The sequence below is a fragment of the Aeromonas sp. ZOR0001 genome, from assembly GCF_000801015.1.
Classification (GTDB): Bacteria; Pseudomonadota; Gammaproteobacteria; order Enterobacterales; family Aeromonadaceae; genus Aeromonas; species Aeromonas veronii.
Window position 1 is genome coordinate 1 of sequence record NZ_JRJY01000120.1, and the last position, 44,608, is coordinate 44,608.

34 protein-coding genes are annotated in these 44,608 nt (G+C 57.5%); 13 read left to right on the forward strand and 21 right to left on the reverse strand.

The genetic code is table 11. From position 1 onward, the window contains the following. Positions 1-380: 380 nt before the first annotated feature. The 3 genes from L972_RS15595 to L972_RS15605 are packed head-to-tail and all read right to left on the reverse strand — an operon-like array spanning position 381 to position 3,352. The gene (locus L972_RS15595) at positions 381-1,913 is read right to left on the reverse strand and encodes a tripartite tricarboxylate transporter permease (RefSeq protein WP_019445074.1); all 1,533 of its coding nucleotides are present in this window, start codon (positions 1,911-1,913) and stop codon (positions 381-383) included. 9 nt (positions 1,914-1,922) lie between these two features. After that, the gene (locus L972_RS15600; RefSeq protein ID WP_005350923.1) at positions 1,923-2,354 is read right to left on the reverse strand and encodes a tripartite tricarboxylate transporter TctB family protein; all 432 of its coding nucleotides are present in this window, start codon (positions 2,352-2,354) and stop codon (positions 1,923-1,925) included. Positions 2,355-2,365: 11 nt separating this feature from the next. Then, complete coding sequence (locus tag L972_RS15605; RefSeq protein WP_047439376.1) at positions 2,366-3,352, reverse strand: Bug family tripartite tricarboxylate transporter substrate binding protein; 987 nt, start codon at positions 3,350-3,352, stop codon at positions 2,366-2,368. A 222-nt stretch (positions 3,353-3,574) separates the two neighbouring features. Here L972_RS15605 and tctD point away from each other — a divergent pair, with 222 nt between their 5' ends. Both tctD and L972_RS15615 read left to right on the forward strand, forming a co-directional pair. Beyond that, positions 3,575-4,249 (forward strand): transcriptional regulator TctD, encoded by a 675-nt coding sequence (gene tctD / locus L972_RS15610; RefSeq protein WP_047439378.1) that lies wholly within the window; start codon positions 3,575-3,577, stop codon positions 4,247-4,249. Continuing rightward, a complete protein-coding gene (locus L972_RS15615; RefSeq protein WP_047439380.1) occupies positions 4,236-5,648 on the forward strand; it encodes a sensor histidine kinase in 1,413 nt (470 codons plus the stop codon). The genes tctD and L972_RS15615 overlap by 14 nt, the downstream gene beginning before the upstream one ends. A gap of 66 nt (positions 5,649-5,714) precedes the next feature. On the opposite strand, the gene L972_RS15620 is transcribed toward L972_RS15615, so the two are convergent. The 5 genes from L972_RS15620 to L972_RS15635 all read right to left on the reverse strand — a co-directional run bounded on the left by L972_RS15620 (position 5,715) and on the right by L972_RS15635 (position 8,652). Continuing rightward, on the reverse strand, positions 5,715-5,963 hold the full coding sequence (locus L972_RS15620; RefSeq protein ID WP_047439382.1) for a GlsB/YeaQ/YmgE family stress response membrane protein: 249 nt from the start codon (positions 5,961-5,963) through the stop codon (positions 5,715-5,717). A 247-nt stretch (positions 5,964-6,210) separates the two neighbouring features. Further along, a complete protein-coding gene (locus L972_RS21030; protein WP_019445078.1) occupies positions 6,211-6,387 on the reverse strand; it encodes a DUF3606 domain-containing protein in 177 nt (58 codons plus the stop codon). 253 nt (positions 6,388-6,640) lie between these two features. After that, positions 6,641-7,372, reverse strand: a complete 732-nt coding sequence (lpxH, locus tag L972_RS15625) for a UDP-2,3-diacylglucosamine diphosphatase (RefSeq protein WP_047439383.1) — start codon at positions 7,370-7,372, stop codon at positions 6,641-6,643. Beyond that, positions 7,350-8,165, reverse strand: coding sequence for a DUF4269 domain-containing protein (locus L972_RS15630; protein WP_047439385.1), 816 nt, complete (start codon positions 8,163-8,165; stop codon positions 7,350-7,352). Before L972_RS15630 ends, lpxH begins: the two co-directional genes overlap by 23 nt. Beyond that, on the reverse strand, positions 8,155-8,652 hold the full coding sequence (locus L972_RS15635) for a peptidylprolyl isomerase (protein WP_005337417.1): 498 nt from the start codon (positions 8,650-8,652) through the stop codon (positions 8,155-8,157). Before L972_RS15635 ends, L972_RS15630 begins: the two co-directional genes overlap by 11 nt. Before the next feature lie 212 nt (positions 8,653-8,864). On the opposite strand from L972_RS15635, the gene cysS reads away from it, so the two are divergent. Then, entirely contained in the window at positions 8,865-10,241 is a 1,377-nt protein-coding gene (cysS, locus tag L972_RS15640) for a cysteine--tRNA ligase (RefSeq protein WP_019445081.1), read from the forward strand. A 608-nt stretch (positions 10,242-10,849) separates the two neighbouring features. Here cysS and L972_RS15645 read toward each other — a convergent pair. The 9 genes from L972_RS15645 to L972_RS15685 all read right to left on the reverse strand — a co-directional run bounded on the left by L972_RS15645 (position 10,850) and on the right by L972_RS15685 (position 21,509). Continuing rightward, positions 10,850-13,831: a DEAD/DEAH box helicase gene (locus L972_RS15645; RefSeq protein WP_047439388.1), complete on the reverse strand. Its 2,982-nt coding sequence runs from the start codon at positions 13,829-13,831 to the stop codon at positions 10,850-10,852. A gap of 1,327 nt (positions 13,832-15,158) precedes the next feature. Then, entirely contained in the window at positions 15,159-15,914 is a 756-nt protein-coding gene (locus tag L972_RS15650; RefSeq protein ID WP_047439390.1) for a substrate-binding periplasmic protein, read from the reverse strand. Between the two features lie 139 nt (positions 15,915-16,053). After that, positions 16,054-16,800 carry a substrate-binding periplasmic protein gene (locus L972_RS15655; protein WP_047439391.1) on the reverse strand — a complete coding sequence of 249 codons (747 nt, stop codon included), beginning with the start codon at positions 16,798-16,800 and terminating at the stop codon, positions 16,054-16,056. A 130-nt stretch (positions 16,801-16,930) separates the two neighbouring features. Further along, positions 16,931-17,677 (reverse strand): substrate-binding periplasmic protein, encoded by a 747-nt coding sequence (locus tag L972_RS15660; protein ID WP_047439393.1) that lies wholly within the window; start codon positions 17,675-17,677, stop codon positions 16,931-16,933. A gap of 71 nt (positions 17,678-17,748) precedes the next feature. Then, on the reverse strand, positions 17,749-18,267 hold the full coding sequence (locus tag L972_RS15665; RefSeq protein WP_047439395.1) for a GDYXXLXY domain-containing protein: 519 nt from the start codon (positions 18,265-18,267) through the stop codon (positions 17,749-17,751). Then, complete coding sequence (locus L972_RS15670; RefSeq protein WP_047439397.1) at positions 18,264-19,268, reverse strand: DUF4401 domain-containing protein; 1,005 nt, start codon at positions 19,266-19,268, stop codon at positions 18,264-18,266. The genes L972_RS15665 and L972_RS15670 overlap by 4 nt, the downstream gene beginning before the upstream one ends. Beyond that, positions 19,261-20,199 carry a DUF2157 domain-containing protein gene (locus L972_RS15675; protein WP_047439398.1) on the reverse strand — a complete coding sequence of 313 codons (939 nt, stop codon included), beginning with the start codon at positions 20,197-20,199 and terminating at the stop codon, positions 19,261-19,263. The genes L972_RS15670 and L972_RS15675 overlap by 8 nt, the downstream gene beginning before the upstream one ends. Before the next feature lie 163 nt (positions 20,200-20,362). Continuing rightward, entirely contained in the window at positions 20,363-20,920 is a 558-nt protein-coding gene (locus L972_RS15680; RefSeq protein ID WP_005337386.1) for a TMEM165/GDT1 family protein, read from the reverse strand. A 259-nt stretch (positions 20,921-21,179) separates the two neighbouring features. After that, the gene (locus L972_RS15685; RefSeq protein ID WP_047439400.1) at positions 21,180-21,509 is read right to left on the reverse strand and encodes a translation initiation factor; all 330 of its coding nucleotides are present in this window, start codon (positions 21,507-21,509) and stop codon (positions 21,180-21,182) included. Positions 21,510-21,628: 119 nt separating this feature from the next. Here L972_RS15685 and L972_RS15690 point away from each other — a divergent pair, with 119 nt between their 5' ends. The 3 genes from L972_RS15690 (at position 21,629) to L972_RS15700 (ending at position 24,489) form a co-directional block, all read left to right on the forward strand. Further along, positions 21,629-21,856 (forward strand): FeoA family protein, encoded by a 228-nt coding sequence (locus L972_RS15690; RefSeq protein WP_005337384.1) that lies wholly within the window; start codon positions 21,629-21,631, stop codon positions 21,854-21,856. A 126-nt stretch (positions 21,857-21,982) separates the two neighbouring features. Beyond that, complete coding sequence (gene feoB, locus L972_RS15695) at positions 21,983-24,253, forward strand: Fe(2+) transporter permease subunit FeoB (protein WP_047439401.1); 2,271 nt, start codon at positions 21,983-21,985, stop codon at positions 24,251-24,253. Next, complete coding sequence (locus tag L972_RS15700) at positions 24,250-24,489, forward strand: FeoC-like transcriptional regulator (RefSeq protein ID WP_047439403.1); 240 nt, start codon at positions 24,250-24,252, stop codon at positions 24,487-24,489. The genes feoB and L972_RS15700 overlap by 4 nt, the downstream gene beginning before the upstream one ends. Positions 24,490-24,583: 94 nt before the next feature. On the opposite strand, the gene L972_RS15705 is transcribed toward L972_RS15700, so the two are convergent. From L972_RS15705 to gltB, 4 genes are all read right to left on the reverse strand, one after another. Then, a complete protein-coding gene (locus tag L972_RS15705) occupies positions 24,584-25,234 on the reverse strand; it encodes a DUF2913 family protein (protein WP_047439406.1) in 651 nt (216 codons plus the stop codon). 98 nt (positions 25,235-25,332) lie between these two features. Further along, positions 25,333-26,628, reverse strand: coding sequence for a DEAD/DEAH box helicase (locus L972_RS15710; protein ID WP_047439408.1), 1,296 nt, complete (start codon positions 26,626-26,628; stop codon positions 25,333-25,335). A gap of 341 nt (positions 26,629-26,969) precedes the next feature. After that, positions 26,970-28,385, reverse strand: a complete 1,416-nt coding sequence (locus tag L972_RS15715) for an FAD-dependent oxidoreductase (protein ID WP_047439410.1) — start codon at positions 28,383-28,385, stop codon at positions 26,970-26,972. A 12-nt stretch (positions 28,386-28,397) separates the two neighbouring features. Next, the gene (gene gltB / locus L972_RS15720; RefSeq protein ID WP_047439412.1) at positions 28,398-32,855 is read right to left on the reverse strand and encodes a glutamate synthase large subunit; all 4,458 of its coding nucleotides are present in this window, start codon (positions 32,853-32,855) and stop codon (positions 28,398-28,400) included. A gap of 611 nt (positions 32,856-33,466) precedes the next feature. Here gltB and L972_RS15725 point away from each other — a divergent pair. From L972_RS15725 to L972_RS21665, 7 genes are all read left to right on the forward strand, one after another. Beyond that, positions 33,467-34,396, forward strand: a complete 930-nt coding sequence (locus tag L972_RS15725) for a TIGR01212 family radical SAM protein (RefSeq protein WP_047439413.1) — start codon at positions 33,467-33,469, stop codon at positions 34,394-34,396. A gap of 373 nt (positions 34,397-34,769) precedes the next feature. Beyond that, positions 34,770-36,914: a type I secretion system permease/ATPase gene (locus L972_RS15730; RefSeq protein WP_047439415.1), complete on the forward strand. Its 2,145-nt coding sequence runs from the start codon at positions 34,770-34,772 to the stop codon at positions 36,912-36,914. Continuing rightward, a complete protein-coding gene (locus L972_RS15735) occupies positions 36,907-38,340 on the forward strand; it encodes an HlyD family type I secretion periplasmic adaptor subunit (RefSeq protein WP_162504345.1) in 1,434 nt (477 codons plus the stop codon). The genes L972_RS15730 and L972_RS15735 overlap by 8 nt, the downstream gene beginning before the upstream one ends. Before the next feature lie 38 nt (positions 38,341-38,378). Next, positions 38,379-39,698 (forward strand): TolC family outer membrane protein, encoded by a 1,320-nt coding sequence (locus tag L972_RS15740; protein WP_047439417.1) that lies wholly within the window; start codon positions 38,379-38,381, stop codon positions 39,696-39,698. Between the two features lie 134 nt (positions 39,699-39,832). Further along, entirely contained in the window at positions 39,833-40,585 is a 753-nt protein-coding gene (locus tag L972_RS15745; RefSeq protein ID WP_231560935.1) for a transglutaminase-like cysteine peptidase, read from the forward strand. A 3-nt stretch (positions 40,586-40,588) separates the two neighbouring features. Beyond that, positions 40,589-42,514 carry an EAL domain-containing protein gene (locus tag L972_RS15750; RefSeq protein ID WP_047439418.1) on the forward strand — a complete coding sequence of 642 codons (1,926 nt, stop codon included), beginning with the start codon at positions 40,589-40,591 and terminating at the stop codon, positions 42,512-42,514. Between the two features lie 254 nt (positions 42,515-42,768). Then, positions 42,769-44,608, forward strand: a 1,840-nt coding sequence (locus L972_RS21665; protein WP_231560934.1) for a retention module-containing protein, incomplete at its 3' end; no start/stop codon positions are given.

Sequence of the window (44,608 nt, forward strand, 5' to 3'; positions counted from 1 at the left end):
CTACTTATGAGCACCTCAGTTTTTCGGGGGGATTACCATCCAAACAGGTGCTGTCCGGTAGAGCCTCCGGCGTTTAATTGCCAGTTCAAGCTCACTATCAGGCTTGCCACCCCCTGACTCGGTGGGGAATACAGATCGAGAACAAGGGATACAGCGGCCAGTCTGAATATTTCCTTGTCACGTAGCGGCTTGCTCATAAGACCTGCTGAATGACGTCAGTTTGAGGCTCTTGAAGTGTCAGAGAACGCGGGGCGATTAGCGTTGATATATTGGGTGTTTTTATAACGTTAGTGACAGATGGATGCGGTCTGTTAAAAAGGGCGAGATCGTTCAGGTCTCGCCCTTTTATATCAATATGTCACGTCATCTTTCTTATCGGATCAGGCTCCCTGCTCCGGGCGGGCGTCCGGGATCAGCGGATCGGCTTTGCGGCGGCGCAGCAGGCGTACCAGCGGGGGTAGGGTGATCACTGCAATGGCCAGTACCAGCAGGGTCTGGCTGATGCCGCTGCTCCACAGGATGGCGGTGTCGCCATTGCTGATGGAGAGGGCGCGGCGCAGGTTCTGCTCCAGCATTTCACCCAGCACGAAGCCCAGGATGAGCGGTGACATGGGGAAGTGCATCTTGCGCAGCAGGTAGCCAAAGACCCCGAGGGCCACCATCAGCAACAGGTCGAAGGTGGTGCTGTGCACCGCATAGACTCCCACCGCCGAGACGCTGGCGATGGCGGGCACCAAAAACCAGAGCGGGATGGAGAGCATGCGGGTAAAGAGCCCCACCATGGGGATGTTCATCACCAGCAGCATGACGTTGGCCAGCAAGAGGGCGGCGATCAGTCCCCACACCACATCGGGCTGTTCGGTGAACATGGTGGGGCCGGGGGTGATGTTATAGAGGGTCAGCGCCCCCATCATCACTGCTGTGGTACCCGACCCCGGCACTCCCAGTGTCAGCATGGGGATAAAGGAGCCGCAGGCTGAGGCGTTGTTGGCCGCCTCCGGTGCGGCAACGCCGCGAATGTCCCCTTCGCCGAATTTGGCATTCGGCCCCGCCAGGCGCTTCTCGGTCATGTAGGTGATGGCACTGGCGATGGTGGCACCGGCGCCGGGCAGAATGCCGACGAAGAAGCCGATGGTGGATGAGCGCAACATGGTGCCGGTGCAATGGACCAGCTCCTTGAAGTTGAACAGCATCCGCCCGGTGGTGCGCACCAGCTTGCCGCCGCCACTGGTGTGCTCCAGCATCAGCAGGATCTCGCTCACCGAGAAGAGGCCGATCACCACCACGATAAACTGCACCCCGTCCGAGAGGTGAACGCTGTCGAAGGTAAAGCGATAGACGCCAGTGTTGGCATCCACCCCGACGGTGGCGAGCCCCAGCCCAATCAGCGCCGCCATAAAGGATTTGAGCGGGTTTTGGCTCATCATGCTGCCAAGGCAGGCGATGGCGAACACCATCAGGGCGAAATACTCCGCCGGGCCGAAGGCGAGGGACCAGCGCGCCAGCGCCGGGGCGAACAGTATGATGCCGCCGATGGCGAGCATGGAGCCGACAAAGGAGCTGACCGCCGAGATGGAGAGGGCCACGCCCGCCTTGCCCTGCTGGGCCATGGGGTAGCCATCCAGCGCGGTCATGATGGCGGCGGCATCCCCCGGCACGTTGAGCAGGATCGAGGAGATCCGCCCGCCATACTCGCAACCTATGTAGACGGTGGCGAGCAGAATGAGCGCCGATTCGGGGGGCAGTTTCAGGGCAAAAGCCAGCGGCAACAGGATGGCGACCCCGTTGATGGGACCAAGGCCCGGCAGCAGACCGACTACGGTGCCGACAAAGCAGCCGATCAGGGCAATCACCAGATTCTCCGGGGTGAGTGCCACCGCAAAGCCCTGGGATAGGTACATCCAGGTATCCATATTGACTCCTTAAGAGAACCAGACGCCGAGGGGCAGGGTGACATCCAGCAGCCGGTCGAAGGCGAGATAGAGCACCAGACCGCCGACAACGCCGGAGAGCAGGGCGGCTTTGGCAGAGGCGCCAAACAGGCGCCCCAGAACAAAGGTGAGCAGGGTGGTGGCCAGCGGAAAGCCCAGCCACTCGAAGCTGGCACCGTACCCGGCCAGCGCCACCACCATGATGGCGAGGTGGCGCAGGGTACGCAGCGGCGGCCAGCTGACGGTGTCCGGCTGGCGGCGCAGCAGCAACAGGGCGCAAAGCGCCATCAGGCCGATGATGCCGAGCGGGAAGGGGCGCGGCCCCAGCGGCTCATAGCTGTATTCGCTCTGGATCTGCCAGGCGATGGCGGCGCCAGCCAGACAGAGCAGCAGCCAGATGGCGGCGAAGATGCGATCGCTCATGGCTGCTGCTCCTATTTGGCCAGACCGAAGGCTTTGGCCTGCTCGCGATATTGCGCTACCTGCTCCTTGACGTAGCTGTCGAGGGCCTCGCCGGTGAGGTCAAACTCGAACAGGCCGCGCAGATCCCGCTGCGCCTTGAAGGTGTCGGTCTTCACCAACTGATCGAAGGTCTGCTTCCACCACTGGTATTCGCTGTCGCTCACCTTGGGGCCGACATAGAAGCCGCGGATCACCGGCCACACAAGGTCATAACCCTGCTCCTTGGCGGTGGGGATGGTGGCCAGCTTGCCGGGCAGCCGCTCGGCAGAGAACACCGCCAGCACCCGCAGCTTGTCGCCGCCGATATAGGGCACCATCTCGCTCAGATCGCCGGAGACCGCCTGCACATGGTTGCCAAGCAGCGCGGTGACCGGCTCGCCACCTCCTTCAAAGGCGACGTAGCGCATCTTGTGGGGGTCAACCCCGGCCTGTTTGGCCAGCAGCGCCGTCTTCATCCAGTCCTGACTGCCGATGGAGGCACCCGCGCCGATCACCACGCTGTTGGGATCGCGCTCCATGGCGCTCACCAGCTCCTTGAGGTTCTGATAGGGGGCATCGTGGCGCACCGCGATCATGCCGTAATCGGTCCCCACCGCCGCCAGCCAGCGCACATCGTCCACCCCGTAACGGCCAAATTTGCCCTGTGAGAGGTTGAGCAGGGAGCCACCGGAGAAGGCGACCACGGTACCCGCCTCGGCAGGGCGCTGGGCCACGATGGCGTTGTAGGCCACGGCGCCGACCCCGCCCGGCATGTAGGTGACCCGCATCGGCTTGTCGATGGTGCCGGTCTCCTGCAGGCTCACCTGCAGCAACTTGCAGGTGAGATCGAAACCACCGCCCGGTTTGGCCGGTGCGATACATTCGGTACGGCTCGGGGTCGTGGCACTTTCGGCCGCCTGCAGTGGCAGGGCGCCGAGCAGGGTCAGCAGGGCGAGGGCATGACGTTTGCGTTGCTTCATGGTTGTGTGCTCCATCTTGTCGTTGTTTTTCCTGGGTGTGACTCCGTCGATAGACGAAGTGATGCGAAATTGTTAAAACAACAACCTTTCATTCACCTTTCAATCGCTGACCAAGAGCCGGGAGTGTGACCCTGATCGCACCTTCTCCTGCACTGGCAGTGACGAAGGGATGCTGTTGAAGCAGTGCGGCTGAATGCCGTGGTTAGGCACAAGGGGAGAGGGATGCGCTTGCTGTTGGCAGAAGATAATCACGAACTGGCCCATTGGCTGTCGCGGGCACTCACCAGCGCCGGTTTCGCGGTGGATTGGGTGGCTGACGGTGTCCAGGCTGATCACCTGCTGCGCCACGAACAGTACGCGCTGGCGGTGCTCGATATCGAGATGCCCAAGCTCGACGGGCTGGCGGTACTCGGCCGGTTGCGCAGTCGGGGGCAGGGGGTGCCGGTGCTGCTGCTCACCGCCCGCGGCGCGGTGGAGGAGCGGATCTGCGGCCTCAATGCGGGAGCCGATGACTATCTGGCCAAGCCGTTCGATCTGGGGGAGCTGGATGCCCGGCTGCGGGCCCTGCTGCGACGCAGCGAAAGCGGCGGTGCCGAGCTGCGGCTGGGGCGCCTGACCCTGCACCCCGACGGCTATTTTCTGCTGGCCGATGCCCGCCTTGCCCTGACTCCGCGTGAGCAGGCGCTGCTGACCGCGCTGATGTATCGCCACGGGCGGCCGGTCGCCAAGGGGCAGCTGTTCGAGCAGGTGTTCAACCTCGATGACGAGGTAGGGCTCGACAGCATCGATCTCTATATCCACCGGTTGCGCAAAAAGCTGGTGGGCAGCGGGGTGGTGATCACCACACTGCGCGGGCTGGGCTATCTGCTGGAAGCGGCGCCGGATGCCTCCCATTAGCCGCTCCCTGCTCCATCAACTGCTGCTGTTTCTGGGGGGCCCCTTGCTGATCCTCTGGGCCGCCTCGGCCTGGTACAGCTACTACGGCGCGCTGGCGGCGGCCACCTCGGCCTATGATCGCACCCTGCTCGCCTCTGCCCGCACCGTCGCCGAGCGGCTGACGGCGGCCGAGGGCAGCCTCAAGGTGGATGTGCCCTACGTGGTGCTCGACAGCTTCGAGCGCAACATGCGCGATCGCCTTTTCTATCAGGTGCGCGGCATCGACGATAGGGTCATCTCCGGCTTTGACGACCTGCCCCCCATGCCGGACGGCACGCCGCTGACCGACCGCTATCCGGCGCTCGCCTACTTCTACGACGGGCTCTATCAGGAGGCGCCGATCCGTGCCGTGATGCTGCTGCAACCGGTAGGCGAGGGGGGCGTCAACGGCATGGCCCGCATCACGGTGGCGGAAACCCTGCTCGGTCGCCAGCAGCTGGCGGAGCAACTGCTTTGGTCGGCCCTGTTGACCCAGGGGGCGCTGGTGGTGCTCACCCTGTTGCTCGCCTATCTGTTGCTCAAACGGCTGCTCACCCCGATGCGGCGCCTGTCGCGGGAGATCCTGCGCCGCGACGCCGCCAATCTTGCACCCTTGCCCGACCTGCTCCCCTGGCAGGAGACCCGGCCGCTGGTGCAGGCGTTCAACCGCCAGCTGGCCCGATTGCGCCAGCTGGTGGCCCGGCAGGAGCGCTTTAGCGCCGATGCCGCTCATCAGCTGCGCACGCCGCTCACCATTTTGAAAACCCAAGTTGAGGTGGCGCGCGGCAGTGGCGATCCGGCCCTGATGAGCGAAAGTCTCGATGCCATGGCCGTACGGCTCGATCACACCATCGCCCTGACCGAGCGGCTCCTGCTGCTGGCGCGACTCAAATCGGACGAGTGCTCCGGGCTGCGCCAGCGTGAGCCCATGGAGTTGACGGCGCTGGTGCAGCAGGCCTGTCTGTCACGGTTGGCGCAGGCCCGCAGCAAGGGGATCGATCTCGGTTACGAGGGGGAGGAGTCCGCCATCATGGTGGCGGGGGAGCCGCTGCTGCTCGGGGAACTGTGCGCCAACCTGCTCGACAACGCCATCAAATACACCCCACCCCACGGCACTGTGACGGCGCGGGTGGTGCGAAGCAACGGGCAGATCTGGCTGGAGGTGGAGGATAGCGGCCCCGGCATCGCCCCCGAGTTGGCGGAGCGAGTCTGGCAGCCGTTCCAGCGCCTCGAGCAGGGGAGCGAACAGCCGGGAGCGGGGCTGGGTCTGGCGCTGGTGCGCGATATCGCCCACTACCACCACGGCGAAGTGGTGTTGCTGCCAGCGACCCAGCTGGGGGGCTTGCAGGTGAGGCTGATCTTGCCGCTGGCAACATCGTGAGGGCGATAAAAAAAGAGAGGGCACCTCGCGGTGCCCTGTTTATCTACACATAGATGGCGTTGGGGGTCAGCTGCGGATCTTGTTGAAGACAAACAGGACGATAAGGGCACCCACGGTCGCCAGCGCGATGCTCGGGATATTTAAACCGGTCACCGAGCCCAGCCCCAGCAGGGTACCCACATAGCCGCCAACCATGGCACCGACAATCCCCAGCAGGGCGGTCATGAAGAAGCCACCGCCATCGCGGCCCGGCATGATCCACTTCGCCAGAATACCCACCAACAGTCCCAATACGATCCAGCTGATAAAGCCCATGGATTAATCCTCTCTGTGTGTTTGAGCCCGCATTATAGGCAGGGATGCCGGGATGCGAAGGGCCAGACGGTGCTGGCTGGTCACAAGCTGTCGGACGGCGGCCGGCGCTGGTCGGGCTGCACAGTCCGGTTATGAGCGGTTGAAAGGCGGTATGTGCGCCGCCAAACAGGGGCGGGGATGGCCCACGTAAAGGCCAAAATGAGAAAAGCCCCGCAAGCGGGGCCGGGTTTGTGACGGGGTTGTGCCCTCACTTCTTGAGGTGTTTTCTGATCGCCTTGCCTGAGGTGCCGACTGCCTTGACCGCCCGTTTCAGCTGGACTTCGGTGCACTCGAACATTTTGATCCACTGCTTCATCTCATAGGGATCGTTGACATTGATCTTCTTGGCATCGAACGGGTGAGCGACCGCATTGCTGTCAGGCATACAAACCTCAACTTGTTGAAATAGTTGGCGAGAAAGACATTTCTGCCTGAGCGCCATCATCCTCTCAATTGGCAAGGGGCAAGGTGACGGGGTTCACACAACCCGGGGCCTGAAGGAGGAGTGCAGGTTTGCTTTGCTGATCTGTGAGCGATCACCACTTATTCGCTCGCGCCTGATGGGCAGTGAATCGGACGGCGCGAACGATGGGGAGTGATGGGGGCCGGCGCTTGGTGGTCAACCGGACTGCGGGCTATCAAGCCTCTGCCAGCGCCCGCATTTCCAGCCTCTGCTCGCCAGGGCGGCAGATCAGCACCGAGCCTTGCTCGAACCAGTCCCCCAGCACGATGCGGCGGGCGGGGTGGCCATCGAGGGTGAAGTCGTGGATGGCGGGTCTGTGGGTGTGGCCGTGGATCATCATCCGGCAGTCGTGGGCGCGCAGGGTGTCGTCCACCGCCGCGGGCGTCACATCCATGATGATCTGGCTCTTGTGGGCATTTTCCATCTGGCTTTGGCCGCGCATCTTGCAGGCGATGGCCTGACGGCGGGCGAGCGGCAGTCGCAAAAAGAGCCAGCGCAGCCACTTGAGCTGGGTGATGCGGCGAAACTTCTGATACCCCTCATCCAGGGTGCAGAGCAGATCGCCGTGGCTCAGCACCACCCGCTCCCCATAGAGGTCGATGACGCAAGGGTCACCCAGCAATGTCATCCCCGCGAGCTTGGCAAACTGCTGGCCCAGCAGAAAGTCGCGGTTGCCGTGGATAAAGTAGATGGGCACGTTCTGCTGGCTCAGGGCCAGAAAAGCGTCGGCCATCTGCTGATGGAGCGGATTGGGGTCATCGTCGCCAATCCAGAATTCGAAGAGATCCCCCAGCACATAGAGGGCATCGGCGCCGGGGGCGTCGTGCTCGAGAAAGCGCACCAGTGCCGCGGTCATATCGGGCCGCTGGGCAGAGAGGTGAATGTCACTGATAAAGAGGGTGCTCATGATGTGGGGTCGGGCTCTCGGTCGAAACAGGGCAAACAGGGGTGGCAGAGGTAGTAGAAACAACGGGGGACGAATAGTGCGCTGCGGGCGCCATCGCGCCAGTTAAGGTATGGATATCGTCACGGGATGGCGGCTGCCATGACAGCTCGGCCAGATTGCGCCCCTCCAGCGTCAGCAGGGCGACGTAAGGATCGCCCGCCAGACCCAGCAACCGGCACATGGCCGCTTCCCCTTTCAATCCCTCTTCAAGGCGCAGACGCAGCACTTCGCGGTAGAAAGCATCGCCAAACCGCTCGAGCAACGCGGCCATCAGAGTGAGGTGGCGCCAGCCGTTCAGCGTCTCGATGGGGGCGGGGGTGACATAGAGCTCCAGCGGCCAGTTGGTGATGCGGTTATCGCAACCGCTAACAGCACAGCTCTGGTCGAGACAGGAAAAGGTGCGCTCCAGCAGCCAGATATTGTCGCCCTTGTCGCTCGCCTGCCAGCCTTGCTCTGCAAAAGTAGCGGCAAACGCAGCCGGATCAGCATGCTGGCAGAGAATATCGAGATCGCTGCCCGGCCGATCGAGGCCGATGGCGAGCGTGCTCACCAGCGCCATATCGCTGCACTGCGTGGCCAGCTCATCCCACACACCGGCGGTGAGCAGGACATGGGCCGAGCGCTGGCGCGGGTTGCCGTGGGCCAGATAGTCGAGGCGGCGCCAGTTTGGGCTGGCAGTGGGGGAGGCAGATGGAAAAACTGCGGCCGGGGCCGCAGTTTTGTCAGTGCCGAGTCGGCAGAGATCAGTCAGCAAGGGTCACCTTGGTGATCACCACGTCTTCTACCGGCACGTCCTGATGGATGCGGCCGTAGTTACCGGTCTTGACGCCCTTGATCTTGTTGACCACGTCCATACCGGCAGTCACTTCACCGAATACGCAGTAGCCGAAACCCTGGGTGGTAGCGGATTTGAAGTCGAGGAAGTCGTTATTGTTCACGTTGATGAAGAACTGGGCGCTGGCAGAGTGCGGCTCCATGGTGCGGGCCATGGCGATGGTGCCGATCTTGTTGGACAGACCATTGGCCGCTTCGTTCTTGATGGGAGCGCGAGTGTCTTTCTCTTCAAAGCCCGGGGCATAGCCGCCGCCCTGGATCATGAAGCCGTCGATGACGCGGTGGAAAATGGTGTTGTCGTAGTGACCGTCACGGCAGTATTGCAGGAAGTTGGCCACGGTTTCCGGGGCTTTTTCAGCGTTCAGGGTGAGGGTGATGTCGCCGTGATTGGTGTGCAGAGTGACCATGATATGTCCTTTCATTTGATGCGGACGACGAAGTGCCCGCAGGTGTATGGCATAAAGTGGTGGCAATTCTAGCCCATCAGGGGCTGGCGGCATAGTCTCTCAGGCGCCGTAACCGTGCTGGCAGGCGGGATTGGCCCGCTTTTCTGCCTCGTTTTCTGCCCCTGAACGGGGTATTATGACCAACCATTTTACTCACAGGCAGTGGTTAGAAGATGCTGAAGATATACAACACACTCACTCGTCAAAAAGAAGAATTCAAACCTATCCACCCGGGCAAGGTGGGCATGTATGTGTGTGGTGTCACCATCTACGATCACTGTCATATCGGCCACGGCCGCACCTTCGTCGCCTTTGATGTGGTGGCTCGCTACCTGCGTTACGCCGGTTACGACCTCACCTACGTGCGCAACATCACCGACGTGGATGACAAGATCATCAAGCGCGCCGCTGAAACCCGCGTCACCTGCGACGAGCTGACCGAGCGTCTGATTGGCGACATGCACGCCGACTTCGACGCCCTCGGCATGGTGCGCCCGGATATCGAACCGCGCGCTACCCAGCACATCGAAGAGATCATCGAGCTGGTGCAATCCCTGCTGGAAAAAGAGCACGCCTATGTGGCGGATAACGGCGATGTGATGTTTATCGTCGAATCCTACGCCGACTACGGCAAGCTCTCCGGCCAGGATCTGGAGCAGCTGCAAGCCGGTGCCCGCGTTGACGTGGTCGATGCCAAGCGCAACCCGCTCGACTTCGTGCTGTGGAAGATGTCCAAGCCCGGCGAGCCGACCTGGGAAAGCCCCTGGGGCCCGGGCCGTCCTGGCTGGCACATCGAGTGCTCCGCCATGAACTCCAAGCACCTTGGCAACCACTTCGACATCCACGGCGGCGGCTCCGATCTGCAGTTCCCGCACCACGAGAACGAGATCGCCCAGTCCTGCTGCGCCCACGGTGGCGACTACGTCAACACCTGGATGCACAGCGGCATGGTGATGGTGGATAAAGAGAAGATGTCCAAATCCCTTGGCAACTTCTTCACCATTCGTGACGTGCTGGCCCACTACGACGCCGAAACCGTCCGTTACTTCCTGATGTCTGGCCACTACCGCAGCCAGCTCAACTACTCGGAAGATAACCTGAAGCAAGCCCGCGCCGCGCTGGAGCGCATGTACACCGCCCTGCGCGATCTGCCGGTAGCCGCCGCTGCCGGTGGCGACGAGCAGGTGGCGCGCTTCAAGGAAGCGATGGACGACGACTTCAACACCCCGGAAGCCTACTCCGCCCTGTTTGATCTGGTGCGAGAGATCAACCGCCAGAAGGGTGAAGACATGGCCGTTGCCGCCGCGCTGGGCGCCCGTCTGCGCGAGCTGGGCGCCGTGCTCGGCATCCTGCAGCAAGACCCCGAAGCTTTCTTGAAGGGTGACGAAGCGGATGAAGAGGTTGCCGAAATCGAGCGCCTGATCGCCGAGCGCAATCAGGCCCGTGCCGACAAGAACTGGGCCGCGGCGGATGCCGCCCGCAACCGTCTCACCGAGATGGGTATCGTGCTGGAAGACAGCGCCGGCAAGACCAGCTGGCGCCGTGCCTAAGGTCGGTGGGCCTTGTTGGCGTCTGGTGCCAACAGGTTGAGCTAATAAAAAACCGCAGCCCTTGGGCTGCGGTTTTTGTTTGTGTCTCTTCCCTCGACACCTCTTAAGCCTCTGCGATCTGCTTAAGCCTCGGTGGCCTGCGCTCTGATCCCCTCTCCCCTTGCGGGAGAGGGCTAGGGTGAGGGGGGCTAACGTCATTCCTCAGCTGAATGCCGTCCAACGTATAGGACGAAGCGCCGCAGACGGCACTTTGGCCTACTCCATCCATGGCTTCGGCCAAAGCCCGCTTCGAACATCCTTGTTCTCGCGCCAAATCGGGGGCGAGCAGTGCTCGCCCTGATCCGATTTGGCCCCTATGTCGGTTGCGGCTGCACTACCATCCCTGATGGCGCTCCTGACCTGTTGAACTCGAATCGGCGGTTTGCAGGGGGAACCAATACCGTGTCTGCCTGTAGGGCTATCACCCTGTAGTTTGTATTTATTGTTTTACGAAGTGCTCGTTGCTTAATTCTAGTTAATTTGAAAATAATAAAAATTTCACGAAATAACTAGGGGTAGGTAAAGCCACTGTACTAGTCGTGGATTTCTAATTGCTTGATTGAGAAAAGTTATTTGCTTGTAATAACTCTAAGTTTAATACCACTTACCTCATCGATATAAGAAGATGTTGCTCCCAATATCGACAACTGATCATCGGACACTTCAGCTTTTGAGATTGCTGGTTGAACAATGGTGATACCGCATTTGAAAGTGGCATATCTGGCAATTCTTGCTAGCGTATATAGATTTTTTAAATTGCCTTTTTCTATTCTTGATGCTTTCTTGTTTTTTAATCTTAGTTTTTCACGTGATATTAATCTAAGAATTAATTCTTCTTTATTTCCAAACCATTTTATACTTTTTGCCGCTTGGCCGGCCACTTGATAAACATCATCAACTCTTGCACCCGGCTTTGCCACCCCATTGCTTTTAGTACAATATTTACAGTGATATATATCTATCGTTAGCTCTGTATCATCAGTGTTTTTTATAGCAACGATATCGGCAACTTCTCCAGCACCATCATCATCAAAAACAAAATCGTACTTATTTATTATCTTTTTAATTGTGTGGTACTGGATGGAGTTTTCTATCTTGCTTGGAGTCTGAGATTCAATAGATATATCAATGCCTGACCAATCCCAGTCTTCAATATTGTTTTTGCTATATGGGTAGGCATATTGTTCATTAGAATAATATCTAAGTCCGCCATCTATTATCGATGTGTCAGACATAAATATAACAGGTGGATAGGAATTAAAGTACTCAGTAAGTTTAATTTCATTTTCATTGATTTTTATGGAGAGCTCATCTTGAGAGCTAAAAACGACCTCTCCCTTACTATGAATATGTGCACTTATGAAGCTTTCATTGTGTTCTGTTTTTAGTTTTATCTCGAATCCTTTATTGTCATCAATGAACTTTGAGAAAAGTAACTCACATAGCATCAGGCTACCTTCCCATGTTGTAGTTTTGATATTAATTTTTAGTTCGTCTTTTCGAAGTAACTCAGTGGGCCATTCTACGGATAAGGGCTGAAGTTTCGGATACTTATCTATTTCTTCAGCCTGCATCGCCGTTTTCATGACTTGGTTGGTATCTATAGAATCATCCAGTATTTTACTGCCGATATTATTGCACCATGTTATCCACTTATCGAGAGAGTCACTATCCATTGCCCATATTTTCCCCTTATAAGAGCAGCCAATACTAACAGGCGCTCCATTTTCATATCCCTTGCCAAAAATATTTGATTTTATAGCTCGATTCGCCTCAATGTCAGGTATTTGTTCGTTTACTTCTGTACCGGTATGCATTGAATAGCGTAACCCTCTTTTATTTTTATTCAGACCAACATTTTGAAGTTTTAGTCTCTTTAATCCCGCAAGTGCCCTGAATACACATTCACCTTGAACTTGTGATGCATTTTTAGCGATTAAATCAACTAGGCGTTTTACTAACCCATCTTTTGCAGATGAGTGAACATAAAGCAGTCCTTGTGCTTTATTGTAATATGCAATGTATAAATCCCATGATTCATCAAAAAATTCTTTTGAGCTTGTCCAAGCAACTGGAATGTATGCTTTAACTGAAAACATAAGGAGGTTTTTTTCATCATTAATACTTGACTCGACCACCTGAAAATATTTATTTCCAAAATCAACAATCCTATTTGGTGTCCATTTAACCAAGCTCATCTTATATATTGTGGAGCTAATGGTTGGAGTTATACCTAAATCTAGAAGTTTTCCTGGGTTTGAAAATTCTGATTTTAAATCTTGATAAGACCTTTCATCTTGTATTTTTCTTGAACTGATATTGCTTATGATGGAATTCCAGTCTGAATTTTCCCTATAAAGTTCTTCCAAACAACTATTCATGTTAGAGTTTGCTATGTTAGCAACAAACTTTGCATCGCCTACGTCTTGTGTTGTTCTAGTAAATCTACCAGTGAATTGCAGAGTTATATTTATACTTTTATGTGGATCGTGTAAAGCAGATATTTTTAGTTGAGGAAGATCAAAACCCTCACCTAACATATCTACACAAATTATTATTTTATGTTTTCCAGCTTTAATGGATTCTAAAACAGCTTTCTTTTTTTTAGTTTTGCTGTTTATTACTACAGGGCAAAGGTCGGTCTCCTTTGAATATATTTTAAATAATTTTTCAGATCTTTCGATTGTGCTAGTCCTTGCCATCATTATATGGTTGAGATTAGATTTTAAATCATTTCTGAGCAATGACACTGCCTTCTTTGCAATTTCCAAATCTGAATTTTCATCAATAAACTCACAAATAGGATGGAATTCTATTGGTTTAAAATAACCATCTTGTTGAGCTTTTTTTAACGAGTAATTAAAAATTATCTTACCGCCGATTTTAGTTCGGTCAGTTCTGAAGGGGGTCGCTGTGAACTGAAGTACATGTTTTTCATTAAAGTAGTTTTTTATCTTTGACCAAGTCATAGCGGTGATGTGATGGGCTTCATCGACAATCAGATTAGAGCACTTATTAGTTAGATCAGATAAACATTCTTCAGAGAATAGAGAGAGTGAGGCTGCTGAAGCTACAATAACATTTGCCTGTAATAGGGTATCTAGCTCATTTTTATTCTTAACACCGTGCTTTATTGTGGCAACAATCGGGTTGTGTGTTTCATCATTTATTAGTTTGAACTTTCTGAGTAGTTCTAACTGTAGGAATTTATTTCTTATCTGTTCACGTAAAGCATCTGAAGGCACAATCACTAATGTTTTTCTGAACTTTCCGGCAATTACAATAGATAGAATTGTTTCAGTTTTCCCCGTTCCTGTTGGCATTACTATTGTTGCCGCGTGCCTTTCCTCTGATTTCGTAAAACCAAGTGCAGAGAATATACCACCTATTTGTGGTGGGCGTAGGCCAAGAACATCATCATGCTCCTCTATAAAGTTGAATGAATTATTTTCCCATGAAGTAAGTACATCTTCATGAGAATATATAATATCTTTTAGCGGGTGATAACTTAATGTGCTCTTACCTACAGTTGTTACACGTAGTGAAGTCATATTTCCTCCTATTGACTGAGAGCATTTTCCTAGGCGATAAATACTGAGAGTTAAATAAGTGGGTGTTTTGATACTAAATAACTGATCCCAATAGTGCTACACCTTCGCTGTGCCATAGGGCTGTAGGTTCGATTAGCGAAGCGTAATCGGACGTTCGAGAAATAAGGTGTTATCACGGTGAAATACTCACTATCGGGCTTTCGATATACAACCCTTGCCCGATTGGGATATCTACCGCTTGCAGCTATACCCGCTATGATTTTTTCACCTATGCAGCTATGTCGATGAAACTTGTTGCGTAGGTGCGACAATCTGATCTCGCCATGGGGTGGGCGAGGGGCTGACTCTGAGCTAACAATCCGCCCGATCTTTGCCCCGAATAGGCTGGGGTGTGTTACCGCGGTGCAATGCGCTGCGCTTGTTGCACCCTACGCCTGTTAACCGGCCTCGGGGCGGCGCGTTGGGTGTGTTGCCCCCTGTTGTTTGCCGAGGTGAGGGCACAAGGTCAGGAGCGCCGTCATGGACGACGGCGCAGACGCAGGCGGTACAGGGATGTACCGTCTGCGTCGTTCCGCCAGACCTTTTGCCTGAACCGAGGGAACCCGACGCAGGAGGGCGAACAAGTGGGGGTGGCCTTTCTTTTGGTGACTTTTTTTTGGCCACGCAAAGAAAAGTCACTCGCCAAGCCGCGTAGCGGCGGCGAAATCCCATCGAGGACGGAGTCCTCGCGTTCTGCATGGCGAAGCCATGCCAAATACCTTGTTGCAGGGCAGAGACGTTACCTACCCCCTCACCCTAACCCTCTCCCACAAGGGGAGAGGGGACGGTTACCGCGGACGATTACGCTTCGCTAATCGACCCTACTGGCGAAGCCATGCCAATACCCTGTTGCAGGGCAAAGACGTTACCGACCCCTCACCCTAGCCCTCTCCCGCAAGGGGAGAGGGGACAGTTACCTTGGCGCAGGCGCGGGAGACCGGCTGGTCTCCGCTAAAGTCGCTACCGCCCCTGACTGTCGCTGCCAGATTGCGCCGTTGACCATTGATCTCGGAAAAGGGGTCAACAGACGCCCATCGCCATATTACGGAGCCAGAGTGGTCTCATCTATGGTTTTGATGAGCTAACTATCAGAAAAGAGTGATTTTTTGCGCTGGCACAAACTTTTATTAATTAGCGATTAGTTGATGATTGTCGGGGCTTGGAGCTGGCAGGGCGGTGGGGTGACGCCGCGAGGGGAGTGCAAACGGTAAAAAGAGGGGAGCGCAAACGGAAAAAAGCGAAGGGGCCCGCGGTGGGCCCCTTGTTGTTGGCGCTCGACGCCGCGCCGCTATTTGGTGGCGGGGGCAGGGAAGTATTTGCTGTGCAGCAACGGGTATTCGCTGCTCGCCAGCACCTGGGTCAAGCCGGTCTGGAACTCCTTGACCAGCTCGTCGCTCACCGGATGGCTGAAGGCGAAGCAGAGCTGCTCGGAGCTCAGCACCCACTGCTCCTTGAAGCTGGCTGGGTCGATCTTTTGCTCTGCGACCAGCATCTCCATGGTGGTCTTGTGGGTTGACAGCAGATCAACCCGGCCGGAGGTGAGCATCTTCAGCGCCTGTGATAGCCGATTGGCAGTCATCAGCCTGGTCTCGTCAAAGCCGTTGTTGAGCAGCAGTTGCTCTCCCACATCGGCCCGCACCGCCCCGATATTGAACGCCTTGGCATCGTCGAGCTTGGTGATGGTGATATTGCGCTGGGCCAACCCTACCAGCACGACTTCGATATAGCCGACGGGACAGGCCCACTTGAACAGGGGGTCCCGTGCCTGGGTGCGGGCGGTGGAGAAGAGCACCGCATTGGGCTTTTGGGTCAGCAGGTAGTAACCGCGCGCCCACGGCATGATGGTGATGGGTTGCGCCGGCGTGTTGGTCTTTTTCCACACCAGTTGCAGCAGCTCGACCGCGAGGCCGGTGGGGGTGCCGCTGGCATCGGCGTAGTTGTAGGGTTTGTACTCTTCGGTGATGTAGTGCAGTTTGCCAAGCTCAGGACTCGCCTGTGCGAGGGTGGCCAGCAGCGCCCCGGCCAATCCAATCCATGGTTTCATTTTTGCCATCCTGATCAAGGGAATATCTGCTCAAGTGTGACCAAGCTGGCCGATTTCGCCAAGGCGACGGAGCATGTTTGGCAAAAAAGCGCGGGCGCATGCCGCCATCTTGCGCCCTATGTCGGCGGCGATCTGGGCGTTAGCGCAGCGGCAGGTATTTGGCTTGCAGGGCCGAGAAATCCGCCGAGGCGACGACCTGGGTCAGCGCCTGCTGAAAGAGGGCGACCTCGCTGTCGGGCACCTGACGGCTGAAGGCGTAGCAGAGCGGTCTGGCATCCAGCACGAAGGCGACATGAAAGTCATCCGGCTTGAAGCCCAGTTGTTGCAGGGTTTGATAGCCCGCCAGCTTGTTGGTCGCAAAGAGATCGGCGCGACCTGAGGTGAGCATTTTGGCCGCCTGGGTGAGGCGATTGGCCAGCATCAGCTGGCGCTCATCGATACCGCGTTCGAGCAGCAGCTGTTTGGAGACGGTGGAGCGCACCACGCCGACCTTGTAGCGGCTGATCTCGGCCTCCGAGCCGAGGGTGATGTTGTCCGCCTTGCGCCCCAGCAGCACAAACTCCGAGTGATCGATGGGGCAGGCCCACTTGAAAAGCGCCTCCCGCTGCGGGGTGCGGGCGGTGGCAAACAGCACCACATTGGGTTGTTGTTGCAGCAGGTTGTAGCCCCGGGCCCACGGCAGAATGCGGATGGGCTGGGGCGACACGCCGCGCGCTTTCCAGATAAGCTGCATCAGCTCCACCGACAATCCGGTCGGCATCCCTTGCTGGTCGCTGAAATTAAACGGGGGAGAGATTTCGCTCAGATACTCGAGCTTGCCCGGATCGGCCTGCGCGAAGGTGGCCCACAAGAGCAGCAGCAGATGAGGTAGGTGCCATGTCCGCACGGGAAAGATCCTTCGCAATCAACTATGTAGCCCAGTTTGACTGCTTGCGGCGGGAATAGCTAGCCACCTCTATTGCATCTTTCATCAATAAAATGGGCAGCGAACCGCTGCCCATCGGGTGAGTGAGTACTCAGCGCACCGGCAGGTATTTGGCCTGCAATTTGCGAAACTCCTCCGAGGCGAGGGCGCGGGTCAGGCCCTGCTGAAAGAGGGTGATCTCGCTGTCGGGCACCTGACGGCTAAAGGCGTAGCAGAGCTGCTCGGCGCTCAGCACCATGGCCACGTTGAAGTCGTCGCTGCTCAGCTTCAGTTCGCGAATGGCGTCATATCCCGCCAGCTTGCTGGTGGCCAGCAGGTCGGCGCGGCCGGAGAGCAGCATCTTCAATCCCTGCGACAGGCGGTTGGCCGGGATGATGTTGTTGTCATCCATGCCGTTGTTGAGCAGCAGCTGCTCGGCGGCATCCGAGCGCACCGCGCTGATCTTGTATTGGCTCATCTGATCGAAGGCGGTCAGGGTGATGTTCTGCGCTTTGCGGCCCAGCAGTATGTACTCCGAGTAGCCGATGGGGCAGACCCACTTGAAGAGGTCTTCCCGTGCCTGGGTGCGGGCGGTGGAGAAGAGCACCACGTTGGGCTTCTGGGTTAGCAAGTAATAACCTCGCGCCCAGGGCAGGATGCGCACCGGCTGGGGTGTCACGCCGCTGTGTTGCCAGATCATCTGCAGCAGATCGACCGCAAGGCCGGTGGGCTGGCCTTGCGGATCGCTGTAGTTGTAGGGGGGGTACTCTTCGGTGAGGTACTCGAGCTTGCCCAGATCAGCCCGGGCCGTCGAGGCCCAGCAGAGCAGCAACAGATGACAGATCAGCCATATCCTCATAGGGAACATCCTTAGCGATCAACCTTCCCTTGAGTGTGACCATGAACAGAGTAAATAGCCACTCACTGCAGTTACCAGCGGGCGCGGATCTGCCCGATAGGCTGGTAGGCCTCATCCCGCAGCCCCACCAGCAGGGTCTTGCCATCCGCTTGCAGCCGGAACTCGCCGTAGCGGGCCGCTTCGTACTGTTCCCCCGTGCCCTCTTCAAAGAAGTAGGCATCGGGGCCGATCTGCCACTGCCGCTCGCTCTGGTGCACCTGCAATAGTCGCTCATCGCTGGCGAGCCGATCCGGTTTGCCATCGGCCACTAGTGTGGCCACCTGATGGGCATCGAGGCGGATCACCAGGGGGTCGCTGCCCTTGTTTTGAGTAGCTCTGGCGTCGCGGCTGGTCAGCTCGCGGGCAATTTCATAGTTGAGCCGCATGTAATCCCCCTGCATCAGGGAGCGGGGATCGACCGGAGCGAGCCGCAGCAGCACCACTTCGCCGCTGCTCATGGCGTGCTCATAGCGCCAGACGGTGGCATTGATGCCTGCCAGGATGGCGAGGCCGCTCAGCAACAGGGCGAGTTGTCGGGTGGCGGGTTTCATGAGTCGCTCCTTGCCGCAAAGGTGGTGAGCAGCTGGCGGGCCACCAGCAGCAGGATGCCGGAGCCCAGCAGCAGCCAGGATTTGGTCATCAGGGTGAGCCCCAGATCGTAGTAATAGAGCGAGCCATAGCCGAGCAGCAGCAGGGCCGAGAGGGTCATCAGCCCCAGACTGCCGGCATAAAATCCGAGGATCAGTACCAGTGCGCCCGCCCCCATGCCGGGGATGATGGCACTGATCAGCACCAGCGGCAGGCCAAACAGCAGGGGGAGCCTCAGTTTCACCATCACCGCCAGCAGCAGGGCGGCGCAGATCAGCGGATTGAGCCAGAGCGGCAGGCGAGACAGCCCCAGTTCGTCCAGCACGCTGCTGCCGCCATCCCACAACGGGTGGTGCAGACGACCCAGCACCAGCAGGGAGAGGGCCAGCCCCAGCGTGATGGAGTGGTAGAGCTGGTGGCGGGCGGGGTCATGGTCTGCCCGCAGCCAGCAGAAGGTGATGGCCGCCATCACCAGCGGCAGGGCCAGCAGTTGCAGCCCGAGGCAGGCAAGGCCAAGGGTGAGCAGCAGGGCCGCCGCCACGCTGTGAAACAGCCGCACCAGCCAGTGATCGAACAGCACGGCGATGGCGAGCGACAGCAGGCACAACCCAAACCAGAGCAGGGCGTGATGAAGGTCCAGCTGATCGAGCAGACCATAGAGCAGCCAGGCATCGGCCGCCAGGGTGAGGGCCAGCACGAACTGATCCCAGAGATCGCCGCGCTGGCTGCGATTGAGGGCGTAGGCCCCCGCCAACAGCACGGCCCCCAGCAGCAGGGCACTATTGGCCTCGCGGGTCAGCTGCTCGAAGGTGAGAAACAGGAAAAAGAGCAGGAACAGGGCGGCAATCCAGCCCACCAGCCCCAGCAGAAAGCGGCTCGACCACTGGGGCTGGGTATCACGGGGCTGATCCCCTTCCACCAGATTGGCCTGTTGCAGTGCTTGCCAAAGGGTCAGATCACTCATGAGACCTCCGTTGTTGTTGCAGCCAGCGGGCGGCGGTGACCGAAAGGCCGATGGCAATCAGGCTCAGCAGCAAGAAGCCGTTGATGTCGGGCTCCATCCACTTGCCCAGCGCCGCGAGGATGACGGCAATCAGACTGAGGCACCCCATGGCGAGTCCGGCGATAAATCTGTGGTGCCACAGGGCATAGGCGGTGGCGAGCCAGCCAAGCCAGAGCGGCCACACCAGCGCAGAGGCGGCATCAAACAGCGCCAGCAGGGTGAGCAGGGTGGCCCCCAGACCGGCAGCAAGGCCCGCCAGCCAGCTTGGCATCAGGCGCCAGCGGTTTGGTGCCAGCAGAAGCAGACCCCAGAGGGCGACGTTGAGCAGGGTAAGGCACCAGCCCAATCCCTCTTCATCGAAGGTAAAGAAGAACGTGAACAAACCGAGCCGCCAGTAGAGTACCAGCGCCAGCTGGCCGAGCAGCCAGCTCAAGGTCCAGAGCAGGGGACTTTGGCCAAATGTCGCCAGCGGCACCAGCATCAGCGCCCAGGTGGCGAACAGCTGCCAGGGATCGGCGCCGGTCTGGTAGGTTTGACCCACCAGCGCCAGCAGGGCGCCGATATTGAGGGCGATAGCGAGCAGCAGCGCCTGACGGGGGGTATCCCCCAGCGGTTTGCGCCACAGCAGAAGCAGCATGGCTAGCAGCGGTGCCTCCAGCAGGGCGAGGCGGGAGACCCGGCCCAGCTCTTGCCAGTTGAAGGCGACGAAGAAGATGAGGCCAGCCCCGATACAGAGGGCACCGAGCCACAGCAGCAGCCGGTCAAACAGCCACTGCCAGCGCGCCGGATGGGGGGGAAGATCGGCGAGGGTCAGGGCGTCCGCCAGCTTCTCTGGCGCCAGCCGTCCCTGTTTGACCCATTCGAGAAGCGTCTCTCTTGATATGTTGTGCATGGGGGGACTCCACGAGGTTTGCCCCATTATGGCATGAGGCACCCGCAACCGTGCACTGCCCCTTGGCTCTGCGGCTGGTGGTTGCGACAGTGGATTACGCAATAGACACAGCAGTAAACAAAAAGCCCTCCACAGGGGAGGGCTTGAGCAGCGGAAAAGGCGATCAGGCAAAGATCAGAGTGCTCACCCCAAGGCCGACGAAGAGGATGGCGCAGGCGATGCGGATCCCCTTGAGCGGCAGCTTGTCTGCCCCCAGCTTGCCGATCAGCACCACAGGCACGTTGGCCAGCATCATGCCGAGGGTGGTACCGGTAATGACCTGCACCAGCGAGTCATACTTGGCGGCCAGTAGCACGGTGGCGATCTGGGTCTTGTCGCCGATCTCGGCGATGAAGAAGAGTACGAAGGTGGCCATAAAGGGGCCGTATTTATCCAGCGAGCTCTCCTCGTCATCCATCTTGTCCGGCACCAAAATCCAGATAGCCATGGCGATAAAGGCGATGGCGACCAGCCAGGTCATTATCTTGGGATCGAGCCAGCGACTGATGAACTCGCCAATCCAGGCAGCGCCCGCATGGTTGAGCAGGGTAGCCGCCAGCATGCCGGCGATGATGGGCCAGGGCTTGCGAAAACGGCAGATGAGCAGCAACGCCAACAGCTGGGTTTTATCGCCGATTTCGGCAATAGCGACGCTGAGGGTTGAGGTTAACAAGGCTTCCATAAAAATGACCGGGGGACGGAATTGTTATAAACCAAAGACAAGCCTGCGCCATCCGTCCCCGGTATTGGCACTGGCCCGTCAAAGGTCTTGTCAAATCCATGGCTGGCATGGATCACCCTGACCATGGTGATTTGGCACCAAGTATGTTGATCAGGGTCGCAAACCGGTATTCATGCAATGGATGGCACCGGCGTGCGAGACTACTCCCCCTCGATGGGAGCGGGCATTCTAGGGAAAAACCGCATGAGTGACAAGGGGATCAGCCACCCACCAGCTTGACGCTGAAACCGGCTTTCTCCAGCTCGGTTTTGATCAGGTCCCGTTTATCCCCCTGGATCTCGATTATCCCTTCCTTGATACCGCCTCCGGTGCCGCACTTTTTCTTGAGCAGGGTGGCCAGGGATTTTTGCTGATCGGCGGGTACGCCATGAATGGTGATCACCCCGGCACCCTTGCGCCCCTTGGTCTCGCGGCGAATGCGCACGGTGCCGTCGGTGGGGAAGGGGGAGGCGGATTGGGGAGCGCTCTGCTCCTTGATCATGCCGCCATCTGTGCTGTAAACGAGGCGGCTGTTGTTGTCGTGACTCATGGCAATACTTTATGGGTTAGCTAAGCGGAGTTTGATTTTACTCAAATAAAAGTTGAAGACACAGCTTATAATGCCCCAAGTAAAAGCGAATTATTATTGTTTAACTTCAGGAGTCAGTCATGGTACTCACGCAGTTGTCACCGGGACAGAGTGCTCGCATCAAGAATATGAATCAGCTCGCCCGGCCGCTGCGCCGCAAACTGATGGTGATGGGCCTGTTGCCCCAGACTGAAGTCATCTATCTGCGCTCCGCCCCCCTGGGGGACCCGCTCCAGATCCAGTGCCAGGGGATCTGTCTCTCCATGCAAAAGAGCCTGGCCCAGCAAATAGAAGTCGAGCCGGTATAACCCCCTGTTCGGCTACCGCTCCGGTCAAGAAAGTCACCGGGAGCGGTTCAGAGACAAGAAGTCGAACCTGCAAAGCGGCTTGCCACACGCGCGGCGGGTTCAGAAGAAAATAGAGGTAGAGCTGGTATGAATTATTCCCTGGTAACGGTAGGTAACCCCAATAGCGGCAAGACCTCCCTGTTCAACGCCCTGACCGGCGCTCGCCAGCAGGTAGGCAACTGGAGTGGTGTCACCGTCGATAAGAAGATGGGTGAGTTCAGCGCGGGTGAGCATCACTTCAAGCTGATGGATCTGCCCGGCATCTATAGCCTGGCCAGTCAGGATGGCAGTCTGGACGAGCAGATCGCCAGCCGCTTTGCCCAGGGCCAACAACCCGACCTGCTGCTCAACGTCATCGACGCCGCCAATCTGGAGCGCTCCCTCTACCTCACGCTGCAACTGCGCGAACTGGGCCTGCCCATGGTGGTGGTGCTCAACAAGCTGGATATCCTGCAAAAGCGCCGCATCGTCATCGACGAGAGCAAGCTCGGCAAATCCCTCGGTTGCCCTGTAGTGGCCCTCTCTGCCCACAACAGCAAGCAGGTTGCCGCCTTCAAGCAGCAGATCCGGCAGTTTATCGGTCAGCCGCAAGCCGCCTTGCAGCTCGATTACGGCCACGCGCTTGAAACCGATCTGGCGGAGCTGGAGACCCTGCTAGCCCCGCATCATCTTACTACCCGTGGCCGCGCCCTGCGCCTGCTGGAAGAGGATGCGGTGATGCAGGAGACCTTGCTGCCCGGTCAGCAGGCGGCCGCCGCCAATGTAGTGGCTCGCGCCCATCAGGGACAGGATATCGACCTGCAGCTGGCGGATATTCGCTACGGCCATATCCACCAGTGGGTACAACAGGCGCGTCAGCAGAAGGGTAAGCTCACCGAGGCCCAGAGCGAGTGGCTGGATCGGGTGCTGCTCAATCGCTGGATTGGCATCCCCTTCTTCCTGTTTGTCATGTACCTGATGTTCCTGTTTGCCATCAACGTCGGCAGCGCCTTTATCGACTTCTTCGACATCATGGGCGGCGCCCTGTTTGTCGATGGGGTGCACCACCTGCTGGGGCTGGTCAATGCCCCAGAATGGCTGGGCGCCATTCTGGCTGATGGCTTTGGTGTCGGCTTGCAGACCGTCGCCACCTTTATTCCGGTGATTGGCTGCCTCTATCTGTTCCTCGCGGTGCTGGAGAGCTCCGGCTATCTGGCCCGTGCCGCCTTCGTGGTGGATGCCCTGATGCGCCGCCTCGGCCTGCCGGGCAAGGCGTTCGTGCCGATGCTGATGGGCTTTGGCTGTACCGTCCCCTCAGTGATGGCGACCCGTACCCTCAACTCCGAGCGGGAGCGGCTGATGACCTCCGCCATGGCCCCCTTCATGTCGTGCGGTGCCCGTCTGCCGGTTTACGCCCTGTTTGCGGTGGCCTTCTTCCCTGAATCAGGCCAGAACCTGGTGTTCGGTCTCTACCTCATCGGCATTCTGGTGGCGGTGCTCACCGGCCTGTTGCTGCGCAGCACCCTGCTGCCGGGCAAGAGCGACTCCATGCTGATGGAGATGCCGGATTACGAGTGGCCGCGTCCGGTCAACGTTGCCATCAAGACCTGGCAGAAGCTCAAATCCTTCGTCTTTGGCGCCGGTAAAACCATCGTGCTGGTGGTCGCCGTGCTGAGCGTGCTCAACTCCCTGGGGACCGATGGCAGCTTTGGCCATCAGGAGCAGGAGAGCTCGGTCCTGAGCAAAATCAGCCAGGCGGTGACCCCGGTGCTGCACCCCATCGGTGTACGCGATGACAACTGGCAGGCCACGGTCGGCATCGTCACCGGTATCTTCGCCAAAGAGGCGGTGGTCGGAACCCTCAACAGCCTCTACGCCGGTGGTGGCGCAGAGGAAGAGAAAGGCGAGTTCTCCCTTGTCGCCAGCTTCCACGAAGCGGTGGATGCCGTAGCGACCAATCTGGCCGAGATCAACCCGACCGACCCCATGGGCCTTGCGGTGGGCAATCTCGACGACCAGAAGGCGGCTGCCGAGGAGCAGGAGGTAGATGTTTCCACCTACGGCAACATGCAGACCCACTTCGACGGTGCGGCCGGTGCGTTTGCCTACCTCTTGTTCGTGCTGCTCTACATGCCCTGCGCCGCCGCCATGGGTGCCCTGGTGCGCGAGACCGGCCGCCAGTGGGCGCTCTTTACCGCCGCTTGGTGCAACTACATGGCCTTTATGTGCGCCACCGTCTTCTATCAGCTGGCCACCTTCGCCGCTCACCCCGAGCAGAGCCTGTTCTGGGTAGCGAGCTACGGCCTCTCCCTGCTGCTGCTCTGGTGGGCCGGTCGCCGTCACGGTGACATCGTCGCCCGCAAGGTGGTGACATTATGATCCTGCGCGAGCTGGGGGATTACCTCGCCGCGCAGCAGAAGGTGAGCCGGCGCGAGCTGGCTCGCCACTTCCACACCTCGGAAGATGCGGTGGAGGCCATGCTCGGCGTCTGGATGCGCAAGGGGCGGGTCATCAAGCGCGAGAGCCGGGTCTGTGGCGGCAGCTGCTGCGGCAAGAGCGAGGAGGTGATGTTCGAGTGGTGTGCCCCGGGCCAGATTGGGTTCAAGATCCGCTAAACGACCACCAAACCTCATCACCAAACATCGAACAATAAAAAACGGCAGATCCTGCACAAGGGTCTGCCGTTTTTATTGCTGAAAACAGGCGGGATCAGGCGCTCTGGCGAGCCTCGCTCAGCAGTGCCAGCGCCGGTTGGGCGTTGTCCGGCATCAGCCGGTAGGCCTTGTGGTGTTTGACCAGGGTGGTTTTCTTGTTGCCCTGGCTCAGCAGCAGACCGTGCTTGAAGGCTGCCTCGGCCAATACCTTCTCGTCACCGCGCACGTAGAGGGTGAGGGGCTTGACCAGCTCACCGCCCTCGATATGGCCTGCATACTCGCTGTGGCTTACCACCAGACTCGCCTGACCGCCCGATTGCAGGCGCAGCTTGGCATTCACCTCACTCTCGGTCAGCACCAGCCAGCCTGCCGCTGCCAGCTCCTCCAGCAGCGCCGCCAGCTTGGCTCCCAGCTGCTGCGGATTGGTCATGGCACACTGGTACTGAAAAGCGATGCGCTCCAGTAGCCCCTTGAGATCGGCACCCGCACCCAGGGTACGGCCAAGCTGCACCCAAGCTTTCAAATCTTCCATCACCAGACGAGAGAAGCGCTTCTCCTTGAGGGAGTCGGCCATCCAGGTGCAGAGAAAGTGGCTCTCTTGCGCCGGAGTGCGCTTGCCCGCCTTTTGCTCGGCGGTGCGGGCCAGTTCGGCCAGGCTCTGGGTGGCCATCTCGAACAGGGCCTGATTGTAGGTCGGAGAGGTCATAAGCAATCCTTGAGTTGACCACCAGCGGTCAACACCGATGACAGAGATGGCAAAGGCGCCAGTGGCGCCTTTGCGGTTCAATAGAGCAACTGCCCGCCTTATTTCGGCTGACGGGGCTTCTTGGCGGCGGCCAGGCGCTTGAGGCGCTGACCCTGCAGCTTGGCTTCGGCCATCACCTGGGCCACGGCGTTATCTTCACGCTGCGGGCGCTTGCCGAAGCGACGACGCTCCTGCAACTGCTTGATCAGCTCGTCACGGCTGCTCACTTCGTAGCCCGGCACCATGATGCGGCGGATCTTCTGGCCGATCAGGGCCTCGATCTCCAGCAGGGTGCGCTCCTCTTCACGGCTGACGAAGGAGATGGCCATGCCGCGCTTGCCGGCACGACCGGTACGGCCGATGCGGTGCACGTAATCTTCCGCCAGGAACGGCAGATCATAGTTGACCACGTATTCCAGATCCGGAATGTCCAGACCACGGGCGGCCACTTCGGTGGCGACCAGTACCCGTACCTTGCCTTCCATGAATTCGCGCAGGGCGCGGCGACGGTTGCCCTGGGCCTTCTCGCCATGGACCACGGCGGACTTGATGCCGTCGAGGTTCAGCTCCTCGACCAGCACATCACAGCTCTCGCGGGTACTGGCAAACACCAGCACCTGCTGCCAGTTCTGCTTGCCAATCAGCTCGGAGAGCAGCTCGCGTTTGCGCTTTTGCTCGACCGGATAGACGGTGTGACTGACGGTGTCGGCAGTGGAGTTCTGCTTGTTGACGCTGACGATCTGCGGTCTGTCCAGCATCAGGTTGGCCAGTTTCTTCACCCCTTCGGAGAAGGTGGCGGAGAACAGCAGGTTCTGACGGGTCTTGTTGACCGCTTGCAGGATCTTCTGCACATCGGCGCTGAAGCCCATGTCGAGGATGCGATCCGCTTCATCCAGCACCAGACACTCGACGCCGGAGAGGCTGAGGTTGCAGGCGGTGAGGTGCTCCAGCAGACGGCCCGGGGTGGCCACAATGATGTGGGCGCCCGCTTTGAGCTTCTTGGCCTGCACGTCCTGCTTGCCACCGCCGACGATGGTGATGGTGGTGATATCGAGATATTTGGCGAAGTCATTGATGTTGCTCGCCACCTGAGCCGCCAGCTCGCGGGTCGGGGTCAGGATCAGCACCCGGGCGTTGGAAGGTTGGGCCGGTGCCGGATTGTCTACCAGACGCTGCAAGATGGGCAGGGCGAAGGCGGCGGTCTTGCCGGTACCGGTCTGGGCGCTGGCCAGCACATCGCGGCCACGGCGAATGGCCGGGATCGCCTGTTGCTGCACAGGGGTCATCTCCTGATAACCGCAATCTGAGACAGCACGCAAAATCTCGGGGGCAAAATCGAACGATTCAAATCTCATAATGGGTTCCTGTGTTCCAGCTGGGCTGTGTTTGGCTTGGTTAGCTCGGCATGAGCGAGACGGAGGTTGTAACCACCGACGGCTGCGCCTGACATCAAGTCAGAGAGTGAGCCGGAAAATGGCGGGCGCGAAGTGTAACAGATAGACGTCACAAATTCTGCCTCAAATGGTTGGAGTTTTTCGCGTAGCGGCTGCTCTGTGTCGCAGCCATCGCACGCCACTGCAGCAGTTCTCTGCACCGATGTTGGGAGCGTATGAGCGGCTGGTGAGCGTGCATAGAAAATCAGCCCCGCATTGGCGGGGCTGATTGTGAAAGCGCATCATGGCCTTGGCCGGTCGGATCAGACCGCCAGATAGTCCATGATCCCTTCGGCCGCTTTGCGTCCTTCGTAGATGGCGGTGACCACCAGATCGGAGCCACGTACCGCATCGCCACCGGCAAACACCTTGGGGTTGCTGGTCTGGAAGGCATATTCCGCTTGCTCGCGCGCCTTGATGCGATCCCGGTTGTCGAGCTCGATGCCGAACTCCGCCATCCAGGGTTGGGGGTTGGGCTGGAAGCCAAACGCCATTACCACCGCATCGGCGGCCAGCACCTGCTCGGAGCCCTCGATAACCACCGGATTGCGGCGGCCATTGGCATCGGGTTCACCCAGCTCGGTGCTCACCACCTTGATGCCGACGGTGCGACCGCTGGCATCCAGCTCGACCGCCACCGGTTGCAGGTTGAACATGAACTCAACCCCCTCCTCGCGGGCGTTTTTCACCTCCCGCTTGGAGCCCGGCATGTTCTCCTCGTCGCGGCGATAGGCGCAGATCACCTTGGCGGCTCCCTGACGGATGGCGGTACGCACGCAGTCCATGGCGGTATCACCACCGCCCAGCACCACCACCTGTTTGCCGGCGAAGTCGATGTAGTCGGCTTGCGCCTTCTCGAACCCCAGCAAGCGGTTGGCGTTGGCGATGAGGTAGGGTAGGGCGTCATAGACGCCCGGCGCCTCTTCGTTGGCAAAGCCGCCCTTCATGTACTTGTAGGTGCCGACCCCGAGGAAGATCGCATCGAACTCGCCGAGCAGGTCGGCAAAGGTGATGTCCTTGCCAACTTCGGTCTCGAGACGAAACTCCACGCCCATTCCCTGGAAGATCTCGCGGCGACGCTGCATCACCTCTTTTTCCAGCTTGAAGGAGGGGATGCCGAAGGTGAGCAGGCCACCGATCTCCGGATACTTGTCAAACACTACCGGGGTGACGCCATTGCGTGCCAGCACGTCGGCACAGGCCAGCCCCGCCGGGCCGGCACCAATGACGGCGACCCGCTTGCCGGTCTTGACCACGTTCGAGAGATCGGGCTTCCAGCCCATCTCGAACGCCTTGTCGGTAATGTACTTTTCGATGTTGCCGATGGTCACCGCGCCGAAGCGATCGTTGAGGGTGCAGGAGCCCTCGCACAGACGATCCTGCGGGCAGACCCGACCACACACTTCCGGCAGGCTGTTGGTCTGGTGGGAGAGCTCCACCGCCTCCAGAATGCGCCCCTCTTTGGCCAGTTTCAGCCAGTTGGGGATGTAGTTGTGGACCGGACACTTCCACTCGCAATAGGGGTTGCCGCACTCGAGGCAGCGATCTGCCTGCATCTCGACCTGAGGCTTGTTGAAAGACTCGTAGATCTCCACAAACTGGATCTTGCGGATCTTGAGCGGTTTCTTGGGCGGGTCGACCCGCTGGACATCGATAAACTGAAATACGTTCTGGCTCATAGGGTTCCCTCCTTATTGCGCCTGGATTCTGAGTTCTGCACTGGAACGGCTGGTGTGACCCAGCAGCGATTTCACGTCGCTGGACTTGGGTTTGATCAGCCTGAACTTGGGCACATAGGAGTCGAAGTTGGCCAGGATCTCCTCGGCGCGCGAGCTGCCGGTCTCATTGAGGTGCGCCGTGATGATGCCGCGCAGGTGCTCCTGATGGATGGCGAGATCCGCCACGTCCAGCAGTTCCACCAGCTCGGGGTTAGTGCGCTTGGCGAAGTTGCCGCACTCGTCGAGCACGTAGGCAAAGCCGCCGGTCATGCCCGCCGCGAAGTTGACGCCGGTCTGACCCAGTACGGTGACGATGCCGCCGGTCATGTATTCACAACCGTTGTCGCCAATTCCCTCGACTACCGCCAGGGCACCTGAGTTGCGCACCGCGAAACGCTCGCCAGCAGTGCCTGCGGCGTAGAGTTTGCCGCCGGTAGCGCCGTAGAGGCAGGTGTTGCCGATGATGGCTGCTTCGTGGGATTTGAACGCCACGCCGACATGGGGCTTGATCACCAGCTTGCCGCCGGTCATCCCCTTGCCCACATAGTCGTTGGCGTCACCGGTGAGGATCATCTCAAGGCCGCCAGCGTTCCAGACGCCGAAGCTCTGGCCTGCGGTGCCGTTGAAGTGCACCTTGACCGGATCCGCAGCCATACCCTGGTTGCCGTGCCGCTTGACGATTTCGCCGGACAGACGCGCACCCACCGAGCGGTCGGTGTTGCGAATGTCGTAGCGGAACTCGCCGCCGCTGGCGGTCTCGACCGCTTCCAGCAGATCTTCCACCATTTTCAGGTTGAGCGGTCCCTTGTCGAAGGTGGGGTTGTGCTGCTGGCTGAACAGGCTGGAGCCTGCCGGCGCCACCGGGCGGGCCAGAATGCCGGAGAGATCCAGCTTGGCCTGACGGGCGGTGAGGCCGGGCAGGGCTTCCAGCAGGTCGGTGCGGCCAATCAGGTCGGTCAGCTGGGTGACGCCGAGCTGAGCCATCAGCTCGCGGGTCTCTTCGGCGATGAACTTGAAGTAGTTCATCACCATCTCCGGCAGGCCGGTGAAGTGCTCGCGACGCAGCTTCTCATCCTGAGTGGCTACGCCGGTGGCGCAGTTGTTCAGGTGGCAAATACGCAGGTATTTGCAACCGAGCGCCACCATGGGGCCGGTGCCAAAACCGAAGCTCTCGGCGCCGAGGATGGCCGCCTTGATGATGTCCAGACCGGTCTTGAGGCCACCATCCACCTGCAGCCGCACCTTGTGGCGCAGACCGTTGGCGACCAGCGCCTGTTGGGTCTCGGCCAGACCCAGCTCCCACGGGGAGCCGGCATATTTGACCGAGGTGAGGGGGCTCGCGCCGGTGCCGCCGTCATAACCGGAGATGGTGATGAAGTCGGCATAGGCCTTGGCCACGCCGCAGGCGATGGTGCCAACGCCCGGCTCGGAGACCAGTTTCACCGACACCAGACAGCTCGGGTTGATCTGCTTGATGTCGAAGATGAGCTGGGCCAGATCCTCGATGGAGTAGATGTCGTGGTGCGGCGGCGGTGAAATCAGGGTCACGCCAGGCACGGAATAACGCAGCTGGGCGATCTGCGCGGTGACCTTGTCACCGGGCAGCTGGCCACCCTCGCCGGGCTTGGCCCCCTGCGCCACCTTGATCTGCACCACATCGGCGTTCATCAGGTAGTGAGGGGTGACGCCAAAGCGACCGGAAGCCACCTGCTTGATGCGGGAGTTCTTCTCGGTCCCGAAGCGCTTGGGATCCTCGCCCCCTTCACCGGAGTTGCTCTGACCGCCAAGGCGGTTCATGGCGACAGCCAGCGCCTCGTGGGCCTCAGGGCCGAGGGCGCCGATGGACATGGCGGCGGAGTCAAAGCGGGGGAACAGCTTGTCGGCCGGCTCAACCTGATCCAGTGCGACCGGATTGTCGACCTTCTTCAGGGCCAACAGGTCACGCAAGGTAGAGACCGGGCGTTCGTTGACCAGATGGGCGTACTCCTTGTAATCGGCATAGTTGCCGGAGCGCACCGCGGTTTGCAGGGTCTGCACCACATCCGGGTTGTAGGTGTGGTACTCGCCGCCGTGGACGAACTTGAGCAGGCCGCCGTGGGCGAGGGGCTTGCGGGCCAGCCAGGCCTGACGGGCCAGCTTGAGCTGATCCTGCTGGATGTCTGCAAAGTCGGCGCCCTGAATACGGCTCGACACGCCACGGAAACAGGTCTCGACCACGGCTTTGGCCAGACCGACTGCTTCAAACAGTTGGGAGCAGCGGTAGCTGGCGACCGTGCTGATGCCCATCTTGGACATCACCTTGTAGAGCCCCTTGTTGATGCCGTTGCGGTAGTTGACCATCGCCTGGCGCAGGGGCATGGCGAGCACCCCCTCTTCAACCTGTTTGGCCAGGGTTTCGTAGGCCAGATAGGGGTAGATGGCGGTCGCGCCAAAGCCCAGCAACACCGAGAAGTGGTGCGGATCGCGCACGCTCGCGGTCTCCACCAGAATGTTGGCGTCACAGCGCAGGTTGTTGTCCACCAGAGTACGCTGCACCGCACCCACCGCCATGGCGGCCGGGATGGGTAGGGTATCGATGCTGATGTCGCGATCCGACAGCACCAGCAGCACGGTACCGCTCCTGGCGGCAGCCTTGGCCTCCTCGCAGATGCGCAGGATGGCGGCCTCCAGTCCCTCTTCGGGCTTGAAGTTGAGGCTGATCACCTTGTGCCGGTAGTACTCTCCCTCCAGTGCCAGCAGCTGGTGGAAGTCGGAGTAGAGCAGGATCGGTGACTGGAACAGCACCCGGTGGGCGTGGCCGAAGGTCTCGTTGAAGACGTTCTGCTCGCGACCGATACAGGTGGCGAGCGACATCACGTGATTCTCCCGCAGCGGATCGATGGGCGGGTTGGTCACCTGCGCAAACATCTGGCGGAAGTAGTCATAAAGGGTGCGAGCGCTGGAAGAGAGCACTGCCATCGGGGTGTCATCCCCCATGGAGCCCACCGCTTCCTGACCATTTTCACCGAGAACCCGGATGATCTGGTCCAGCTCCTCGAAGGAGTAGCCAAACAGCTTCTGATAGGTTTTCAGCTGCTCATCGGAGAACTCGCGGCTACCGGTCTGGCTGTCGTCCATCTGCTCGAAGGGAACCAGCCGGCGGCAATGTTTGTCCATCCACTGTTTGTAGGTGTGGCGGCTCTTGAGATCGTCATCGATCTCGAAGCTGGTCCACACCTTGCCGTTGCTGGTATCGACCACGAACAGCTCGCCCGGGCCGACCCGGCCCTTCTCCAGTACTTCGTCCGGGGTGTAGTCCCAGGTGCCAACTTCGGAGGCGAGGGTGATGAACTTGTCCTTGGTGATGACGTAGCGGGCCGGACGCAGGCCGTTTCTGTCAAGCGCGCAGGTGGCGTAGCGGCCATCGGTCATGACGATACCGGCCGGGCCATCCCACGGCTCCATGTGCATGGAGTTGAAGTCGTAGAAGGCGCGCAGGTCGTCATCCATGTTCGGGTGCTTTTGCCATGCTGGCGGGATCAACAGGCGCATGGCGCGGAACAGGTCCATGCCACCGGCGAGGAAGAGATCCAGCATGTTGTCGAGGCTGGAGGAGTCAGAGCCGGTGGTGTTGACAAAGGGAGCCGCTTCCTGCAAATCGGGGATCAGCGGCGTCGCAAACTTGTAGCTGCGTGCCTTGGCCCACTGGCGGTTGCCGGCGATGGTGTTGATCTCGCCGTTGTGGGCCAGATAGCGGAACGGCTGGGCCAGCGGCCAGCGCGGGCTGGTGTTGGTGGAGAAACGCTGGTGGAAGACGCAGATGGCCGCCTGCATACGGATGTCGGCGAGATCCAGATAGAAGCGCGGCAAGTCCACCGGCATGCACAGCCCTTTATAGACGGTGACCAGGTTGGAGAGGCTGACCACATAGAAGTAGTCGTCGTTGACGCGCTTTTCGATGCGGCGACGCACGATATAGAGGCGGCGCTCGAGATCCTTGTCGACCCAGCCGGGCGGGGCGTTGACAAAGACCTGTTCAATGCTGGGCAGGGAGGCTTTGGCAATGGTACCCAGTACGTTGGTATCGACAGGCACCTTGCGCCAGCCGACCAGACTCAGGGTCTCTTTTTCCAGCTCCTCGTCGATGATGTCGCGAGTTGCCTGGGCCAATACGGGGTCAGGGTTGAGAAACAGCATGCCGACCGCATAGTTGCGGCCAAGGTGCCATCCCTTCTCCTCGGCGACAGCTCTGAAGAAGCTGTCGGGTTTTTGCAGCAACAGGCCGCAACCGTCGCCGGTCTTGCCATCGGCGGAGATCCCGCCGCGGTGCTGCATGCGAGCCAATGCTGACATCGCGAGACGGACAAGCTTGTGGCTGGCTTCCCCTTCCATGTGGGCCAACAGGCCGAAGCCACAGTTATCCCTCTCCAGCTTTGGATCATATAGTGACATTGCATTTCTCCCTTGCTCGGCCTTGCATCGCACAGTTATCGTCTGACTGCATAAATTGCGACTGGCTCTTGTGGTTCCGTCTGCCTGACGTGGCGAATCTCCAAACTAATGGGATTTTCGGACGAGGTCAATCGCAGGTCAGGTTTGTTGTCCCAGTTACATTTGCATAACAAAGTGTCGGATTTTAGGTTGTAAACGAGATTAATCACATGATTGCTCTGTGTAAACTGTTATTTTTAGTTAAATGTATCGCCGTTGTGGGGTTCGCTGGTGTACTTAGCGACCGGGGGCGAATGTAGTAATTTTACCAACCAAGCGTTACCGACAGCGGAAGGGATCACATTTTCAATATCGCGGGCTTGCAATTGTGTGGTGTCGGGACTCTTTGAATTTTTCATTGTCCAACAGTAGGTTATCAGGTCTTATCTTCATACGGTCGTTTATTGTTGAAATCATCAACTACCTGAAAAACTCTTTATTTTGCGCATTTTCTCTATATTTATTCAAAATTGACCGGGTATTTATATGTTTTACCCTCTCAGCTAGCTTGATCCAGCTCAGCCCCTGTTTTGTGCAAGCTCGTACAATGGCGCTCCTTTAGCGGAGGTGTCATGCAGTTACACGAACTCGTCAATACATTTGGTCAGGATCTCAAGCAGCGTCACGGCCAGAAGATCCACAAACTCTCCATCCACGGCGCCTTCACTTGCCCGAACCGGGACGGCACCCTGGGCCGCGGTGGTTGCACCTTCTGCAACGTATCCTCCTTCGCCGACGAGTCGGCCCAGCAACTATCAGTGGTGCAACAACTGTTGGCCCGGCGGGACGAAGTCACCCGTGCCAAGCGCTATCTTGCCTACTTTCAGGCCTATACCAGCACCTATGCCGAGGTAGAGTATCTGCAACGGATGTATGAAGAGGCGCTGTCGGTGAGCGACATGGTGGGGCTTTGTGTCGGCACTCGTCCCGATTGCGTGCCGGATGCGGTGCTTGATCTGCTGGCAGGCTATCAGGCCCGGGGTTACGAGGTATGGCTGGAGCTCGGGCTGCAAAGTGCCAACGACAAGACGCTACAACGGATCAATCGTGGCCACGGTTATGCCGCCTATGAGGATGCAGTAAGACGTGCCCATCTGCGTGGGATCAAGGTATGTGCTCATCTGATCGTCGGCCTGCCGGGCGAGGTGCCGATGGACAGCCTCGATACCCTGCATCGCATCGTGGAGACCGGCGTGGAGGGTATCAAGCTGCATCCACTTCATGTGGTTGAAGGCAGTACCCTTGGCAAGGCGTGGCAGGCGGGGCGGCTGGAGGTCTTGACGCTGGAGCAGTATGTGGAAGCCGCTGTCGCCATGATCCAGAACACACCACCCGAGGTGGTATATCACCGTATTTCGGCCTCAGCTCGCCGTCCGACTCTGCTGGCGCCGGTCTGGTGTGAAAATCGTTGGACGGCCATGGCGGACATTGCCAAAGCACTCTCATTGAGCGGTCCGCAAGGCCACGCGTTGGGAAGCCCCTTTATACTTCCTGACCTATAATTGAGTGTAAAGTTATTATTTCACGTAAAACATAGGGTTATATAAAAAGTTCATACCCTAAACTATAGTTTTGGTACGTGCCGGTTGATATCATGGTGCGCCATAATAAATGTCATTATCAATTAACGTCGACATGTCCCCTGCTTACAGTGCTAGCATGGCGCTGGTGAACCGATCTTTTACCCATAACGCACCATGCCGCCATTGTTGCCATGCAGGGGAATATAGGATGAGTGTCGCGATCTATCTGGGCAGGTTTATCCCCTGATCAGGCTCATCGGCGGGAAGACCACCCGGTTTTAGCGTGACTATTGCAGGAAAATATGAGCGTTCAACGCTCGTATCGACCTCATTTATGCAGTGACAGGATGCTATGCAAGCAGAAACAAGTCGTATTGATGAGTTATTGGAGTGTCTGGTCTTCTTGACCCGCTTTTATGGTGTGCCCAACAGCCAGGATGCCCTGACGACCGGGTTGCCACTGGTCTCCGGACGCCTGACTACCGCACTCTTTTGCCGTGCTGCCGAGCGGGGTGGGTTATCCGCCCGTGAAGTGATCCAGCCACTGGCCGACATCTCTCCCTTGCTGCTGCCTTGCGTATTGCAGATGCGCAGTGGTGGCGCCTGCATTCTGCTGGAGTGGAACGAAGATCGCAGCCAGGGGAAAGTGATCTTCCCGCAGGCTGGCGATGCCGCGCAATGGCTGACTGCAGCCCAGTTGGGCGATGAGTATCTGGGCCGCCTCTTCTATGTGAAGAAGCAGTTCAAGTTTGACGAACGCTCGCCCAAGGTGCTGGAAACCCGTGATGGCCACTGGTTCTGGAGCACCTTGTTCGAGTCCCGCGGTATCTATCGCGATGTGCTGATCGCCTCCATTCTGATCAACCTGTTTGCGATAGCCAGCCCGCTATTCACCATGAACGTCTATGACAAGATTGTGCCCAATCTGGCGTTTGATTCGCTCTGGGTGCTGGCGGTGGGGGCCATGGTGGTCTTTACCTTCGACTTTGTAATGCGGCAGTTGCGCAGTTACTTTATCGATATTGCCGGGAAAAAGTCCGATGTGCTGCTGTCGGCCAAGATTTTCGCCAAGGTGATGGGCATGCGGATGGAGTCCCGTCCCGCTTCCACCGGCGCATTCGCGAAACATCTGCAGGAATTTGAATCGGTGCGGGAGTTTTTTACTTCCGCGACGGTTTCAACTCTTATCGATCTGCCCTTTGCCGTCTTCTTCCTCTTTATTATCTGGATGTTTGCCGGTGTGATGGTGGTGGTGCCCATCGTGGCCATGCTGATCCTGATCGCCTACAGCTTTTATATCCAGGAACCCCTCAAAAAATCCATTGAAGAGGGCTCACGCCTAGCATCCCAGAAAAACGCCAACCTGATAGAAAGTATTTCCGGGCTGGAAACCGTCAAGATTTTTGGCGCAGAGAGCATGTTCCAGCATCGCTGGGAACAGGCCGTCTCCCATATTTCCACCTGGGGTGTACAAACCCGCCGTATTACCAACTCCATGTCCTCGCTGGCCAGTTATATTCAACAGGTGGTGACGGTCGGTCTGGTGATCGTCGGGGTTTACCAGATATCCGAGGGTAATGTGACCATGGGGGGGATGATCGCAGCCGTGATGCTATCCAGCCGTGCCATCGCGCCCATGGTGCAACTCTCTGTGCTCTCGACCCGCTATAACCAGGCCAAGTCTGCACTGGATATTTTGGAAAAAATCATGCAAACCCCGGGTGAGCAGGAGGAGGGCAAGCAATATATTCATCATCCGGTGATTTCCGGTCGAATTGAATTTGAAAATGTCTCTTTCAAATATCCGGGAATGGAAACCTGCACCCTGCACAATATTAATTTGCGCATTCAACCGGGCGAAAAGGTGGCAATTATCGGCCGGATTGGGGCGGGCAAAACTACCCTCGAGAAATTGCTGATGGGGCTGTATCGGCCGACTGATGGCTCGGTGCGTATCGATGGGTTTGAGCTGGATCAGTTGCCGCCTTCGGTGATCCGCCGCAATATCGGCTGTGTCCCGCAAGATGTCATCCTCTTCTTTGGTTCGGTGCGAGACAACATTATGCTGGGCAATCCGCTGGTGGATGACGTGAGGGTCTTGCGCGCCGCCAAGCGGGCAGGCGTTACCCATTTTACCAACCGGGATCCCAACGGGCTGGATCGGCAGATCGGCGAAGGGGGCCGCCAGCTCTCCGGTGGTCAGCGTCAGGCGATCCTATTGGCGCGCGCCCTGCTCAATGATCCTCCCATTCTGGTGATGGATGAGCCTACATCCAACATGGACAACCAGTCCGAGATGCAGGTCAAACAGGAGCTCGCCAGATTGGGCCCGGAAACCACTTTGATCCTCATCACCCACAAAACCTCGATGCTGGATGTGGCATCTCGGGTGATCGTCATCGAACAGGGGCAGATAGTGGCTGATGGCCCCAAAGAGCTGGTGTTGCAGCAGTTGAAGGAAGGCAAGGTGCGTGTGCAGGAGGTGTCCCATGGTTAAGGGGCTCATGGGCTGGTTCAAACGCAGCCAAAAGGCGCCTTCTGACGATGTGTTGCCGGCACCCGAGCATCTGGAGTTTGTCGATGACGGCGCGGCAGCTGTGCTGCTGACCACGCCGACCGGAGCCCGCATCCTGTTGTGGTGCTGTTTCCTTTTTTTCATGAGTGCCATCGTCTGGGCGGCCTGGGCCGAGCTGGATGAAGTCACCGTAGGTCAGGGCAAGGTTATTCCATCCCGTCAGCTGCAGGTGATCCAGAACCTGGAAGGGGGGATCGTCAAAGAGATCTTCGTCAAGGAGGGGGATATAGTCGAGAAGGGGCAGCCGCTGCTGCGCATCGATGACACCCGTTTCCGTTCCGATTTTAGGGAACGGGAGCAGGAGGTGGTCACCCTGAAAGGGGATGTGGCCCGCCTGCGTGCCGAGATGGCCAGTGTCGAGGTGAAAAGCGATCCCGCGCTGGGATGGCGTGAACAAGTAGTAGTGGGGGAGGCACCTATCCAGTTCCCCGATGGTTATGAAACCGTCTTTGCCGAATATGCCAACCGTGAGCGTTCGGTGCAGCGGGATCGTCTGAATAACCTGAAGAATCAGCTCTATATTCTTGGTCAGCAGATCGAGCAGAAAGAGCAGGAACTGATCGAACTGAATGCCAAAATCCGCACCGTGAACCGCAGTGTGGATCTGGCCAAACAAGAGCTCAATATCAGCCGTCCGCTGGCGAAAGAGGGTATAGTGCCTCAAGTGGAGCTAATCAAGCTGGAGCGGCAGGTTAACGAGATGCAGGGGGAGCTGGAGAGCAACCGTCTGCTTATTCCAAAACTCAATTCGGTGTTGCGTGAGACCATCTCCAAGCGCAACGATATTGCGTTGAAGTTCAGGGCAGACTCCCAGACCGAGCTGAATGAGAAGCAGGGGCGGCTTGGTCAGTTGTCAGAGGGGCAGGTTGGCTTGCGAGACAGGGTTGACCGGACCAGCGTGATTGCACCGCTTAAAGGCACCATCAAGAAGCTCAAGATCAACACCCTGGGCGGCGTGGTTCAGCCCGGCATGGATTTGATGGAGATTGTGCCGCTGGAGGATACCTTGCTGGTTGAAGCCAAGGTGTCACCGAAAGATATCGCCTTCCTGCGACCGGGGCTGGATGCCATCGTCAAAATAACTGCCTATGACTTTACCATCTATGGAGGATTGCATGGCAAGGTTGAACAGATAAGTGCGGATTCGATCCAGGATGAGGAGGGGAACTCCTTTTATCTGGTTCGGGTACGGACAGAGAAGAGTTACTTGGGCGATGAGCTTAACGCACTTCCCATCATCCCCGGTATGTTAGCCAGTGCTGATATCATTACTGGTAAAAAAAGTGTCCTAGACTATTTGCTTAAGCCGATTTTACGGGCAAAGCAGTCGGCACTGAGAGAACGATAAGCCAACAATCTAAAAAACAAGACATGACTGGAGATAACATGAAAAAAACGATTGTTGCCATGCTGGTCAGTGGCTGTACCCTGATCCCGAGTTTGGGTCAGGCGCAGACTCTGGAAGAGTCGGTGGCACAGACACTTGCTACGCATCCCAAGATCAAGGAAGCGTTTGATCTTTATCAGGCACGGCTCTATCAACATGATGGCGCCAAGGGTGGCTATTATCCCACGATCGATCTGCGTGGTGGTGTAGGCTATGAAAAAACGGACAGCCCTACAACTCGTGCTCCTGGGTTCAGGGGCGATGATTCACTGACGCGTAAAGAAGCCGGACTCAGTCTGCGGCAAATGTTGTTCGATGGTTTTGATGTCAGCAACAACGTCTCCCGAACCGAAGCTGAAGCCAATGCCCAGCGTCTGGCGATGATCTCCGAAGCAGAAAATACCGCGCTGCGGGTGGCTGAGGTCTACCTCAATATGCTCCGTCAGCAGGAGATCCTGGAACTCTCCAAACAGAACCTGGAAACCCACGAGCAGATCCGCAGCGACATCAGCAAGCGGACTGATTCAGGGCTGGGCTCTACCGCAGACCAGACCCAGATCGATGGTCGTGTTGCCCGGGCCTATTCAAATCAGGCGGCTGCCGAAAACAACTATCGCGATGCAGAGAGTGAATTTATTCGTGTCGTGAACGAGGTACCAAAAGATCTGGTACAGCCGGTTCCCAATACCGAGCTTATCCCGACCAGCCTCGATACTGCCCTGAAAACGGCGACCGAAGTTCATCCGACCCTGCTCTCTTCCCTGCAGGATATCGAAGCGGCCAAGTATCAGCATGAGGGGGCCAAATCCGGTTTCTACCCGAATGTGACATTCGAGGTCGATCAGAACTGGAATGAGGATGTCGATGCGGGCAAAGGGCGTAACGATGATCTGACCGCCATGGTGCGGATGCGTTACAACCTGTTCCGTGGCGGTTCTGATGTGGCAGAGAGCAATGCAACGTCGGCGCTCTACTCGCAGGCGAAAGACATTCATTTGAATGCGTTCCGCCAAGTAGAGGAAGGCACTCGTCTGGCCTGGAACGCGAAAGAGTCGCTGGCCAAGCAAAAGACCTTCCTGAAAGAGCATGTTGACGCCAGCTATGACACCGTACAGGCGTACAAGAAGCAGTTTGGGTTGGGTCAACGGACATTGCTGGACGTTTTGAACACCGAGAACGAATTGTTCGAGGCGCGTCGCAGCTACATCACTGCCGAATATGATGCGCTGCTGGCGGACTATCGCATTCTCAACGCGACAGGCAGCCTGCTCAATGCATTTAGCGTCAAACAACCCGCTGAATGGCAGGCCAAGCAATAACCGTTTGCCCATGATCCTATCGGGATGATGAACGCCAACATGGTGACTACCTCTGGTAGTCACCATGTTTGGCTAAAGCTGATGGTTGTAAGGGGTTGAGGAGTGCAGCAGCAATAATGCAGCAGGTATATGACGTGACACTCCAGTGCGATAGCGGTGGCAGATGGTGTTATCTCCTCAATGAATGGAGATACCGATCGCTACGTGCTCTGCGCCACTCCTTATGGATCCTGCTGTTACCCTTTTCACTTCTGCTCTGTGCCAGTCAGCCTCTGCCACAGGAAGATCTCAACTTGATCAAGCGGGCGGAGCAGACCTATGGCGCCAGAGCCGGCAAGCGTGTAACCAGTTGGCGTATGCTGGTCATGGAGACGAAGGGCAGAGCACTGAGCGAAGAAAAAAAGCTCGAACGGGTAAATAATTTTTTCAATCGGATGCGTTTTATTGACGATATCAAGTTGTGGCGCAAAAAGGACTATTGGGCAACTCCGCTGGAATTTTTGGGGGCAGCCGGGGGAGACTGTGAAGATTTCAGTATCGCCAAATACTCTACGCTGCTCGAGCTTGGGATCCCGGATGATAAAATGCGGATGGTGTACGTCAAAGCTCTTGATTACAACCAGTTTCACATGGTGGTGGCATACTATGAGACCCCCTCTTCCGTTCCGGTTATTTTGGATAATTTGATAGGCTCGATTCGCCCTGCCACCCAGCGGCGTGATCTGGTGCCTATTTATAGCTTTAACGGTAGTCACTTGTGGTTGATGAAGGCGCGTGGCCAAGGGGAACTGGCTGGTCAATCATCCCGCTTGGGATTATGGAATGATTTACGCAATCGCATGACCTCGGGGCGATTGGCTCGGCCAGTGGTGAATTTGGATGATTAACCTATGACGCTCTATCGACAGTTATTAGCCACTATGTTGCTGCTGTTTGGATTGTTATTTGCGGCCACATACTGGGTGCAATTCAATTCAACCCGCAATTATCTGGCGCAGCAACAGGAAACAACGGTCATCAATACCGCAACCTCGTTGGGACTTGCGCTCACGCCCTATCTGGAAAACGGTGACAAGGTCGGTGCCGAATCGGTGATCCAGGCCATCTTTGACGGTGGTTATTATCGGATGGTTCGCCTGGATCTGCTGGCGTCAAAGGATGTCATCGAGCAGGAAAATACCACCAACATCCAGGGGGTGCCGCAATGGTTTGTGAATTTGGGACTGTTTCCCGAGGTATCCAACGAGTCAATTCTGACATCTGGCTGGCTGCAGCTTGGAAAATTAAAAGTGGTGGGTCACCCGGGCCAGGCTTATTACGAGTTGTGGCGGGGGATGAGCGAGTTGGCGAGCTGGTTTCTGGTCGGTTTCTTGATCACCACAATTCTGTTGATGAGAGCACTGAACTACTTGCTCAAGCCACTCAAACAGATCTGTGAACAGGCCGTCGAGATCGAGCTGCACCATTTTGGTCATACGATCCCGGAGCCTAACACTCATGAATTGAAGCAGGTCGTACAGGCTATCAATACCCTATCTGGCAAGTTGGCGGTTCAGTTCAAAGAGCAAGCCGATGAGGCCGAAAAATTGCGTGAGCGGGTTTATGTTGATGCCGTGTCAGGCCTTGGCAACCGTGCCTATTTTGTGGGGCAGGTGAACGCATGGATTGCGGAGGCAGGCCAAGGTGGTGTCATGCTGGTTGCGGTCGACATGCTGGATGATATCTATCGCGATGAAGGCTTTGCTGCCCGCGACAACATGGTCAAATCGATCGCTCAGGCCTTGAAAGATCAATTAAAAGGGTGGGATGGCGCAGCCTTGGCACGGATCTCTGCGACCGAGTACGCGCTGCTCTGTCCAACCAATGATCTCACCCAGTTAAAAGAGTTGGCTGAAGTGATTAATAGCCGTATCGCCGATCTGGTGGTGAATCCTATGGACGAAGGTGGAGCGCTCTCCGTCATCGGCATTGCCGGTCGTGATGGTAGTGATGATCTCTCTGCCTTGTTGACCAAGGCAGATAATGCACTTGGCAAGGCGCGCAATGAACGGCGCGGTGCTGTGGTGATGGAAGGGGGGACCGAACAAGGTTTGATGGGGCGTTTGGCCTGGCGCGATCTGGTACAAGATGCTATTTCACGGCAACTTTGGCGCTTCAAAGCTCAACCGGCTTGCCGCTTTGATAATGGCGCAAGATTGCATGCCGAGCTGTTTGCCTCTATCTCCCGTAATGGTACAGATTATTTTGCCGGTCAGTTCTTGCCCGCGATTGAACAGTTCAAACTGGGTGGTGAGTTTGACCAGGCGGTTCTCGATGCCTGCGTTCCTTTATTGCAAAAGCAGTCTGATCTGGTGCTTGCGATCAACATCACTGCTGGCTCGCTCTGCTCGGATGAGTTTTTAACCTGGCTGACTCGCTATCTGACCGAGCATGCCGAGTTGAAAGAGCGGCTGCTATTCGAAATACCTGAAGTCGCCATCATGAAGCATAAAGATAACGTCGCTGCTTTAGTGGGCACTTTGCAGGCACATGGCTTCCAGTGGGGGGTTGACCACTATGGTCGTCACTTCCAGTCTCTGGGTTATCTGGAGGAGTTGTCGCCAGCATATGTCAAAGTCGACCATGGTTATACCAGCCAGGTTATGGAGCCAGGAGCAGATACCTCATTCCTGGCAGCAGTGTGCCGCGCCGCGCACAATGCCGGTGTGACCACCATTGCGACCCGTGTCGAAGATCAACATCAAGTGGAATTGCTCTCCAAGCTGCATATCGATGGTTATCAGGGGTTTGTTCATCCCGCCTTTCCGTTGTCTTGAGTAAAACGCTATAAAATGGCCCCGAATGGGGTCATTTTTATATATATCTATTCTCTTTTTTCTATCTTTATATAAACAAAGCACGCATGGTGTCGAATGGGTTTGCATCTAGTGCTCTGATTTATATGGAAAAATCAAATCTTTCGATTTTATTTTACGTTTTTGTTTGATATGCATACATTTTTGCAACGGAACGGAACGCAATCTCCTTCTACGGTATAGACATCAAGATCTGTCACCTTGGAGCAATGGATATGCGTACCCAAATTATCGACAAGACCGTAGTTGTTTCAGCCATCGAAGGGAATGTGGAGATTGTATTGGCTGATGGAAGCAGTCGCCCTTTGCAGAAAGGAGAAATACTCCAACCCGGCGCCAAGTTGACCATTGCGGATGATGCCAAGCTGGCACTCTCCCCATATGACGATACCCCTGCACAGAATTCACCCACGGCTTCCGAGTCGGTTGAACCAGGTCAACCGCAAGGGGCCTCGCCCACCGGCGGCGCCCCTTCCGATATCGCCGCCTTGCAGCAATCGATTTTGCAAGGTGTGGACCCGACTCAAAACTTTGAGGCTTCTGCTGCCGGTGGGGCACCAGCGGCCGGTGGTGGCGGTATTGGTGGGGTCGCTGGATCTAGTGGTAACGGTGGCTTTGTCACTATCGATCGAACCGGTGATGCCACGATCGCGGAGGCTGGGTTTGATACAACCTACGAAACAGCCCCTGCAATCGATCAAACTCAAGTGGCCGATTTAATCCTGCCAAACGAGCTGACAGACCTTGATGAGAGTATTGTTACCAACGAGGATTCTCCCATCAGTGGCAATCTTCTCGACAATAGCACCAACCCGGATGGTCCGACGGCGGCAGCGATCGTCTCTTATGACTGGGGCATCAACCTCGGTGTGCCTGCTGGCGTTGCTGCCACTATTACCGGTGTGGGCACGCTGATCATCAATCCGGATGGGAGTTATACCTTCACGCCAGCGCCTAACTATGATGGCGCCGTTCCCTCAGTGAATTATCAGGTGACGGATGGCCAGGACACAGTGACATCAACACTCGTTATCTCCATCACGCCAGTCGATGAAGAAGTGGATCTTGCTGGGCTGGATCGGGAAGGGGGAGAGGTGCTAGTCAGTGATGCCAATTTGGCGGATGGTTCAACCCCTGATGCGGCAGCGTTAACTCAAGGTGGCGTGTTTACCTTCAATGCCCCTGACGGTGTCCAGAGTTTGACGTTGGGCGGCGTTGCATTAATCACCAATGGCCAGTTCGGTGTATCGTTTCCCCAAACCATTATCAGCCCGTTGGGAAATGTCCTGACAATCACAGCCGTGACCTATAACCCGGTGACCGGTGCAGGGCAAGTCAGTTACAGCTATATCCTTGGTGATAATGAAAACCATACAAGACCAGCCAATGACACCTCCTTGAGCGAAAGCTTTAACGTCGTGCTAATCGATAGTGATGGTGATACGGCCAGCGATACCCTTGATGTCACCATTTTGGATGACACACCAGTTCTGGCTGATGGGGAGGAACAATCCGTGCGCGATTTGGTGCACGAAGATGCGCTGACCAGCGGTAACAGCGAAGGGACGGGTCAGAGTGTGAGCGCAACAGGGCTGGCTGGTACCCTTAATGCGCTGGTCAACTTTGGTGCCGATGGGGCCGGTAGCTTTGGTCTGGGCAGTGATGTCAGCAGTCTGGTAGGGCTGGGACTGACCAGTGGCGGTGTAGCGCTCAGCTACAGTGTGGCGGGCAATGTGCTGACAGCCAGTGCGGATGGTGTGCCGGTCTTTACCCTGACTGTGGGGGAAGATGGCAGCTATGGCTTTACCTTGAGTGGTCCGCTGGACCATCCGACAGCAGATGGTGATGACAGCGAGCAACTGGCTGGCTTGGGCATCGACTTCTCTGGTGTACTGACCGCCACCGATGGTGACGGAGACCCGCTGACAGATGGCTTCCCGGCAGGGAGTTTTACCATCAACGTGGAAGATGATGTGCCACGCGTGGCTATCAGCGTCAACAGCAGTGCGGTGGCGGGGCTTGATGAGAGTGGGGCCAGCGGTACCGCCACCCTTG

Bases quoted from the DNA above. Each gene is read 5' to 3' on its own strand.
- L972_RS15595 (WP_019445074.1), bottom strand. From the start codon at position 1,913: ATGGATACCTGGATGTACCTATCCCAGGGCTTTGCGGTGGCACTCACC.
- L972_RS15600 (WP_005350923.1), bottom strand. From the start codon at position 2,354: ATGAGCGATCGCATCTTCGCCGCCATCTGGCTGCTGCTCTGTCTGGCT.
- L972_RS15605 (WP_047439376.1), bottom strand. From the start codon at position 3,352: ATGAAGCAACGCAAACGTCATGCCCTCGCCCTGCTGACCCTGCTCGGC.
- tctD (WP_047439378.1), top strand. From the start codon at position 3,575: ATGCGCTTGCTGTTGGCAGAAGATAATCACGAACTGGCCCATTGGCTG.
- L972_RS15615 (WP_047439380.1), top strand. From the start codon at position 4,236: ATGCCTCCCATTAGCCGCTCCCTGCTCCATCAACTGCTGCTGTTTCTG.
- L972_RS15620 (WP_047439382.1), bottom strand. From the start codon at position 5,963: ATGGGCTTTATCAGCTGGATCGTATTGGGACTGTTGGTGGGTATTCTG.
- L972_RS21030 (WP_019445078.1), bottom strand. From the start codon at position 6,387: ATGCCTGACAGCAATGCGGTCGCTCACCCGTTCGATGCCAAGAAGATC.
- lpxH (WP_047439383.1), bottom strand. From the start codon at position 7,372: ATGAGCACCCTCTTTATCAGTGACATTCACCTCTCTGCCCAGCGGCCC.
- L972_RS15635 (WP_005337417.1), bottom strand. From the start codon at position 8,652: ATGGTCACTCTGCACACCAATCACGGCGACATCACCCTCACCCTGAAC.
- cysS (WP_019445081.1), top strand. From the start codon at position 8,865: ATGCTGAAGATATACAACACACTCACTCGTCAAAAAGAAGAATTCAAA.
- L972_RS15645 (WP_047439388.1), bottom strand. From the start codon at position 13,831: ATGACTTCACTACGTGTAACAACTGTAGGTAAGAGCACATTAAGTTAT.
- L972_RS15650 (WP_047439390.1), bottom strand. From the start codon at position 15,914: ATGAAACCATGGATTGGATTGGCCGGGGCGCTGCTGGCCACCCTCGCA.
- L972_RS15660 (WP_047439393.1), bottom strand. From the start codon at position 17,677: ATGAGGATATGGCTGATCTGTCATCTGTTGCTGCTCTGCTGGGCCTCG.
- L972_RS15665 (WP_047439395.1), bottom strand. From the start codon at position 18,267: ATGAAACCCGCCACCCGACAACTCGCCCTGTTGCTGAGCGGCCTCGCC.
- L972_RS15670 (WP_047439397.1), bottom strand. From the start codon at position 19,268: ATGAGTGATCTGACCCTTTGGCAAGCACTGCAACAGGCCAATCTGGTG.
- L972_RS15675 (WP_047439398.1), bottom strand. From the start codon at position 20,199: ATGCACAACATATCAAGAGAGACGCTTCTCGAATGGGTCAAACAGGGA.
- L972_RS15680 (WP_005337386.1), bottom strand. From the start codon at position 20,920: ATGGAAGCCTTGTTAACCTCAACCCTCAGCGTCGCTATTGCCGAAATC.
- L972_RS15685 (WP_047439400.1), bottom strand. From the start codon at position 21,509: ATGAGTCACGACAACAACAGCCGCCTCGTTTACAGCACAGATGGCGGC.
- L972_RS15690 (WP_005337384.1), top strand. From the start codon at position 21,629: ATGGTACTCACGCAGTTGTCACCGGGACAGAGTGCTCGCATCAAGAAT.
- feoB (WP_047439401.1), top strand. From the start codon at position 21,983: ATGAATTATTCCCTGGTAACGGTAGGTAACCCCAATAGCGGCAAGACC.
- L972_RS15700 (WP_047439403.1), top strand. From the start codon at position 24,250: ATGATCCTGCGCGAGCTGGGGGATTACCTCGCCGCGCAGCAGAAGGTG.
- L972_RS15705 (WP_047439406.1), bottom strand. From the start codon at position 25,234: ATGACCTCTCCGACCTACAATCAGGCCCTGTTCGAGATGGCCACCCAG.
- L972_RS15710 (WP_047439408.1), bottom strand. From the start codon at position 26,628: ATGAGATTTGAATCGTTCGATTTTGCCCCCGAGATTTTGCGTGCTGTC.
- L972_RS15715 (WP_047439410.1), bottom strand. From the start codon at position 28,385: ATGAGCCAGAACGTATTTCAGTTTATCGATGTCCAGCGGGTCGACCCG.
- gltB (WP_047439412.1), bottom strand. From the start codon at position 32,855: ATGTCACTATATGATCCAAAGCTGGAGAGGGATAACTGTGGCTTCGGC.
- L972_RS15725 (WP_047439413.1), top strand. From the start codon at position 33,467: ATGCAGTTACACGAACTCGTCAATACATTTGGTCAGGATCTCAAGCAG.
- L972_RS15730 (WP_047439415.1), top strand. From the start codon at position 34,770: ATGCAAGCAGAAACAAGTCGTATTGATGAGTTATTGGAGTGTCTGGTC.
- L972_RS15735 (WP_162504345.1), top strand. From the start codon at position 36,907: ATGGTTAAGGGGCTCATGGGCTGGTTCAAACGCAGCCAAAAGGCGCCT.
- L972_RS15740 (WP_047439417.1), top strand. From the start codon at position 38,379: ATGAAAAAAACGATTGTTGCCATGCTGGTCAGTGGCTGTACCCTGATC.
- L972_RS15750 (WP_047439418.1), top strand. From the start codon at position 40,589: ATGACGCTCTATCGACAGTTATTAGCCACTATGTTGCTGCTGTTTGGA.